Origin of the sequence: Micromonospora sp. WMMB482, assembly GCF_019038635.1 — a bacterium.
Taxonomy (GTDB): Bacteria; Actinomycetota; Actinomycetes; order Mycobacteriales; family Micromonosporaceae; genus Micromonospora; species Micromonospora marina.
Genome location: NZ_JAHOPD010000020.1, coordinates 5,990,927 through 6,046,759, shown reverse-complemented (window position 1 = coordinate 6,046,759; position 55,833 = coordinate 5,990,927). Strand labels below are relative to the sequence as shown.

The 55,833-nt window shown below is 74.5% G+C and carries 58 protein-coding genes, 1 pseudogene and 1 riboswitch; of the genes and pseudogenes, 40 read left to right on the top strand and 19 right to left on the bottom strand.

Going from position 1 to position 55,833, the window contains the following annotated elements; translation table 11 throughout:
* The first annotated feature begins 31 nt into the window (after nt 1–31).
* The 22 genes from KSK32_RS29535 (at nt 32) to KSK32_RS29430 (ending at nt 20,333) form a co-directional block, all read left to right on the top strand.
* Nucleotides 32–2,299 carry an FAD-dependent oxidoreductase gene (locus KSK32_RS29535; protein WP_254187236.1) on the top strand — a complete coding sequence of 756 codons (2,268 nt, stop codon included), beginning with the start codon at nt 32–34 and terminating at the stop codon, nt 2,297–2,299.
* Nucleotides 2,296–2,616, top strand: coding sequence for a putative quinol monooxygenase (locus KSK32_RS29530; protein WP_018783990.1), 321 nt, complete (start codon nt 2,296–2,298; stop codon nt 2,614–2,616). The genes KSK32_RS29535 and KSK32_RS29530 overlap by 4 nt, the downstream gene beginning before the upstream one ends.
* Entirely contained in the window at nt 2,613–3,839 is a 1,227-nt protein-coding gene (locus tag KSK32_RS29525) for a cytochrome P450 (RefSeq protein WP_216934692.1), read from the top strand. The genes KSK32_RS29530 and KSK32_RS29525 overlap by 4 nt, the downstream gene beginning before the upstream one ends.
* A gap of 37 nt (nt 3,840–3,876) precedes the next feature.
* Nucleotides 3,877–4,542 carry a TcmI family type II polyketide cyclase gene (locus tag KSK32_RS29520; RefSeq protein WP_216934684.1) on the top strand — a complete coding sequence of 222 codons (666 nt, stop codon included), beginning with the start codon at nt 3,877–3,879 and terminating at the stop codon, nt 4,540–4,542.
* A gap of 84 nt (nt 4,543–4,626) precedes the next feature.
* Nucleotides 4,627–5,010: a DUF1622 domain-containing protein gene (locus tag KSK32_RS29515; RefSeq protein WP_216934682.1), complete on the top strand. Its 384-nt coding sequence runs from the start codon at nt 4,627–4,629 to the stop codon at nt 5,008–5,010.
* 30 nt (nt 5,011–5,040) lie between these two features.
* On the top strand, nt 5,041–5,196 hold the full coding sequence (locus KSK32_RS29510) for a hypothetical protein (protein WP_254187235.1): 156 nt from the start codon (nt 5,041–5,043) through the stop codon (nt 5,194–5,196).
* Nucleotides 5,197–5,266: 70 nt separating this feature from the next.
* Nucleotides 5,267–7,375, top strand: coding sequence for a heavy metal translocating P-type ATPase (locus KSK32_RS29505; RefSeq protein WP_216934680.1), 2,109 nt, complete (start codon nt 5,267–5,269; stop codon nt 7,373–7,375).
* 94 nt (nt 7,376–7,469) lie between these two features.
* Entirely contained in the window at nt 7,470–7,874 is a 405-nt protein-coding gene (locus tag KSK32_RS29500; protein ID WP_216934678.1) for a molybdopterin-binding protein, read from the top strand.
* On the top strand, nt 7,871–8,653 hold the full coding sequence (gene modA / locus KSK32_RS29495; protein WP_216934676.1) for a molybdate ABC transporter substrate-binding protein: 783 nt from the start codon (nt 7,871–7,873) through the stop codon (nt 8,651–8,653). Before KSK32_RS29500 ends, modA begins: the two co-directional genes overlap by 4 nt.
* A complete protein-coding gene (locus KSK32_RS29490; RefSeq protein WP_216934675.1) occupies nt 8,650–9,447 on the top strand; it encodes an ABC transporter permease in 798 nt (265 codons plus the stop codon). Before modA ends, KSK32_RS29490 begins: the two co-directional genes overlap by 4 nt.
* Nucleotides 9,444–10,499: an ABC transporter ATP-binding protein gene (locus KSK32_RS29485; protein WP_216934673.1), complete on the top strand. Its 1,056-nt coding sequence runs from the start codon at nt 9,444–9,446 to the stop codon at nt 10,497–10,499. The genes KSK32_RS29490 and KSK32_RS29485 overlap by 4 nt, the downstream gene beginning before the upstream one ends.
* A 95-nt stretch (nt 10,500–10,594) precedes the next feature.
* A complete protein-coding gene (locus KSK32_RS29480) occupies nt 10,595–10,867 on the top strand; it encodes a hypothetical protein (protein ID WP_216934671.1) in 273 nt (90 codons plus the stop codon).
* Nucleotides 10,868–10,916: 49 nt separating this feature from the next.
* Complete coding sequence (locus KSK32_RS29475; RefSeq protein ID WP_374226731.1) at nt 10,917–11,936, top strand: zinc-binding alcohol dehydrogenase; 1,020 nt, start codon at nt 10,917–10,919, stop codon at nt 11,934–11,936.
* Nucleotides 11,937–11,938: 2 nt separating this feature from the next.
* Entirely contained in the window at nt 11,939–12,337 is a 399-nt protein-coding gene (locus KSK32_RS29470; protein ID WP_216934667.1) for a 6-carboxytetrahydropterin synthase, read from the top strand.
* A gap of 4 nt (nt 12,338–12,341) precedes the next feature.
* Nucleotides 12,342–13,379 carry a glycosyltransferase family 4 protein gene (locus KSK32_RS29465; RefSeq protein WP_216934665.1) on the top strand — a complete coding sequence of 346 codons (1,038 nt, stop codon included), beginning with the start codon at nt 12,342–12,344 and terminating at the stop codon, nt 13,377–13,379.
* The gene (locus tag KSK32_RS29460) at nt 13,376–14,185 is read left to right on the top strand and encodes a class I SAM-dependent methyltransferase (protein ID WP_216934662.1); all 810 of its coding nucleotides are present in this window, start codon (nt 13,376–13,378) and stop codon (nt 14,183–14,185) included. The genes KSK32_RS29465 and KSK32_RS29460 overlap by 4 nt, the downstream gene beginning before the upstream one ends.
* A gap of 141 nt (nt 14,186–14,326) precedes the next feature.
* Nucleotides 14,327–15,223, top strand: a complete 897-nt coding sequence (locus tag KSK32_RS29455) for a lysylphosphatidylglycerol synthase transmembrane domain-containing protein (protein ID WP_254188781.1) — start codon at nt 14,327–14,329, stop codon at nt 15,221–15,223.
* 68 nt (nt 15,224–15,291) lie between these two features.
* Nucleotides 15,292–15,921: a GTP cyclohydrolase II gene (ribA, locus tag KSK32_RS29450; RefSeq protein ID WP_216934659.1), complete on the top strand. Its 630-nt coding sequence runs from the start codon at nt 15,292–15,294 to the stop codon at nt 15,919–15,921.
* Entirely contained in the window at nt 15,918–16,607 is a 690-nt protein-coding gene (locus KSK32_RS29445) for a dihydrofolate reductase family protein (RefSeq protein WP_216934657.1), read from the top strand. The genes ribA and KSK32_RS29445 overlap by 4 nt, the downstream gene beginning before the upstream one ends.
* 107 nt (nt 16,608–16,714) lie before the next feature.
* Nucleotides 16,715–18,394 carry an extracellular solute-binding protein gene (locus tag KSK32_RS29440; protein WP_216934655.1) on the top strand — a complete coding sequence of 560 codons (1,680 nt, stop codon included), beginning with the start codon at nt 16,715–16,717 and terminating at the stop codon, nt 18,392–18,394.
* Nucleotides 18,391–19,416 carry a sugar ABC transporter permease gene (locus tag KSK32_RS29435; RefSeq protein ID WP_216934653.1) on the top strand — a complete coding sequence of 342 codons (1,026 nt, stop codon included), beginning with the start codon at nt 18,391–18,393 and terminating at the stop codon, nt 19,414–19,416. Before KSK32_RS29440 ends, KSK32_RS29435 begins: the two co-directional genes overlap by 4 nt.
* Complete coding sequence (locus tag KSK32_RS29430; protein ID WP_216934651.1) at nt 19,413–20,333, top strand: carbohydrate ABC transporter permease; 921 nt, start codon at nt 19,413–19,415, stop codon at nt 20,331–20,333. The genes KSK32_RS29435 and KSK32_RS29430 overlap by 4 nt, the downstream gene beginning before the upstream one ends.
* Before the next feature lie 9 nt (nt 20,334–20,342).
* Here KSK32_RS29430 and KSK32_RS29425 read toward each other — a convergent pair whose 3' ends face one another.
* The 4 genes from KSK32_RS29425 to KSK32_RS29410 all read right to left on the bottom strand — a co-directional run bounded on the left by KSK32_RS29425 (nt 20,343) and on the right by KSK32_RS29410 (nt 23,008).
* Nucleotides 20,343–21,080, bottom strand: coding sequence for an amino acid ABC transporter ATP-binding protein (locus KSK32_RS29425; RefSeq protein ID WP_216934650.1), 738 nt, complete (start codon nt 21,078–21,080; stop codon nt 20,343–20,345).
* On the bottom strand, nt 21,077–21,847 hold the full coding sequence (locus KSK32_RS29420) for an amino acid ABC transporter permease (RefSeq protein ID WP_216934648.1): 771 nt from the start codon (nt 21,845–21,847) through the stop codon (nt 21,077–21,079). Before KSK32_RS29420 ends, KSK32_RS29425 begins: the two co-directional genes overlap by 4 nt.
* A gap of 38 nt (nt 21,848–21,885) precedes the next feature.
* Nucleotides 21,886–22,740: an ABC transporter substrate-binding protein gene (locus KSK32_RS29415; protein WP_216934646.1), complete on the bottom strand. Its 855-nt coding sequence runs from the start codon at nt 22,738–22,740 to the stop codon at nt 21,886–21,888.
* 109 nt (nt 22,741–22,849) lie between these two features.
* Complete coding sequence (locus KSK32_RS29410) at nt 22,850–23,008, bottom strand: hypothetical protein (RefSeq protein ID WP_216934644.1); 159 nt, start codon at nt 23,006–23,008, stop codon at nt 22,850–22,852.
* Nucleotides 23,002–23,112: riboswitch (SAM riboswitch) on the bottom strand. Its footprint overlaps the gene before it by 7 nt.
* 129 nt (nt 23,113–23,241) lie before the next feature.
* On the opposite strand from KSK32_RS29410, the gene KSK32_RS29405 reads away from it, so the two are divergent.
* Nucleotides 23,242–23,694 carry an EVE domain-containing protein gene (locus tag KSK32_RS29405; protein WP_216934642.1) on the top strand — a complete coding sequence of 151 codons (453 nt, stop codon included), beginning with the start codon at nt 23,242–23,244 and terminating at the stop codon, nt 23,692–23,694.
* A gap of 121 nt (nt 23,695–23,815) precedes the next feature.
* On the opposite strand, the gene KSK32_RS29400 is transcribed toward KSK32_RS29405, so the two are convergent.
* Both KSK32_RS29400 and KSK32_RS29395 read right to left on the bottom strand, forming a co-directional pair.
* Nucleotides 23,816–26,335, bottom strand: a complete 2,520-nt coding sequence (locus KSK32_RS29400) for a hypothetical protein (protein ID WP_216934640.1) — start codon at nt 26,333–26,335, stop codon at nt 23,816–23,818.
* Nucleotides 26,332–27,666, bottom strand: coding sequence for an SWIM zinc finger family protein (locus KSK32_RS29395; RefSeq protein WP_216934638.1), 1,335 nt, complete (start codon nt 27,664–27,666; stop codon nt 26,332–26,334). Before KSK32_RS29395 ends, KSK32_RS29400 begins: the two co-directional genes overlap by 4 nt.
* Nucleotides 27,667–27,725: 59 nt before the next feature.
* Here KSK32_RS29395 and KSK32_RS29390 point away from each other — a divergent pair, with 59 nt between their 5' ends.
* Together KSK32_RS29390 and KSK32_RS29385 are read left to right on the top strand one after the other, a co-directional pair.
* Complete coding sequence (locus KSK32_RS29390) at nt 27,726–28,268, top strand: GNAT family N-acetyltransferase (protein WP_216934636.1); 543 nt, start codon at nt 27,726–27,728, stop codon at nt 28,266–28,268.
* A gap of 37 nt (nt 28,269–28,305) precedes the next feature.
* The gene (locus tag KSK32_RS29385) at nt 28,306–28,716 is read left to right on the top strand and encodes a hypothetical protein (protein ID WP_091042698.1); all 411 of its coding nucleotides are present in this window, start codon (nt 28,306–28,308) and stop codon (nt 28,714–28,716) included.
* A 47-nt stretch (nt 28,717–28,763) separates the two neighbouring features.
* Here KSK32_RS29385 and pgi read toward each other — a convergent pair whose 3' ends face one another.
* Nucleotides 28,764–30,398: a glucose-6-phosphate isomerase gene (pgi, locus tag KSK32_RS29380; RefSeq protein ID WP_216934635.1), complete on the bottom strand. Its 1,635-nt coding sequence runs from the start codon at nt 30,396–30,398 to the stop codon at nt 28,764–28,766.
* 452 nt (nt 30,399–30,850) lie between these two features.
* On the opposite strand from pgi, the gene KSK32_RS33665 reads away from it, so the two are divergent.
* From KSK32_RS33665 to KSK32_RS29365, 4 genes are all read left to right on the top strand, one after another.
* Nucleotides 30,851–31,123 carry a hypothetical protein gene (locus tag KSK32_RS33665; protein ID WP_254187231.1) on the top strand — a complete coding sequence of 91 codons (273 nt, stop codon included), beginning with the start codon at nt 30,851–30,853 and terminating at the stop codon, nt 31,121–31,123.
* Nucleotides 31,124–31,140: 17 nt separating this feature from the next.
* Nucleotides 31,141–31,599 (top strand): ATP-binding cassette domain-containing protein, encoded by a 459-nt coding sequence (locus KSK32_RS33660; RefSeq protein WP_289256422.1) that lies wholly within the window; start codon nt 31,141–31,143, stop codon nt 31,597–31,599.
* 76 nt (nt 31,600–31,675) lie between these two features.
* A complete protein-coding gene (locus KSK32_RS29370; RefSeq protein ID WP_216934633.1) occupies nt 31,676–32,725 on the top strand; it encodes an aldo/keto reductase in 1,050 nt (349 codons plus the stop codon).
* A gap of 308 nt (nt 32,726–33,033) precedes the next feature.
* Nucleotides 33,034–33,576 (top strand): RNA 2'-phosphotransferase, encoded by a 543-nt coding sequence (locus KSK32_RS29365; protein WP_216934629.1) that lies wholly within the window; start codon nt 33,034–33,036, stop codon nt 33,574–33,576.
* A gap of 8 nt (nt 33,577–33,584) precedes the next feature.
* Here the strand turns inward: KSK32_RS29365 and KSK32_RS29360 are convergent, their stop codons facing one another.
* From KSK32_RS29360 to KSK32_RS35010, 9 genes and pseudogenes are all read right to left on the bottom strand, one after another.
* Entirely contained in the window at nt 33,585–34,868 is a 1,284-nt protein-coding gene (locus KSK32_RS29360; RefSeq protein WP_216934628.1) for a sulfite oxidase, read from the bottom strand.
* 185 nt (nt 34,869–35,053) lie between these two features.
* On the bottom strand, nt 35,054–35,563 hold the full coding sequence (locus tag KSK32_RS29355) for an NUDIX domain-containing protein (RefSeq protein ID WP_216934626.1): 510 nt from the start codon (nt 35,561–35,563) through the stop codon (nt 35,054–35,056).
* Nucleotides 35,564–35,597: 34 nt separating this feature from the next.
* The gene (locus KSK32_RS29350; protein ID WP_216934624.1) at nt 35,598–36,164 is read right to left on the bottom strand and encodes an NADAR family protein; all 567 of its coding nucleotides are present in this window, start codon (nt 36,162–36,164) and stop codon (nt 35,598–35,600) included.
* Nucleotides 36,165–36,613: 449 nt separating this feature from the next.
* Complete coding sequence (locus KSK32_RS29345) at nt 36,614–37,255, bottom strand: SRPBCC family protein (RefSeq protein WP_216934622.1); 642 nt, start codon at nt 37,253–37,255, stop codon at nt 36,614–36,616.
* The gene (locus KSK32_RS29340) at nt 37,252–37,614 is read right to left on the bottom strand and encodes a helix-turn-helix transcriptional regulator (RefSeq protein WP_216934620.1); all 363 of its coding nucleotides are present in this window, start codon (nt 37,612–37,614) and stop codon (nt 37,252–37,254) included. The genes KSK32_RS29345 and KSK32_RS29340 overlap by 4 nt, the downstream gene beginning before the upstream one ends.
* 91 nt (nt 37,615–37,705) lie before the next feature.
* Nucleotides 37,706–38,380, bottom strand: coding sequence for a peptidoglycan recognition family protein (locus tag KSK32_RS29335; protein WP_216934618.1), 675 nt, complete (start codon nt 38,378–38,380; stop codon nt 37,706–37,708).
* 103 nt (nt 38,381–38,483) lie between these two features.
* Nucleotides 38,484–39,230, bottom strand: coding sequence for a lysozyme (locus tag KSK32_RS29330; protein WP_216934616.1), 747 nt, complete (start codon nt 39,228–39,230; stop codon nt 38,484–38,486).
* Between the two features lie 86 nt (nt 39,231–39,316).
* Nucleotides 39,317–40,345 carry an FAD-dependent oxidoreductase gene (locus KSK32_RS29325; RefSeq protein ID WP_254187230.1) on the bottom strand — a complete coding sequence of 343 codons (1,029 nt, stop codon included), beginning with the start codon at nt 40,343–40,345 and terminating at the stop codon, nt 39,317–39,319.
* A gap of 139 nt (nt 40,346–40,484) precedes the next feature.
* A pseudogene (locus tag KSK32_RS35010) lies at nt 40,485–40,811 on the bottom strand (FAD-dependent oxidoreductase); the annotation flags it as partial.
* On the opposite strand from KSK32_RS35010, the gene KSK32_RS29320 reads away from it, so the two are divergent.
* From KSK32_RS29320 to KSK32_RS29285, 8 genes are all read left to right on the top strand, one after another.
* Nucleotides 40,803–41,153: a YciI family protein gene (locus tag KSK32_RS29320; RefSeq protein ID WP_216934614.1), complete on the top strand. Its 351-nt coding sequence runs from the start codon at nt 40,803–40,805 to the stop codon at nt 41,151–41,153. The pseudogene KSK32_RS35010 and the gene KSK32_RS29320 overlap by 9 nt on opposite strands.
* Complete coding sequence (locus KSK32_RS29315) at nt 41,150–42,355, top strand: RNA polymerase sigma factor (protein WP_216934612.1); 1,206 nt, start codon at nt 41,150–41,152, stop codon at nt 42,353–42,355. Before KSK32_RS29320 ends, KSK32_RS29315 begins: the two co-directional genes overlap by 4 nt.
* 140 nt (nt 42,356–42,495) lie before the next feature.
* Nucleotides 42,496–43,308 (top strand): ABC transporter ATP-binding protein, encoded by an 813-nt coding sequence (locus tag KSK32_RS29310; RefSeq protein ID WP_216934610.1) that lies wholly within the window; start codon nt 42,496–42,498, stop codon nt 43,306–43,308.
* Nucleotides 43,305–44,021 carry an ABC transporter ATP-binding protein gene (locus KSK32_RS29305; RefSeq protein ID WP_216934605.1) on the top strand — a complete coding sequence of 239 codons (717 nt, stop codon included), beginning with the start codon at nt 43,305–43,307 and terminating at the stop codon, nt 44,019–44,021. The genes KSK32_RS29310 and KSK32_RS29305 overlap by 4 nt, the downstream gene beginning before the upstream one ends.
* A 13-nt stretch (nt 44,022–44,034) precedes the next feature.
* On the top strand, nt 44,035–44,913 hold the full coding sequence (locus tag KSK32_RS29300) for a branched-chain amino acid ABC transporter permease (RefSeq protein ID WP_216934603.1): 879 nt from the start codon (nt 44,035–44,037) through the stop codon (nt 44,911–44,913).
* Nucleotides 44,910–46,055, top strand: a complete 1,146-nt coding sequence (locus KSK32_RS29295; protein WP_216934601.1) for a branched-chain amino acid ABC transporter permease — start codon at nt 44,910–44,912, stop codon at nt 46,053–46,055. Before KSK32_RS29300 ends, KSK32_RS29295 begins: the two co-directional genes overlap by 4 nt.
* Nucleotides 46,056–46,105: 50 nt before the next feature.
* Nucleotides 46,106–47,377, top strand: coding sequence for an ABC transporter substrate-binding protein (locus KSK32_RS29290; protein WP_216934599.1), 1,272 nt, complete (start codon nt 46,106–46,108; stop codon nt 47,375–47,377).
* Nucleotides 47,378–47,472: 95 nt separating this feature from the next.
* Nucleotides 47,473–48,099, top strand: coding sequence for a TetR/AcrR family transcriptional regulator (locus KSK32_RS29285; protein ID WP_216934597.1), 627 nt, complete (start codon nt 47,473–47,475; stop codon nt 48,097–48,099).
* 47 nt (nt 48,100–48,146) lie between these two features.
* Here the strand turns inward: KSK32_RS29285 and KSK32_RS29280 are convergent, their stop codons facing one another.
* Nucleotides 48,147–48,563: a MarR family winged helix-turn-helix transcriptional regulator gene (locus tag KSK32_RS29280; RefSeq protein WP_216934595.1), complete on the bottom strand. Its 417-nt coding sequence runs from the start codon at nt 48,561–48,563 to the stop codon at nt 48,147–48,149.
* Between the two features lie 89 nt (nt 48,564–48,652).
* Between KSK32_RS29280 and KSK32_RS29275 the strand changes: the two genes are divergently transcribed.
* Entirely contained in the window at nt 48,653–50,434 is a 1,782-nt protein-coding gene (locus tag KSK32_RS29275) for an ABC transporter ATP-binding protein (RefSeq protein WP_374226756.1), read from the top strand.
* Here KSK32_RS29275 and KSK32_RS29270 read toward each other — a convergent pair.
* Nucleotides 50,413–53,280: an AAA domain-containing protein gene (locus KSK32_RS29270; RefSeq protein WP_216934591.1), complete on the bottom strand. Its 2,868-nt coding sequence runs from the start codon at nt 53,278–53,280 to the stop codon at nt 50,413–50,415. The two genes, KSK32_RS29275 and KSK32_RS29270, sit on opposite strands and share 22 nt — an antisense overlap.
* Before the next feature lie 168 nt (nt 53,281–53,448).
* Between KSK32_RS29270 and KSK32_RS29265 the strand changes: the two genes are divergently transcribed.
* Both KSK32_RS29265 and KSK32_RS29260 read left to right on the top strand, forming a co-directional pair.
* Entirely contained in the window at nt 53,449–54,006 is a 558-nt protein-coding gene (locus KSK32_RS29265) for a M23 family metallopeptidase (RefSeq protein WP_216934589.1), read from the top strand.
* 464 nt (nt 54,007–54,470) lie between these two features.
* Entirely contained in the window at nt 54,471–54,611 is a 141-nt protein-coding gene (locus KSK32_RS29260) for a hypothetical protein (RefSeq protein ID WP_216934582.1), read from the top strand.
* A 40-nt stretch (nt 54,612–54,651) separates the two neighbouring features.
* Here KSK32_RS29260 and KSK32_RS29255 read toward each other — a convergent pair whose 3' ends face one another.
* On the bottom strand, nt 54,652–55,554 hold the full coding sequence (locus KSK32_RS29255) for a hypothetical protein (RefSeq protein WP_216934580.1): 903 nt from the start codon (nt 55,552–55,554) through the stop codon (nt 54,652–54,654).
* Nucleotides 55,555–55,833 lie beyond the last annotated feature (279 nt).

Genomic DNA, 55,833 nt, shown 5'->3' with positions numbered 1-55,833 from the left:
ACCGTTTCCAGGGGGCTGCATGATCAGGACGATGCTCCGGCTGCGCGCGCGCACCGGCTGCGAGCCCGCGGTCGGGCCGGCCTTCGAGGCGGTCGCCGGGCAGCTCGGCGCGCTGGCCGGCAACCTGCGGCACGAGCTGCTGCGCGACGCCCTCGACCCGCGCGGCTTCGTCGTCGTCACCGAGTGGGCCGACGAGGCGGCGCTGCGCGCGTACCGGCGCGGGCCGGTGGCGGCCCGCCTGGCCGACCTGCTCCGGCCGCTGACCGAGCCGGCGGACGGCACCGGCTACCCGCTGCTGCGGGAGACCCGGGACGGAACGGGTCCGGTCTACGTGGACGTCGAGCTCACCGTGCCGCTCGACCGGCTCGCCGAGTTCCACCGGGGTTACCCCGAGGTGGTCCGGCGGATGGCCGCGATACCCGGCTACCGCCGCGAACAGCTGCTGCGCGAACCCGGCTCGGACATCCACCACATCTTCGCCGAGTGGGACGGCGCGGCGCCGTTCCTCGCCTGGATCGGCGACCCGGCCCACGCCTCGGCGCAGGCCGGGCCGATCGCGCCGTTCCTTCTCGACATCCGGCGCCGGCTGTTCCACGTCGTCCCCGACGCGGACGGCCGCCGACACCCCACCACGGGCTGGGAGGCCGACGTGCACAGGACAACAGACGTACTCGTCGTCGGGGCGGGGCCCACCGGGCTGACCGCCGCCGTCGAACTGGCCCGGCGGGGCATCGACTGCCTGGTGATCGACAAACAGGTCACCCCGCCCGGCCACGCGGACAAGGCGATCGGTGTGCACTGCCGCACCATGGAGATCTGGGAGGAGCAGGGCGTCGTCCGGGAAGCCATGGACGCCGGCATCTGGCTCACCGGCAACACGGTCTTCGTCAACGGTGAGCAGACCCACCGGATGAGCTGGGAGCTGCCCGGCCTGCCGTACGCCCACCTCGGCCTGCCGCAGTACGAGACCGAGCGGATCCTCACCGCCCGGCTGGCCACGCTCGGGGTCCGCCCGCAGCGCGGCGCCGAACTGGTCGACTTCACCCAGGACGCCGAGGGCGTGACCGCCACCGTCCGCACCGCCGACGGCGGCACCGAGACGGTACGCGCGGCGTACCTGGTCGGCGCCGACGGCGCGCACAGCCGGGTACGAGAGCGGCTCGGGCTCACCTTCACCGGCGGGCTGGGCCGGTTCCCGCAGCTGTTCATGCTGGTGGACGTCGACGTGGACTGGGAGATGCCGGACGGGCACCTGCTGCGGTTCCTGCACATGACCGACGGGCAGATGGACGGGATGCTCGTCTGCGTACCGCTGCGTGGCGCGCACCGCTACCGCATCGCCACCCTCGCCCCGCCCCGGTTCTTCGCCCAGACCGGCGGGCGCGACGCCCCGCCCGGGTTCAGCGAGGAACTCGACGAACCGACCATCTCCGACGTGCAGGCCGCGCTGGACCGCCTCGCGCCGCCCGGCACCCGGGCGAGCAACCTGCGCTGGTCGTCGGTGTTCCGGATCAGCCACGGCATCGTCGACCGCTACCGCGACGGCCGCGTGTTCGTCGCCGGGGACGCCGCCCACCTGCACCCGCCCGCCGGCGGCCAGGGCATGAACACCGGCATCCAGGACACCTGGAACCTGGCCTGGAAGCTGGCCCTGGCGGTACGCGGACTCGCCGCGCCCGGCCTGCTGGACAGCTACGAGACCGAGCGGCGGCCGGAGGGCGAGGAGATCGTCGGCCGGGCGGTACGGATGGCCGGCACCGAGGAGGTGGACCGCGCCGACCTGGAACGCCAGTTCCTCCAGGAGATGTCCATGCTGCTCAGCTACGCCGGCAGCCCGCTGGTCGGGGAGACCGTCGCCGACCCGGCCGCGCTCGGTGACGCGCCCCGCCCCGGCGACATCGCGCCCGACGTGGACGGGCTGCGCCGGCGCGGCGTCGGCCACCCGCTGCGGCTGCGGGATCTCACCCGGGGCACCCGGCACACGCTGCTGCTCTACGCCGACCGTACGGCCGGCGCGGGGGAGCCGGCGGCGTTCACCGGACTGTGCGCCGACGCGCGCCGGCTCGCCGGCGGGGAACTCGACGCGTACCTGCTGCTCGACCCCGACGCCGACGAGCCGCGCCTGCTCGACCCGCCGGTGGTACGCGACGCCGAGCGCCGCTTCCGGGCCGCGTACGGCCTGGACGGCACCGGCCTGTACCTGATCCGCCCGGACGGGCACGTCGGGTTCCGGGGCGCGCCGGTCGACCCGGACGCGCTGCGCAAGCACCTGCACCTGGTGTTCGGGAGCGTCCGGTGAGCCGGGTCCGGACCGTGCTGTCGATGCGGACCCGGGAGGGCTGCGAGGAGCGCTTCGAGTCGGAGTGGCTCACCGCCGCCGAACAGATCCGCACGCTGGACGGCTGCCTGCACCAGGACCTGGTCCGCGACGCCGACGACCCGCGCAGCTACCTGATCATCAGTGACTGGGCGGACCGCGAGCGGCTGGACGCGTTCGGCCGCAGCGCGCACCGGGACCGGCTGCTGAGCATCATCCGCGAGCTGCGCGAGTCCGCCGACCGGCACACCTACCAGGTACTGCACAGCGTGACCGGCGAGCCGGGGGAGGGGCGATGACCGACGACGTGGTGCCGGCGAGCGAGCTCTACACCGACGCGTTCGCGGCCGATCCGTACCCCACCCTGGCCCGGCTGCGCGCGCACCGGCCGGTCTGCCCGGTCGGCTCGCCGCGCTTCGACTCCTGGCTGATCACCCGCTTCGACGACGCGCGGACCGCGCTGACCGACCCGCGTCTGTCCAAGGACCTGTACGGCCCGGAGCAGCACTACCTGAAGATCTTCGGCCCGAACTCCGAGGGCCTGAACCGCAACATGCTCAACTCCGACCCGCCCGAGCACACCCGGCTGCGCCGGGTGGTGTCGCAGGCGTTCGCGCCCCGGCGGATCGAGGCGTTGCGCCCCCGGGTGGCGTCGATCGTCGACCAGCTCATCGACAAGATGGCGCCGCACGGCGAGGCGGACCTGATGCACGACTTCGCCATCCCGCTGCCGATGACCGTCATCTGCGAACTGCTCGGTGTGCCGCCCGCCGACCACGACCGGGTGCTCGACTGGACCCAGGTCATCCGCACCTCCGGCTCCACCAGCCGGCCCCCCGCGCAGGAACGGGCGGCGGTGCAGGAGGCCCAGCTCCGGCTGCACCAGTACCTGGCCGGGCTGGTCCGCGCCAAGCGTGACGACCCGGCCGACGACATCATCGGCGCGCTGATCACCGCCGTCGACGAGGACGGGACGCTGTCCGAGGCGGAACTGGTCACCACCACGTTCCTGCTCCTGTTCGCCGGGCACCAGACCACCGCCGATTTCCTCGGCAACGCCGTGCTGGCCCTGCTCACCCACCCCGAGCAGATGGAACTGCTGCGCGCCACGCCGCGCCTGCTGCCGGCCGCGATCGAGGAGCTGCTGCGCTTCGACGGGCCGCTGCCGGTGGCCAGCCCGCGCATCGCCACCGAGGACGTCGACTACCAGGGCGTACGCATCCCGCGCGGCGCGATCGTCGGGGTGGCGATCAACGCGGCCAACCACGACCCGGCGCACTTCGCCGACCCGGACCGGCTGGACCTGCGCCGGGTCCGGGGCCCGCACCTCGGGTTCGGGCACGGCGTCCACTACTGCCTCGGGGTCTCGCTGGCCCGGATGGAGGCCGAACTCGCGCTCGGGGCGCTGCTGCGGCGGCTGCCCGGACTGCGTCTCGGCGTACCGCCGGCCGAGGTGCGCCGGCTCCCGGCCGCCTCGCCGTTCCGCGGCCTGCTGGAACTGCCTGTCACCTTCACCGCCTGACGGCGCCGCCGTCGCGGCTCATCATCAAGGAGCAGTCATGGTCTTCCGCAACGTGATCGTCTGTCACATGGTCCCCGGCAGCGAGCAGATCGTCGGCGGCGTGTTCGGCCACTACGACCAGGCCACCCGGCCGCAGGACCTGGGCGTCGTCGGCCGGTACCTGCTGTCGCACCACGACCTCTACATCCACGTGATCGAGCGGGAGCAGGATCCGCGGATCTCCGGGCAGACCCGTGGCCTGCCCGCCTTCCAGAAGATCGCCGAGGAGATCGGCCCGTACGTCACCCCGTACCCGCGCTACTGGAAGAACCCGTCGGACTCGGTGGCGAAGGAGTTCTACCACTGGGCGCCCGAGGGGGAGCCGCCCGCCGACACCACGCTCACCGTGATCGTCGGGCGGATCAAGCCGGGCGCCGAGCCGGACGTGGCGCGGGTCTTCGCCGAGTCCGACGCCGGGTCGCTCCCAGCCGACCTCGGGGTCACCGGGCGCTGGCTCTACTCGATCGACGACGTCTACGTCCACCTGCTCGAACAGGAGTCGTCGGCGGCCGAGGCCACCCGTGACCGGCACGGCGACAAGCCCGCCTTCGGCAAGGTGATGCAGGACCTGGGCCCGTTCATCGAGCCGTACCGGCCGGAGAGGTGGCAGGGCCCGCAGGATTCCGTGGCGACCGTCTTCTACCGCTGGCAGGCCCAGGACTGACACGATCGGCGCTGTCGTTCACCGGGAGCGCGGAAACGCCGCCCCCGTTACCGGCCGTACGCGAGGCTGGTGCGGGGGTGCCGGGTGTCGACGAAGGAGATCGTCCAGCACGTCGGGACGCTGCTGGACCTGGCCGGGGTATTCGTCATCGCGGTCGGCGTCGCGGTCGCCACGGCGGTGTTCGTGGTGCGCTGCGCCCGGACCCGTCAGGTGGTCGCGCACTACCGGGCGTACCGGCAGGGGGTCGGCCGCGCCATCCTGCTCGGCCTGGAGTTCCTGGTCGGGGGCGACATCATCCGTACGGTCGCGGTGTCCCCCACGTTCACCAGCGTCGGCGTGCTGGCGCTGATCGTGCTCGTCCGTACGTTCCTCAGCTTCTCGCTGGAGGTCGAGCTGGACGGGCGCTGGCCCTGGCAGAGCCGGCCTCCGGTGGACCGGCCGAGCGTCGGCGCCCGCCCCCAGCGCTGAGCGTCGTACCCCTGCGGCAGCATTCCGGACATGGCGGAGTTCCGGATCGTACGCGGCGACGCGACGAGCCCGCAGGCGAAGGGCCCCAAGATCGTCGCGCACGTCTGCAACGACCACGACCTGGGCGGCTGGGGGAAGGGCTTGTCCGACCGCGGCATCCCGGTGACCGTCTACGACCGGTCCTGACCTTCTCCTGTCGCCCTCGCCACTTCGCCGAGCCGGCACATCAAGTACCCCCAGGGGGTATGGTGACCGCATGGAACACGCAGACGGTCACGACACCGGCGGGCACGGCGCGCACGCCGGGCACGACCCGGAGCAGTTCCGCCGGCGGTTCTGGCTGAGCCTGGCGCTCACCGTGCCGATCGTCGTCACCAGCCACATGGTGATGGAGTGGTTCGGCTACTCGCTGGACCTCCCGGGCGTGCGCTGGGTCGGCCCGGTGCTCGGCACCGTGGTGTTCGTGTACGGCGGCTGGCCCTTCCTCACCGGCGGGCTGCGTGAGCTGCGCGAGCGTACCCCCGGGATGATGCTGCTGATCTCGATGGCGATCGTGGTCGCGTACCTCGCCTCGGCCGCCACCAGCCTCGGCCTGTTCGACCTCGACTTCTGGTGGGAGCTGGCCGCGCTGGTCACCATCATGCTGCTCGGCCACTGGCAGGAGATGCGCGCGGTGGGGCAGGCGCGTGGCGCGCTCGGCGCGCTCGCCGCCTTGCTGCCCGACGACGCCGAGCGCCTGGACGACGCCGGGCGGCCGCATCCGGTGCCGGTCGGCGAGCTGCGGGTGGACGACCTGGTGCTGGTGCGCCCCGGCGGGCGGGTGCCGGCCGACGGGCGGATCGTCGAGGGCGCCGCCGAGCTGGACGAGTCGATGATCACGGGGGAGTCGCGGCCGGTGGCCCGCTCCACCGGGGACCGGGTGGTCGCCGGCACCGTCGCCACCGACTCCACCCTGCGGGTACGCGTGGAGGCGGTCGGCGCGGACACCGCGCTGGCCGGCATCGGGCGGCTCGTGGCGCAGGCACAGGCTTCCGGCGGGCGCGCGCAGGTGCTCGCCGACCGGTTCGCCGCGCTGCTGTTCTACCTGGCGGCGTTCGCCGGCCTGGCGACGTTCGCGGTCTGGGCGCTGCTCGGCGACCCCGACCAGGCGGTGGTACGGACCGTGACCGTGCTGGTGATCGCCTGCCCGCACGCGCTCGGCCTGGCGATCCCGCTGGTGGTGGCGCTGTCCACAGCGCTGTCGGCCCGCGCCGGCATCCTGGTCAAGGACCGGCTCGCCCTGGAGCGGATGCGCACCGTCGACACCGTCCTGTTCGACAAGACCGGCACGCTCACCACCGGCCGGCACACGGTGACCGGCGTGGCCACCACCGGCGGGATGGACGACGCCGCCGCCCTGGCCCTGGCCGGCGCGGTGGAGGCGGACAGCGAGCACCCGCTGGCCCGGGCGTTGGTCGCCGCCGCCGACGCCCGGCAGGCGGGTCCGGCCGCGCCCGACCGGCACCCGGACGCGCACGAGGCGGGTCCGGCCGGCCAGGACACGGGGACGGTGCGTCCGGCTGCGCACGGCTTCCGCGCGCTGACCGGCCGGGGTGTGCGCGCCACGGTGGACGACGTGGACTGGGCGGTCGGCGGGCCGGCGCTGCTGCGCGAGCTCGACGCCCCGGTGCCGGCGGACCTGGCCCGGGCCGCGCAGGAGTGGTCGGGCCGGGGAGCCGCGGTGCTGCACCTGGTCCGCCTGCCGGAGGGCGGTCCGCCCGAGGTGACTGCCGCGTTCGGGCTGGAGGACCAGGTCCGCCCGGAGGCGCGTGCCGCCGTGGCCGAGCTGCGCGACCTCGGCGTACGCAAGATCGTGATGATCACCGGCGACGCGCGCCCGGTCGCCGAGGCGGTGGCCGCCGACCTCGGGTTCCGGCCCGGCGTCGACGAGGTCTTCGCCGAGGTGCTTCCCGCCGACAAGGACAAGGCGGTGGCCGGGCTGCGCGAGCGGGGACTGACGGTGGCGATGGTCGGCGACGGGGTGAACGACGCCCCGGCGCTGGCTCGCGCCGACGTCGGGCTGGCCATCGGCGCCGGCACCGACGTGGCGATCGAGTCCGCCGGGGTGGTGCTCGCCGGTTCCGATCCGCGCGGGGTCGGCGGCGTGATCCGGCTGTCCCGCGCGTCGTACCGGAAGATGCGGCAGAACCTGGCCTGGGCGGCGGGCTACAACGTGGTCGCCATCCCGCTCGCCGCCGGGATCCTCGCGTGGGCGGGCGTCGCGCTCAGCCCGGCGCTGGGCGCGGTGCTGATGTCCGCCTCCACGATCGTGGTGGCGCTCAACGCCCAGCTGCTGCGCCGGGTCCGGATCGCCCCGGCCGGCTGAGCCGCAGTTCCGGGCCACGATACGCACCGAGGCTCGCGGATTCGAGTGAACCTGCCCCTTCCGGCCCGCACCTGCGGCCCGCTAGGGTGAGCGCGTGACGGTGTTCCGGATCGGCGAGGCGGCCGAGCTGCTCGGGGTCAGCGCGGACACGGTCCGCCGCTGGATCGACGCCGGCAGGCTGCCGGCCACCCGTGACGAGCACGGCCACCGGGTGCTCGACGGCGCCGACGTGGCGGCGTTCGTCCGTGCTCCCGGCCATCCCGAGCTGTCCTCGGCCCGCAACCGGCTGCGCGGCATCGTCACCGCCGTCGTCAAGGACACCGTGATGGCCCAGGTCGACATCCAGGCCGGGCCGTTCCGGGTGGTGTCGCTGATGAGCCGCGAGGCCGTCGACGACCTCGACCTCCAGGTCGGCTCCGTCGCCGTCGCGGTGATCAAGTCGACCACCGTCGTGGTCGAGCGCGCCCCCACCGCCCCCAGGGGAAGGACCGGCCCGTGACCGTACGGAGGATCCGCGCCGCGCTCGCCGCCGCGCTGGTGGCGGCGTTCGGCCTGACCGCCTGCGGCGGCACCGACGACTCGTCCGGTCCCGACGGCGCCGGCCCGGTGACCGTGTTCGCCGCCGCCTCGCTCACCGAGTCGTTCACCCGGCTCGGCAAGGAGTACGAGGCCGCCCACCCGGGCAGCACCGTCACGTTCAACTTCGGCGGCAGTTCCGGGCTCGCCACCCAGATCACCCAGGGCGCGCCCGCCGACGTGTTCGCCGCCGCCTCACCGGCCACCATGAAGACGGTCACCGACGCCGGTGACGCCGCCGGTGAACCGGCCGTGCTGGTCCGCAACCAGCTCGTCGTCGCCGTACCCCCTGGTAACCCGGCCCGGGTCCGCGGCCCGGCCGACCTCGCCCGCCCCGGCGTCAAGGTGGCGCTCTGCGCCGAGCAGGTGCCCTGCGGCGCCGCCGCGCGTACCGCGCTCGACGCGGCGGGTGTGCGGCTCACGCCCGCCACCCTCGAACAGGACGTCAAGGGCGCGCTGGCCAAGCTGCGCCTCGGCGAGGTCGACGCCGCGCTGGTCTACCGCACCGACGTCCGCGCCGCCCCCGGGCTCGACGCGGTCGAGTTCCCGGAGTCCGCGCGCGCGGTGAACGACTACCCGATCGTGGTGCTGCGCGCCGCCGGCAACCCGGCCGGCGCCCGCGCCTTCGTCGACTTCGTCCGCTCCGACGCCGGGCTCGCCGTGCTCACCGCGGCCGGGTTCCAGGCGCCGCCCGGCGCATGAGCCGCACGGTACGCCGGCAGCGGGCGCCGATCGCCCTGCTCGTCCCCGCCGGGCTCGGGCTGGCCTTCCTCGTCCTGCCGCTGGCCGGTCTGCTGCTGCGGGCGCCCTGGACCACGCTGCCCCGGCGGCTGACCGAACCGGGCGTGCTCACCGCGCTGCGGCTGTCGCTGGAGACCGCCACCGTCGCCACGCTGCTCTGCGTCGCCCTCGGCGTACCCCTGGCGTGGCTGCTGGCGCGCGTGGAGTTCCCCGGGCGGCGGCTGGTCCGGGCGCTGGTCACGGTGCCGCTGGTGCTGCCGCCGGTGGTCGGCGGCGTGGCGCTGCTGCTGGTCTTCGGCCGGCGCGGGCTGATCGGGTCGTGGCTGGACGAGACGTTCGGTGTGACGCTGCCGTTCACCACCGCCGGGGTGGTGCTGGCCGAGGCGTTCGTGGCCATGCCGTTCCTGGTCATCGCCGTCGAGGGCGCACTGCGTGGCGCCGACCCCCGGTACGAGGAGGCCGCCGCCACGCTCGGCGCCGGGCGGTTCACCACCTTCACCCGGGTCACGCTGCCGCTGGTCGCCCCGGGCGTGGCGGCCGGTGCGGTGCTCTGCTGGGCCCGCGCGCTCGGCGAGTTCGGCGCCACCATCACGTTCGCCGGCAACTATCCCGGCCGCACCCAGACCATGCCGCTGGCGGTCTACCTGGCGCTGGAGACCGACCTTCAGGCGGCGATCGTGCTGAGCCTGATCCTGCTCACCGTCTCCGTGGTCATCCTCGCCGCCCTGCGCGACAAGTGGGTCGGCAGCACATGAGGATGCTGCTGGACACGCACCTGGTGGCCGAACGGGACGGCTTCACCCTCGACGCGCGGCTGCGCATCGCGGCCGGTGAGGTGGTGGCGCTGCTCGGCCCGAACGGTGCCGGCAAGACCACCGCGCTGCGGGTGCTCGCCGGACTGCACCCGCTCGCCGCCGGGCATCTCACGCTCGACGGCGCCGACCTGGACCGGCCGGACCGCCGGGTGTGGACGCCGCCGGAGCGGCGGCCGGTCGGCGTGGTGTTCCAGGACTACCTGCTGTTCCCGCACCTCAGTGCGCTCGACAACGTGGCGTTCGGGCCGCGCCGTTGGGGCGCCGACAAGCGGGCCGCCCGCACCCTCGCCCAGGAGTGGCTGGACCGGGTCGGCCTCGGCGACCAGGCCCGCCGCCGCCCCCGGCAGCTCTCCGGCGGGCAGGCCCAGCGGGTCGCGCTCGCCCGCGCGCTCGCCGTCGACCCGGCGCTGCTGCTGCTCGACGAGCCGCTCGCCGCGCTCGACGCCCGGACCCGGCTGGACACCCGCGCCGAACTCCAGCGCCACCTCGGCGCGCACCCCGGCGCGACACTGCTCGTCACCCACGACCCCCTCGACGCCCTGGTGCTCGCCGACCGCCTGGTCATCGTGGAGCACGGCCGGGTGGTGCAGGAGGGCGACGCCGCCACCGTGACGGCCCGGCCGCGCACCGACTACGTGGCCCGGCTGGTCGGCCTCAACCTGCACCGCGGCCGCGCCGACGGGCACGCCGTGACCGTCGGTGAACTGACCCTCACCACCGCCGACACCGTCCACGGTGACGCGTTCGTCGCGTACCCGCCGGCCGCTGTCGCGCTGCACCCGTCCCGGCCCGAGGGCAGCCCGCGCAACGTCTGGGCGGCCACCGTCACCGGCGTGCAACGCCACGGCGACAACCTGCGCGTGCAACTGGCCGGGCCGGTCGAGGTCGCCGCCGACGTCACGCCCGCCGCCGCGGCCCATCTCGGACTGATCCCCGGCCGGGGTGTCTGGGCGGCGGTCAAGGCAGCCGAGACGCGCGCCTATCCGGCGTGACAAACACCGCTGGTCGCGGCAGTTGCGCAGGTGAGAGGTTTGATCTGCGCTCAGCCGGTCACTGGGACGGTAGCGACGACGCAAAGGGGGACGCGGTGCCCGACACGATCCGCAACAGGTCCAGTCTGGACGCCGACCTGCCACGGGGAGTCACCGACCCGTTGCTCTGGCGGGCCGCGTACGACGTGGCCGTCGCCCACCGGCCCGACGGGTCCGGCCGGTGCGAGAGCCTGCTGTGTGACGGTCAGGTCGCGCCGTGTGACGCCTTGACCGCGGCCCACCGGGCGATGGAACTGGCCGGGGACCGGCACGCCGTCCGGGGCGAGCCCGGAACCCGGCGTGCGGAGCAGCGCCGGCGCGCCGCCTGAGCATCGGGTCGCGGGCGGTTCGAACCGTGGACGCCCCGCTTCCGTGTTTATGATCGACAACTCGGTCGGAATGCGGGGAAGAGGAGAGTTCGTGACGGTCGACGCCCATGCGTTCTGGCTCCGCGCCCCCGGCGAGGGCGAGATCCGGCCGGTCCGGCTCGCCGCGCCCGGCCCCGGTGAGGTCCTGGTCCGTACGCGCTTCTCCGGCGTCAGCCGCGGCACCGAGACACTGGTGTTCGCCGGCCGCGTCCCGGCCGACCAGCACGACGCGATGCGGGCGCCGTTCCAGGAGGGCGACTTCCCGGCCCCGGTCAAGTACGGCTACCTGAGCGTCGGCACAGTGGAGGCGGGCGACGAGCGGCTGCTCGGGCGTACCGTCTTCTGCCTCTACCCGCACCAGAGCGCGTACGTGGTCCCGGCCGACGCCGTGACCGTCGTGCCGGACGGCGTGCCGGCGGAGCGCGCGGTGCTGGCCGGCACCGTGGAGACCGCGGTGAACGCGCTCTGGGACGCCGCCCCGCTGGTCGGCGACCGGGTCACGGTGATCGGCGGCGGGATGGTCGGCTGCGCGGTCACCGCGCTGCTGGCCCGCTTCCCCGGGGTACGCGTCGAACTCGTCGACGCCGACCCGGCCCGCGCCGGGGTGGCCGCCGCGCTCGGCGCCGACTTCGCCGCGCCCGCCGACGCCACCGGCGAGCGCGACCTGGTGGTGCACGCCAGCGCCACCGCCGACGGGTTGCAACGCGGTCTGGAGCTGTTGCGCCCCGAGGGCACTGTGCTGGAGCTGAGCTGGTACGGCGACCGGAAGGTCACGCTGGCGCTGGGCGGCGCGTTCCACTCCCGGCGGCTGGGCATCCGCAGCAGCCAGGTCGGCACCGTGTCGCCCCGGCGGGCCGGCCGCAGCTACGCCGACCGGCTCGCGCTCGCCCTGGACCTGCTGGCCGACCCGGTGTTCGACGCGCTGCTCACCGGCCGGTCCCGCTTCGACGACCTGCCCGACGTGCTGGACCGGCTCGCCTCGGGCGAGCTGCCGGCGCTGTGTCATCTCATCACCTACGGCGAGGAGTGATCGTGTTCAGCGTGACCGTCCGGGACCACATGATGGTCGCCCACAGCTTCCGCGGCGAGGTCTTCGGCCCGGCGCAGCGGCTGCACGGGGCGACGTTCGTCGTCGATGCCACGTTCCGCCGCGCCGAGCTCGACGACGACGGGATCGTGGTCGACATCGGGCTGGCCACCGAGCAGCTCAAGGCCGTGCTCGCCGAGCTGAACTACCGCAACCTCGACGACGAGCCCGCATTCGCCGGGGTGAACACCACCACCGAGGTGCTCGCGCGGACGATCGCCGACCGGCTCGCCGACGCCGTGGCGACCGGCCGGCTGGGAGAGGGCGCGCGCGGGCTCGCCGGGATCACCGTCACCCTGCACGAGTCGCACATCGCCTGGGCGAGCTACGAGCGGTCGCTCTGACCGGATGACAGCCGTCCACGTGGTGCTGCCGGGCGACATCGACGACCCGGCGGACCCCAGCGGCGGCAACGCCTACGACCGCCACGTGTGCCGGGGCCTGGCCGCGCGCGGCTGGACGGTACGGGAACACCAGGTACCCGGCGGCTGGCCGCACCCGGGACCACGGGAACGCGCCGACCTGGCCGGGCTGCTCGGCGGGCTGCCCGACGGCGTGCCGGTGCTGCTCGACGGCCTGGTCGCCTCGACCGTGCCGGACGTCCTCACCCCGCACGCCGCGCGGCTGCGCCTGGCGATCCTGGTGCACCTGCCGATCGAGGGCGAGACGGAGGCGCGGTCGCTGGCGGCGGCCACCGCCGTGGTCGCCACCAGCGAGTGGACCCGCGACCGGCTGCTCGACCGCTACCGGCTGCGCCCCGAACGGGTGACAGTCGCGCCGCCCGGCGTCGACCCGGCGCCCGTCGCTCCCGGCACGCCCGGCGGAGGGCGGCTGCTCTGCGTCGCCGCGGTCACCCCGGTGAAGGGCCACGACGTGCTCGCCGCCGCGCTCACCGAAGTGGCCGACCTGGACTGGACCTGCGACTGGGTGGGTCCGACGGACCGGGACCGGGCGTTCGCCGACCGGCTGCGCGGACGGCTCACCGCCACCGGTCTCGGCGGCCGGGTCCGGCTCACCGGTCCGCGCACCGGTCCCGACCTGGCCGCCACGTACGCCGCCGCCGATCTGCTGGTTGCGCCCTCCCGGCGGGAGACGTACGGAATGGTGGTCACCGAGGCGCTCGCCCGGGGCGTACCGGTGCTGGCGAGCCACACCGGCGGCCTGCCGACCACGCTCGGGCACGCCCCCGGCGGCGACCGGCCCGGCCTGCTGGTGCCGGCGGGCGACCCGGGCGCGACAGCCGCGGCGCTGCGCCGCTGGCTCACCGATGCCCGCCTGCGGGACCGGCTGCGCCACGCCGCCCGGCAGCGGCGGCACACCCTCTCCGGCTGGCCGGTCACCGTGGACCGGCTGGCGACGGCGCTCAAGGAGGCGACAGCGGCATGACCACCTCACTCCCGCCCGGCTTCGCGGACTGGCTGCGACTGCGCGAGCCCGCCGACGCGGCGGCCCGCAGCGCCGAACTGGCCGACGCGGTCCGCGACCGGCTGCCCGCCGGCCGGCCGGTCGTCGTGCACGACCTGGGCAGCGGCACCGGTTCGATGGCCCGCTGGCTCGCGCCCCGGCTGCCCGGCCCGCAACGCTGGGTGCTGCACGAACGCGACGCGGACCTGCTGGCGCTGGCCCGGGCCGGACGGCTCACCGCCGCCGACGGCACCGAGGTCACGGTGACCACGCGCGGCTCCGACGTCACCCGGCTGACCGCCGCCGACCTGGCCGACGCCCACCTGGTCACCGCGTCCGCGCTGCTGGACATGCTCACCGCCGAGGAGGTCGAGCGGATGGCGGCGGCCTGCGCCGGCCATCCGACGCTGTTCGCGCTCACCGTCACCGGGCGGGCCGAGTTCACCCCGCCGGACCCGCTGGACGCCGAGCTGACCGCCGCGTTCAACGCCCACCAGCGCCGTACCGTCGACGGCCGGGTCCTGCTCGGACCGGACGCCGTGGACGTCACGGTGGCCGCGTTCCGCCGCCACGGCGTCGAGACGCTCGTGCGGCCGACCCCGTGGCGGCTCGGCCCGGAGCAGGCGGAACTGGCCGCCGAGTGGCTCACCGGCTGGGTCGACGCGGCGATCGAGGAACGACCGCATCTGTCCGGGCCCGCCGCGACGTATTCCCAACGGCGGCTCACCGAGGCCGCCGCCGGCCGGCTCGAGGTGGCACTGCACCACGCCGACCTGCTCGCCGGCTGAACCGTACCGGCCGTCGGCACGTGACAACCGGTGGGAACAAGGGAGGACCGTTTGTCACACGTCGCCGTCGCCGGGCCCGTACCGGCCGTCACGCCCGCGCCGCCGCGCCGGGCCAGGGCGGGCCGGGCATGGGTACGCCCGCTGCTCGGGCTCGCCGTGCTCGCCGTGCTCGTCGCCTCGGTGGGCACCGGCCCGTTCCTGGCCGGTCTGCGGCTGATCGACGCGCCGGCGCTGGCCGCCGCGCTCGGCATCGGCGTCGTCACCACCGTCTGCTGCGCCTGGCGCTGGTCGCTCGTGGCCGGCGGGCTGGGCGTACGGCTGCCGATGGGTGCCGCGGTGGCGCACTGCTACCGGGCGATCTTCCTCAACTCCACGCTGCCCGGCGGCGTGCTCGGCGACGTGCACCGGGCGGTGCGGCACGGCCGCGACGCCGGGGACGTGGCTCGAGGCGTCCGGGCGGTGGTGTGGGAGCGCACCGCCGGGCAGGTGGTGCAGGTGGTCATCGCGGTGGCACTGCTCGCCGCGTTCCCGTCGCCGGTGCGCCGGTACCTGCCGGCGCTGGCCGCCGTACTCGCAGTGGTCGCGCTGGCGCTCGTGCTCGCCGCCCGCGCGGTGCCCCGCTCCGGGGCGTCCCGCTTCGCCCGGGCGGCTCGGACGGCGCTCGCCGACGTCCGCTCCGGGGTGCTGGGCCGGCGGACCTGGGCCGGTGTGGTGGTCGCCTCGACAGTGGTGTTCGCCGGTCACCTGGCCACGTTCGTGGTGGCCGCCCGCACGGCCGGCGCGGACGCCCCGCTGTCGCACCTGCTGCCGCTGACGCTGCTCGCCCTGCTGGCCATGGCGGTGCCGCTGAACGTGGGCGGTTTCGGGCCGCGCGAGGGGGTGGCCGCGTGGGCGTTCGCCTCGGCCGGGCTGACCGCCGCGCAGGGTGTGGCGACCGGCACGGTGTACGGCGCTCTGGTGCTGGTGGCCAGCCTGCCCGGCGCCGCGGTCCTGCTGGCACGGCGGATGCCTCGGCGCGAGCCCGGCAACTGTCGGTGATCCCGCCTACGGTGGGGAACGAGGTGTGCGTCGCCGGGTCCGCCCGGCGACCGGACGACAGGAGAACCATGGACGAAACGCTGCCCACCGCGACGGTCCGGACCCGCGTGACAGTTCCGCTCCGGTTCCCCGACGGCTACGTGACCACGGCCCGCGTGCACACCTTCCACGGTCTCGTCGACGGCCGCGAGCACCTGGCGTTCGGGCTCGGTGAGCACGCCGACGCCGACCCGCCGCTGGTCCGGCCGCACAGCGAGTGCCTCACCGGGGACGTGTTCGGCAGCCAGCGCTGCGACTGCGGCCCGCAGTTGCGCGAGGCGGTCGAGCGGATCGCCGAGGCCGGTGGCTACCTGCTCTACCTGCGGCAGGAGGGGCGCGGCATCGGCCTGTACGCCAAGCTCGACGCGTACGCCCTCCAGGACGGCGGCCTGGACACGTACGAGGCGAACCTGGCGCTCGGGCGCGGCGCGGACGAGCGCGACTACACGGTGGCCGCGCAGATGCTCGCCGCGCTGGGCGTGGACCGGGTGTCCCTGCTCAGCAACAACCCGGACAAGGCGGCCCAGCTCGAACGGCTGGGCGTGACGGTGGCCGGCCGGGTGTCCACCGGCGTGCACCTGTCGCCGGCGAACGCGGGCTACCTGGCGGCCAAGGTGACCCGCGCCGACCATGCCCTCGACCTGCCGTTCGTGCCGTGACGACCCGCCCGTACGTGCTGCTCAGCTGCGCGATGTCGATCGACGGCTACATCGACGACGCGACCGCCGAGCGGCTGCTGCTGTCGAACGACGACGACCTGGACCGGGTCGACGGAACCCGGGCCGGGTGCGACGCGATCATGGTGGGCGCGGCCACCGTCCGCCGCGACGACCCGCGCCTGCTGGTGCGCAGCGAGCGCCGGCGCGCCGAGCGGGTGGCGCGCGGGTTGCCGCCGTCACCGGTGAAGGTGACAGTTACCGGCAGCGGCGACCTCGACCCGGGGGCCCGGTTCTTCACCGCCGGTGACGGGCTCAAGCTGGTGTACTGCCCGAGCGGCGTGGTGGACAAGGCCCGCGAGCAGGTGGGCGCGGTGTCCACAGTCGTCGACGCGGGTGATCCGGCCACCCCGGAGGCGGTGGTGGCCGACCTGGCCGGGCGCGGGGTGTCGCGCCTGATGGTGGAGGGCGGCGGCTCGGTGCACCGCCAGTTCCTGACCGCCGGCCTGGCCGACGAGTTGCACCTGGTGGTGGCGCCGTTCTTCGTGGGGGACCGGCGGGCGCCGCGCTTCGTCGGGGACGGCCGCTTCCCGTGGCACCCGGGGCGCCGGGCCCGGGTGGTCGAGGTGCGCCAGATCGGCGACGTGGTACTCACCCGCTACGCGCTGTCCGACCGCTGCCCGGCCTGACCGTCGTGTCGATCCGGTCCGCCCTTGTGCAAGCTCATCGACGTGATTAGTTTGTTGACCATCCATACGAACTAATCCGCTGTGCTTCCCTTCCCGAAGGGGGACCGATGACCGCGCACCACCCCGACCCGGGCTCCTCCCGCCGCCGCTTCCTCGGCCTGGTCGGCCTCGGCGTGGCCGCCACCGCCACCGGCCCGCTGCTCGCCGGCTGCTCGGAGAAGCCGGCCGGCTCCGGCGCCGCCCAGGACCTCGACGCCGTCTCCGGCCTGCTGCCCACCCGCAAGGACCTGCCCGGCGGCATCAAACCCGACATCACCGGTACGCGCCCGGTGCCCGACGGCTACACCAGCTATCCGGCGAACCTCGTCGACGCCGTCACCGGCAAGCCCGGCACCAGCGGCAAGCAGGTCACCGCGATGACTCCCGCCTGGGGCCCGGCGCCGCCCGGAGTCGCGCAGAGCGCCTACCTCCAAGCCGTCAACGCCGAGCTGGGGACGCCGGTCAACTTCACCATCCAGGACGGCGCCACGTACGCCGACAAGCTCAACGCGATGCTCGGCGCGCGGGACGTGCCGGACCTGCTGTGCGTGCCGGGGTGGGAGGTGGAGAAGATCCCGCGCTTCGCCGAGGCGATCAAGGTGCTCTTCGAGAACCTGACCGACCACCTGAAGGGCGACGCCGCCGCCGCGTACCCGATGCTGGCGAGCTTCCCCACCGGGGCCTGGCGGCGTGCGGTCTGGAACGAGCGGATCATGTCCGTGCCGAACCCCACGGACGGGCCGTTCCCCTGGGCGCTGTTCACCCGCAAGGACCTGCTCGACGCGCGTGGCCTGGCCGTGCCGGCGAACCTGGACGACCTGCTCGCCGCCGCCAAGCAGGTCACCGACCCGACGCGCAAGGTGTGGGCGTTCAACGACGTCTTCGCCATGATCCAGATGTTCCACAAGGTGCCGGGTCACAAGGGCGGGTGGCGGGTCAAGCCGGACGGCACGCCCGAGTTCAAGTACGAGACCCCGGAGTTCCGCCGCGCCCTGGAGGTCATGACCAAGATCTACGCCGACGGCCTGGTCCACCCGGACATCGTGGCCAGCAAGGGCGCGGACGCCAAGCAGCTGTTCGCCAAGAACGGCGCGATCGTGTTCCACCAGGACGGCGTCGGCTTCTGGCAGGGCGCCCAGGCCGAGCACCAGAAGACAAACCCCAGGCTGGACATCCAGCCGGTGCCGATCTTCTCCGCCACCGGCGGCGACCCGCTGGTCTGGGGCGACGACGAGCCGATCTCCTACACGTTCGTCAAGAAGGGCCTCGGCAAGGACCGGGTCCAGGAACTGCTGCGGATCATCAACTGGTGCTCCGCGCCGCTCGGCAGCCAGGAGGCCCAGCTACGGGACTTCGGCGTCGCGGGCAGGCACCACACCCCGTCGCCGAACGGGCCCGTCAAGACCGACCTGGCGTTCAAGGAGATCGCCAACCAGTACTTCTTCATCAGCGGCCGCAACCCCGCCATCGGGCCGTTCCCGGACACCCCGCGCTTCGTGCCGGACGTGCTCGCGTACTCCAACGAGATGGTCAAGCACATGGAGCCCAACCCCTGGGCGGGCGTGAAGCTGGAGATGCCGGCGGCCTACAAGGCCAACCAGGTGCCCACCGAGGACAAGTTCACCGACGTGCTGCGCGGCCGCCGACCGCTGCGCGACGTGGACGCCATCGTCGCGGAGTGGAAGGCGAACGGCGGCGAGGAGGCCCGCAGACTGCTCGCCGACTCGCTGCCCGAGGAGGGCCGGTGAACGAGCCGGCCGTCCTGGCCGGGCCCGAGGGGGCCCGGCCGGACGCGCCGGCCCCACCGGGCCGTCCGCCCCGCCGTCGCCCGTCCCGCCGCCGGGTGCCGCTGCGCACCCGGCTGCGCCGGGACTGGCAACTGCTTGCCATGGTGGCACCCGGCTTCCTCGTGCTGCTGATCTTCAGCTACCTGCCGATCGCCGGCAACGTGATCGCGTTCCAGGACTACAACCCCTACCTGGGCGACAACCCGTGGCAGGCGTTCCTGCACAGCGAGTGGATCGGCTTCGGGCAGTTCCAGCTGCTGTTCGACGACCCGGCGTTCTGGGACGCGTTCCGCAACACGCTGGCGATCACCGCGTTCCAGCTCGTGTTCTTCTTCCCGCTGCCGATCCTGCTGGCGATCGCGCTGCACAACCTGCTGTCCAGCCGGCTGCGCGGGCTGATCCAGACGATCGTCTACCTGCCGCACTTCTTCAGCTGGGTACTGGTGGTCACGTTCTTCGTCGCGATGCTCGGTGGCGCCGGGCTGCTCGCGCAGAGCATGCGCGAGGCCGGGCTGCAACCGTGGAACGTGATGACCAACCCGGACACGTTCATCGTCCTGGTCACCGTCGAAGCGGTGTGGAAGGACGTCGGCTGGGGCACGATCGTGTTCCTCGCCGCGCTGTCCACCATCGACCAGAACCTCTACGAGGCCGCCGCCGCGGACGGCGCCGGCCGGTGGCGGCGGCTGTGGCACATCACGCTGCCCGGCCTGCGCCCGGTGATCGTGCTGCTGCTCATCCTGCGCCTCGGCGACGCGCTCTCGGTCGGCTTCGAACAGTTCCTGCTGCAACGCGACGCCGTCGGCCGGCAGGCCGCCGAGGTGCTCGACACCTTCGTCTACCACTTCTCCATCGCCACCGGCAACTACGGCTACGGCGCGGCGGCCGGGCTGTTCAAGGCCGTCATCGGGCTGGTGCTGATCCTGGCCGCGAACCGCGTGGCGCACATGCTCGGCGAACGAGGGATCTACTCGAAGTCATGACCACGCTCATCCGCCGGGCCGCCGGCGACCGATCCCGCCGGCCGGTGTGGCAGGAACCGCCCACCCGCCTCGGGCAGGGGCTCAAGGCCGTCGCGCTCACGGTGCTGGTGGCGGGCGTGCTGTTTCCGCTCTGGGTGATCCTGGTGACCAGCTTCTCGTCCCGGGAGACGATCGCGCGGGCCGGCGGCCTGGTGGTCGTGCCCCGCGGCGTCGACACGTCCGCGTACGAGACCATCTTCGCCGGTGGCGCGGTCACCCGGGCGCTGTGGATCAGCACGCTCGTCACAGTGATCGGCACCGCCGTCGCGCTGACCGTCACCGTGCTCGCCGCGTACGGGCTGTCCCGGCCCGGTTCGCTGGGCCACCGCTGGCTGCTGGCGTACTTCCTGATCCCGTTCCTGGTCTACCCGCCGCTGGTGCCGCGCTACCTGGTGGTCACCGGGCTGGGCCTGAAGGACACCATCTGGGCGCTGGTCCTGCCGCCGGCGATCAGCGTGTTCAACCTGGTCGTGGTGCGCGGGTTCTTCCAGGGCATCCCGTCGGAGCTGCTGGACAGCGCCCGTATCGACGGCGCGAGTGACGTCCGTACGCTCGCGCGCATCGTGCTGCCGCTGTCCCGCGCGGTGATCGCCGTGGTCGGCCTGTTCTACGCGGTCAGCTACTGGAACGTGTGGTTCGACGCGCTGCTGTTCATCGACCGCAACGACATGTACCCGATCCAGCGGGTGCTCCAGAGCTACCTGCTGGCCGGGCAGGCCCCGCACACCTCCGGTGCCAGCAGCGGGGTGACCATGCCACCGACCGAGGCGATCAAGATGGCGGTGGTGGTGCTGACCGTCGCCCCGATCGTCGCGGTCTACCCGTTCATCCAGCGGCACTTCGTCAAGGGCGTCCTGATCGGCGCGGTGAAGGGCTGAGCCGGCGCGTCAGAGCACCTGGGACAGGAAGCGCCGCAGCCGCGGGTGCTCCGGTGCCTCGAACACCGCCTCCGGCGGCCCGGCCTCCAGCACCACGCCCGCGTCCATGAACGCCACCGTGTCTGCGACGCGCCGCGCGAACCCCATCTCGTGCGTCACCACGACCATCGTCATGCCGGCGGCGGCCAGGTCCGCCATCACCGCGAGCACGCCCTTGACCAGTTCCGGGTCCAGCGCACTGGTCGCCTCGTCGAACAGCATCACCTGCGGGCGCAGCGCGAGCGCCCGCGCGATGGCGACGCGCTGCTGCTGGCCGCCGGAGAGCTGCGCCGGCCGCGCGTCGGCCTTGCCGGCCAGGCCGACCAGGTCGAGCTGGGCGCGGGCCACCGCCACCGCCTCGTCCTCGCTGAGCTTCTTGAGCTTGCGCAGCGCCAGCGTGACGTTGCGCAGCACGCTCAGGTGCGGGAACAGGTTGAACTGCTGGAACACCATGCCGATGCGCTGGCGCAGTACGTCCGGGTCGTCGCGCAGCACGCTGCGCCCGTCCAGCAGGACGTCACCCCGGTCCGGCTCGATCAGGCGGTTGACGGTGCGCAGCAGCGTCGACTTGCCGGAGCCGGACGGGCCGATCACGCAGGCCGCCCGGCCCCGGGCCACGTCGAGGTCCGCGCCGCGCAGCACCCGGTGCGCGCCGAAGGCCAGGTGCACGTCGCGGACGGCCAGGCTGACCGAGGTCGTGGTGGTCATCGCGGATCCCTTCCGGACGGGGTGAGGTCGGCCGGCTCGGTCTCGGGCTCGGGCGGCGCGGCCGGGCGGCCCTGCCGCAGGCGCCGGTCCAGCCAGTTGACCGCGTGGGTCAGCGGCACGGTCAGCACCAGGTAGAACAACCCGGCCAGCAGCAGCGCGGACTGGTTGCCGGTGTTCGCCGCGTAGTCCTGCCCGATCCGGAACAGCTCCCGCTGGCTGGCCAGCAGGCCGAGGAAGTAGACCAGGCTGGAGTCCTTGATCAGCGCGATGAGCTGGTTGACCCAGGCGGGCAGCACCCGGCGTACGCCCTGCGGGATGATCACCAGGCGCATCGCCTCGCCCCAGGAGAAGCCGAGCGCCCGCGCCCCCTCCAGCTGGGCGGCCTCCACGCTCAGGATGCCGGCCCGGAAGATCTCACCGAGGTAGGCGGCGGCGATCAGGGACAGCGCCAGCACCCCGAGCGGATACGGGTTCGGCCCCCACACCCGCATGCCGAACGGCGCCAGGCCCACGCCGATCAGCAGGATGGTCGCCGCGGCCGGCAGGCCGCGGAACACGTCGGTGTAGACCCGCGCCGGCCAGCGCAACCATCGGGTACGCGAGATGCCGGCGACGGCCAGCAGCATGCCCAGCACCGAGCCGAGCAGGGCGGCGGAGACCGCCAGGGTCAGCGTGTTGGGCAGCCCGACGGTGAGCATCTCGGGCAGCGCCTCGCGCATCGAGTCCCAGTCGAAGAACGTCTCCCACAACGTGCTCAGTGGATCCATGTCCGCTCCGTCCGCCCCGCTCGTGCTCGGTCACCGGTTCAGGAAGCCGCCGGCGGCGACGGCACGGCCACCGAGCCGCTGCCGGGCTTGAAGCCGGCCGGGATCGGCCGCCCCGGGTAGTACTCGGCCTGCAGGCGGCTCCAGGTGCCGTCGGCGATCACCTCGTCCAGGCCCTTGTTCAGCGCCTCGCGCAGCCTGTCGTCGCCCTTGGCCACCGCGTACGCGGTCGGGGTGGGGCTGAGCTGCTTCGCCGCGACCTTGATCCGGCCGTTGCTGTCGGCGGCGGACTTGTCACCGATCTCGGCCGGGGCGATCCAGGCGTCGGCCGTGCCGGCCTTGAGCTGGTTGATCGCGCTGTTGTAGTCGGGCACCCGCACCGGGTCGAGGTTCTGCTTGGTGGCGTAGTCGTCCTGCACGGTGCCCTGGACGACCACCACGCGCTTGCCGGCGAGCTGGTCGAAGCCGGTGATCGGGGAGCCGGCGGGCACGTCCAGGCCGAAGTAGCCGAAGTCGTAGCCGTTGCCGAAGTCCACAGTCTTCTTGCGGGCCTCGGTGATCGTGATCGAGGAGCTGCCCACGTCGAACTTGCCGCTGTTGACCTGGGCGAGCAGACCGGAGAAGTCGGTGCCGACGAACTCCACCTTCAGGCCGATCTTGTCGGCCACGGCGCGCAGCAGCTCGTTGTCGAAGCCGGTGAACTTCCCGTCGGAGAGGAAGACGTTCGGCGGGGCGTCGGTGAGCGTGCCGGCGCGGATCACGCCGGGCCGGAGCAGGCCGTACGGGTTGTCGGCCGCTGCGGTGTCGTCGCTGCCGCAGGCGGTGAGCGCGGTGACGGCGAGCAGGGCCGCCGCGCCGACGGCGGCGGCACGGGTGAGGACGGTACGGAAACGCACGATGTCTCTCCAAAGTGGATGGACGCGCGGCGCGCGTCGGCGCCGGCCCGCGCCGGACGGACGGCCGGGCCGGAGAAGGGTGGATCGGGGAAAGGAGGGTGGCGTTCGCTCAGCGCGCGCGGCGACAGGCGTCGCTGCACACCCGCATCAGGTCGACGTGGCGGCGCTTGACCAGCGCGAAGCGGGCCGGGTACGCGGCGACGTCGCGGTGGAGGGTGGTGCGATCATCGGTCTCCCTGGTCTGTTGCTGACCTGGGTGCCAGGCCACGCTTGCACCGGCGGCTGCCGGTGCCTGGTCTTCACCCGGGGCACCCCACCGCGGAGGAGGGTTGCCGGCCAGCGAGCCGGGGCTTCGCGCTGGCGCTCATGACCTGCCCAGAAGGCTAGCAGCACCGCCGCGGCGGCCGTCCAGCCGTTATGACCACCCTCACGCGCGGCGCCTCACCGCCGGGCCGGGACGACTGCCGGGCGGGTCCGGCCCGCGGGCCGCAGAATGGGCGGATGACCGACCGGCGGGTGACAGCCGACGACCTCGGCGCGTGGTTGATCAAGGGCAATGCGGACGCGGTGGACCTGGCGGCGCGCTTCGCCGCCGACCCGCGGGTCACCGGCTGGTGTGTCCGCCCCGGCTACCGGGTACGCCTGATGCGCGCCGGTCAGCCGGTGGTGTTCTGGGCCAGCGGCAGCCGGGGTCGCGCGCCGTACGGCGTCTGGGGCGTCGGCCGGATCGCCGCCGCTCCCGAGCCCGGGACGCCGGGCCGGCCGCGGACCGCGCCGCTGGACCTGACGATCCTCGACGAGCCGCTCCGGGTACGCCGGGAGCTGCTGCGCGCCGACCCACGGCTGGCCGGGGCGGAGGTGTTCCGGCAACCGCAGGCGGCGAACCCGTCCTACCTGACCGTGGCCCAGTTCGAGGCGCTGCGCGGCTACCTGCCGCGCGAGAGCCTCGTCTGACCGGGCGCGCCGTGCCGGGGCGCGGCGGGCGGGCGCGCGTCCGCCCGCCGGCCCGCCGCCCGTTCGGGTGACGACGTGACCGCTCGGGCGACCGCGCCGGCTCGGGCGGTGAGGCCCCGGTTCAGGCCGCCATGGCGGTGGTGAGCCGGCGGGCCTCGGCGACCAGCCGGCTGCCGCCGCCCCGGGCCACCACGTCGGCCAGTCCGGGCACCTCGATCCGGACGCCCGTCGCGGTCGCCGTCTCCGCCGCCAGCGCCAGCAGGTCCGGCGTGCCCCGGGGCGGTGCCGGCGCGGCCAGCAGCGGCGGCAACGCCCCGGCGAGCAGCCGCCACACGCTCAGCGGGGCACCCGCCGCCACCGCGTCGCGCAGGGGCGTGACCGCCCGGGTGAGGGTCACCTGCCCCTGCGCCCCCATCTCGCCCAGATGCCCGCCGACCCGAGGCGCGTCCATGTCACCGGCGGCCGCCAGGATCAGCAGCGCGTCGAGCGCGGCCACCCGGTCCGCCTCGTGCCGGGCACACAGCCCGTACGCCACGGCCAGGTCCAGCGCGGGCCCGCCCGCGCCCGTGCACTCGGCCAGCGCCAGCAGGACCGGCCCTCGTCCGCCGAGATCCTCCTGGGCGGCCATGGCCAGTTCGGGGAGGACCTGGGCGGCGACCACGCCGCGGTGCCCGGGCAGTACGGCCGGCCACAGGCCGACGGTGCCGAACATCCGGGTGCCGATCGCCGGAGGCGCCAGGGTGAGCAGGCCGAACCGGTCGTCCACGCCGGCCGGCGGGGTGAGCGCGACCAGCCGGCGTCGTTCCGGCAACGAGTCGTAGCTCCAGTCGTACGCGCGGGACCGTTCCCGCCGGCCCACCGTCACCACCTCCTGCACCGGCACCGGCACGGCCTCGCCGCGCAACCAGGCCGCCAGCTCGATCCCGGCGGCCGTGCCGAGCGCCTGCGCGCGCGCCGCCAGCGGCTCGTCGACGACGGCCGGCAGGCGCAGGAACGCCTGCGCGCAGTCCCACTGCCAGTGCCCCCGGTCGCCGAGCGCGGCCAGCCGCTCGTAGAGCACAGCCGGTTCGATCGCGCCGCTGGTCGAGGTGGGCGCGGACAGCAGCCCGGGATCGTCGTGACCGTCCAGCCGCTGCCCTGCCTCGGCCAGGCGCAACCGGTAGAGCCACGTCGGTGCGGGACGCCCGGACGTCGCCTGGGCGGACCGGGACGTCGCCAGCACCGAGGCCCAGTTGTCCCGGCGGCGCGTGGCGTCGCCGATCCCGGCGGCGGCCAGCAGCAACCCGTTCATCTGCGCCCCGGGAAGGAACCGGGCCCAGGTCTCGTGGTACTCGGCCACCCCCGCCCGGCGCAGCACCGGGGCCAGTGCCGCCGCGACCCGGTCGCGCTCGCGGGTGCCCACCCGCACCAGGCCGTCCACGACCCGTTCGAGAACCGCCGTCGGCCACTGCCCGCGCAACGCCGCCGCGACCTCCTCCACCAACTCGTCGACCTCGGCGATCTGCGGCGGGGCGGCCGCCGCCGGCAGCGGCGGCGGCAGGTCGTCGCGGGCCTCGGCCACTGTGGCGACGGCCACCGGCCGGTGACCGTGGCGTCGCGCCAGCGTCAGCGCGCGCTCGCGCAGGCCGGCATCGGGATGGGCGGCCGCCGCGGCGAGCACCGCGCCGATCTCCGGGGCCCGGTCCGGGTGCTGCCGGGCCAGCCGGTCGAGCCAGGACACCTGCGCCCGGACCAGCGCCTTCTCCGGCCGCGCCAGCACCGTCCGGGCGGCCTCCCACAGCGCCTCCGGCTCGGCGACGTCACCGGCCTGCCGCAGCGTCCGCTGTGCGGTACGGGCCACCGGCCCCGGCCCGTCGGCGAGCAGACGCAGATAGGCGCTCGACCGCACGGCCACCTCGTCCGGGGTCGGCGCCAGCAGGTCGTGCAGGACCAGGAACGGGCGCAGCGCGCCCGGCCGGTCGCCGCGCAGCAGCCGGCCCAGGACACCGTTGAGCAGGACCGCCCGGTCGAGCCGGCCCTCCGCGGCCAGCGCCACCAGCGCCCGTGGCACCGCCTCCGTGCCCGTGCCGTCGCCCCGAGCCAGCTCGGTGCCCACGCCGTCCACCTCGAACAGGCGCGGCAGCAGCGCGTCCAGGAACGGGTCCGCGCGCAGCCGGTCCACTGTCGGCGGGCGCGTCCCGCGCGGATCCGGCCAGCCCTGCGCGGCGGCCCAGCCATGCACGAAGTCGTCAGCGGTCGGCGGCGGCGCCTTCTCCGCCAGCAGGAGACCGGCGACGAACCGCCAGCCCGCGACCATCCGGTCCCGGGGCAGCCGGTCGGCCAGCTTGTACGCCACGTCGGCCAGCCAGGTCACCCCGCGTTCCCGGGCGACGTCGACCACCGGCGCCGCGTCGACGCCGGCCAGCCAGACCGAGCGGCGGCCGAGCAGCGCGGCCACCTTCGTCGAGGTGCTCAGCGTCCCCACCGCGGCCACCGCCAGCGTCGCCGCCTCGCCCCGCCACCACCAGGCGTCCCGCCGGCGGCGCACGTCGGCGACCAGCTCGTCGCCGAGCGCGCGCCGGGCCGGCTCGTCCAGCCCGGCCAGGGCCGACCGGACCTCGGACATCCTGCCGCGCACCACCGCCTCGGCGAAGCCGGTCACGACAGCGCCTCCACCGGCGCCGCGACCATCGACACGGCCAGCGCGTGCCGGCACGGCCCCCGCTGCCCGCGGTGCCGGGCCCACCAGCGGCAGGAACAGGAGTACGCGCCGTCCGGGTGGCGGCGCACCCGGTAGGTCTCGGCGTCGGTGCGTACCGTCGCGTGCTCGCCGTCGCGCTCGACCGCGCCGCGCTCGACGAGTGCCCGCGCGCCGACCAGCCGCGGGTTGTCCCGCTCCGCGCGGCCCGCGTCGTAGGGCATCACCCGGTGGAAGTACGCCCCGTCCGCCACGTCGTACCCGACCCGCCCGGCGGTGCCGAGCTGGGCGAGCGCGGCACGCACCCGCTCGTCGGGTAGCGCGGCGGCGTCGGCCAGCGCGGCGACGTCGATCGCCGGATCCCAGTTGAGCAGCGCGCCGACCAGCTCCGCGTCGTCGACCACGTCGTCGCCCGCGAGCGCCGCCAGGGCCGCGCCCTCGCCGGAGAACCCCCGGTACGGCTCGGGGGACAGCGTCAGCGACACCCGCAGCGCCCCGGTGTCCAGCTCCCACGTGCTCGGCACGGCCGGTGAACCGGCCCGCACGGCCGGGCCGTACACCCGCAGGGAGCGCGCGTGCCGCAGCACGCCGCGCAGCGCCGCGAGCCTTCCCGCGCCGGCCAGGCAGACCGCGCCTGGCACCGGGCGGGAGGTCAGCCGCAGCGTACGCCCGGCGGGCACCGCCCACAGCACGCTCCGGTCGCCTGCGGCGGGCAGCCGCCGCAGGAACGCCACCGCCTCCGCCGCCGCGATCTCGGCGCGCGGCTCGAAGCCGGCGGTGAGCACGTGCACCTCGGCGAAGCCGCGCAGCCAGCGGCCGGGCAGCGGCACCTTCCGCTCGACCACCGCGCCGTCCAGGGTGGAAACCGTCAGGTCGTCCGGGCCGACCGCCACGTGCAGCGGCTCGATGTCGCCCACCCGGGCCAGCGCCTCCCGCAGCGGCGGGTTCACGTCCACGTTCGTGGTGCCGTGGCCGCTGATCTCCCCGTCCAGCCCGTCCGGCAGGACGTCCATCCGTGCGTACACCCCGCAGCAGCCCGAGAACGACTCGAAGCGCAGGCGGCCCCGGCTGCCGGTCACCACCGGGTCCAGGCTGGCCGGGCTGACCGGCTGGTGGTAGCGGGTGCGGGCCACCTCGGCGACGGCGAGCAGCCCGGCCGCCGCGGCGGCGGGGGCGGTGAGGAATCCGGCGAAGAAGCGCGGGTTGGCCGCCGGACCGCCGCAGGTCTGCAGATCGAGACCGGCGGTGCGCAGCGCGGACGGCTGAAGATATCGGTACGTCTGGACGGCGTTCACGGCGCAGACCGTAGAGGGACCGACCGACAAAAGCGCGACGGTCCTGCTAGCTTCCTCGGATGTTCGCCCACGCCCTCACCGACGACGCCGAGCTGCGTCCACTGTCGCCCTGGCACGCCGACGAGTTCCTGGCCAACCTCGACCGCTGCCGCGAGCACATCGCACCCTGGGTCGGCGCGTCCTTCGTCGCCACCGACGCCGAGTCGGCCCGCAAGGTCCTCCAGGCGTACGCCGACCGGTGGGCCCGCGACGACGGCGGCCTCTGGGGCATCTGGCAGCGCGGCACGCTCGTCGGCGGCGTGCTGTTCGTGTCGCTGAGCACCGAACGCGGGGTGTGCGAGGCCGGCTGCTGGCTGGAACCGGGCGCCGAGGGGCAGGGCCTGGTCACCCGCGCGGCCCGCTTCGTCATCGACTGGGCGGTGCGGGAGCGCGGCATCCACCGGGTTGAGTGGGTCACGAAGGCGGGCAACGAGCGCAGCATCGCCGTCGCGCGGCGGCTCGGCATGAGCCGCGACGGCGTCATGCGCGGGGCCGCCCCGGCACCCGACGGCCGCGCCGACCTGGAGGTCTGGTCCGTGCTGGCGCCGGAGTGGACCGCCTGACCGGAAAATTGTCGTACCCGGACGTCAACATGTGTCCATGGCTGTCCCCGCACTGGCCGACCGGTCCCCCCAGCCGCGCGCCCTGCCGCTGCGCGAGGTCCGCACCCGGCTCACCCAGCTCGTCTCCCTGGCCGAGCTGACCGACACCGTCACGCTCGTCACCCGCGACGGCGATCCCCGGCCGGTCGCCGCGATCGTGCCCGCGACCGCCGCCCGCACCGGTGCGCAGGCGCGTGCCGACGCCGAGCGCGTCGCCGCGATCAGCGCCGGCTGGGCCCGTCGCCTGGAGGAGTTGCACCGGCAGTCCGGCCGGCGGCACGCCGCCGAGCTGCGGGTGCTGGCCGACGCACTCGCCGAGGCGTGGGCCGAACTCGACCGCCGCGCCCCGGCCGGCGACCCGGCGCTGACCCGGCTGCGCGCCGCGCACGCCGACCTGTTGCGCCGCTGACTCGTGGCGTCCCGCCCGGAGTGCGCGGGACGCCACGGGCGCAGTGGTCAGCTCCGGCCGCGCTCGGCCCGGTAGCGGCGGATCAGCTCAGCGGTCGAGGTGTCCACGTCGGCCAGGTCCGGGTCCGGCCCGGTGAGCTTCGGCGCGAGCTGGTTGGCCATCACCTTGCCCAGCTCCACGCCCCACTGGTCGAACGCGTTGATGTCCCAGATCGCGGCCTCGGTGAACGTGATGTGCTCGTAGAGCGCGATCAGCTGGCCCAGCGTCGCCGGGGTGAGCTTCGGCGCCAGGATCGACGTGGTCGGGTGGTTGCCCGCCATCACCCGGTGCGGCACCACCTCGGGCGCGGTGCCCTCGGCCTCCACCTGCTCCCGGGTCCGCCCGAACGCCAGCGCGGCGGTCTGGGCGAAGAAGTTCGACATGAACAGGTCGTGCATGTCGCCCAGGTCGTGGTTGGGCCGGCTGAACGCGATGAAGTCCGCCGGGATCAGCCGGGTGCCCTGGTGGATGAGCTGGTAGAAGGCGTGCTGCCCGTTGGTGCCGGGCTCGCCCCAGAAGATCTCCCCGGTCGGGTACGTGACGGGCGAGCCGTCGAGGCGTACCGACTTGCCGTTGCTCTCCATGGTGAGCTGCTGGAGGTAGGCGGGGAACCGGTGCAGGTACTGCGAGTAGGGCAGCACCGCGTGGGTCTCCGCGCCGAGGAAGTCGGTGTACCAGACGTTGAGCAGGCCGAGCAGCGCCGGCACGTTGCGCTCCACCGGCGCGGACCGGAAGTGCTCGTCGACCGTGTGGTAGCCGGCCAGCATCTCCCGGAACCGGTCCGGCCCGATCGCCAGCATGACCGACAGGCCGACCGCCGAGGGCAGCGAGTAGCGTCCGCCCACCCAGTCCCAGAAGCCGAACATGTTCTCCGGGTCGATGCCGAAGTCACGGACCCGCTGCTCGTTGGTGCTGACCGCGACGAAGTGCCGGGCCACGGCGTCGTCGTCCGCGTCCAGCCCGGCGAGCAGCCAGCGCCGCGCCTGGTCGGCGTTGGCGAGCGTCTCCTGGGTGGAGAACGTCTTGGACACCACCACGAACAGCGTGCTCGCCGGGTCCAGGTCGGCGGTCTTGTCGTGGATGTCGGTCGGGTCGATGTTCGACACGAACCGGCAGCTGATGCCCGCGTCCCGGTACGCCTTCAGCGCCTCGTACGCCATCACCGGCCCGAGGTCGGAGCCGCCGATGCCGATGTTCACCACTGTGGTGATCCGCTCACCGGTGTGGCCGCGCCACGAGCCGGAGCGCACCCGCTGCGCGAACGCCGACATGCGGTCCAGGACGGCGTGCACGTCGGCGACCACGTCCTGGCCGTCCACGGTGAGCGACGCGTCCGGCGGCAGGCGCAGCGCGGTGTGCAGCACGGCCCGGTCCTCGGTGGTGTTGATGTGCCGTCCGGCGAACATGGCCGCGATCCGGCCGGTCAGCCCGACCCGCTCGGCGAGCGCGCCGAGCAGCGCGATCGTCTCGTCGGTGACCAGGTGCTTGCTGTAGTCCACGTGCAGGTCGGCGACCTCGCCGGTGAGCCGCTCACCCCGCTGCCCGTCGGCGGCGAACAGGTCGCGCAGGTGCGTGCCGCGCATCGCCTCGGCGTGCTTGCGCAGCGCCTGCCATTCGTCGGTGGTGGTGACGTCCACAGCCATCGGGTCGATCTTCTCCTTCGCGACGGGCGGTCGGCCGGCGCGCGCCGGCGAACCCCACCAGCCTGCCACCCGGACCGGTCTCGCGCGACGGGACCCGGCGGCGACCACCGCACGGGCGGGTCTTCCCGGCCACCGTTCCGGGACACGCCGTTGGGACAGCTGTACGACACGCCGATCACCGAATGACATCGCTCGATAGCGGAGCGCAGTGTCCAGCGTTGCTGCCCGATCGCGTCGAGGGGGTGCCATGGCCGGGGTGACCCGTGCCGGTTATCCGCGCTGATCCGTGCGGCGATCACTCTCGCCTGGGCGACCAGCCGCCGGGACACCGCCGCCTCGCTGGGCCTGAACGTCGCCGCCTGTGCTCACCACGCTCTGCCTGCTCGCCACCACCGGGTGCTCCACCAACTGTTCGCGGCCGACCCGACTGGCTCGCCCGGATCACGCTGCTGGTGGGCGGTGTGGTGGCGCTCGCGGCGGCGGCCACCGCGCCGCTCGCGCTCCGGTCCGCGCGTACGAGCCTGCGCACGGCGGTCTTCGCCACCAACTCGCTCTACGAGGACGCCCTCTGCTACCAGGACTACCGCGACTTCCTCGCCCGGGCGACGCGGCAGATCCCGTCGGGCGGGCGCCTGCCGGTCGACGGTTTCGAGCGCATCGACGCCGAGCGGGTCAGCCTGCCCTACCCGGAACCGACACGGCCGCTGTCGCCGAGGTCAGCCTGACGGTCCGGCGCGGCGAGGTGATCGCGCTGGTGGGGGAGAACGGCTCCGGCAAGACCACCCTCGCGAAGCTGATCGCCGGCCTCTACCGGCCCAACGGCGGCACGATCCGCTGGGACGGCGTGGACGCCGCCGAACTGGACCCACGGCAGACCGCCGCCCAGGTCGCGGTGATGAGCCAGGACTGGTGGAAGTTGCCGTTCACCGCCCGGCAGAACATCCGAGCCGGCCGCCACGACCCCACCGGCGGACCCGGCCCCAGCGTGGAGACCGCCGCCCGCGACGCCGCCGCGCACAACGTGTTCAGCGAGCTGCCGTTCGGGTACGACACGCTGCTCGACCGGCAGCTCAAGGACGGGCAGGACCTGTCCGGCGGGCAGTGGCAACGGCTGGTGGCCGCACGCGGTCTCGACCGCGAGCTGTTCGAGTTGCAGGCGGCCGGCCACCTCGCCGGCAGCGCCGAACCCGCCGACGGTTGACCTCCAGCGCACTCGAACTCCTACCGTGACCGGACCGCGCGCCACCGGACGGCGCGATGCGACCCAGGGAGTTCACATGCGCTATCGCGTCCTCGGCGGCACCGGCATCGAGGTCAGCGTCCACTGTCTCGGCACGATGATGTTCGGCGCGGTCGGCAACCCCGACCACGACGACTGCGCCCGGATCGTCCACGCGGCACTCGACCGCGGGATCAACGTCGTGGACACCGCCGACATGTACTCGGCCGGCGAGTCGGAGGAGATCGTCGGCAAGGCCCTGCGCGGCCGGCGCGACGACGTGGTGCTCGCCACGAAGGTCCACTTCCCGATGGGGGAGGGGCCCAACCGGGGTGGCAACTCGCGGCGCTGGATCGTCCGGGCCGTCGAGGACAGCCTGCGCCGGCTGGGCACCGACTGGATCGACCTCTACCAGGTGCACCGCCCCGACCACACCACCGACGTCGAGGAGACGCTCGGCGCGCTCACCGACCTGGTCCTGGCCGGGAAGATCCGCGCGTTCGGCTGCTCGACCTTCCCGGCCGAGGAGATCGTGGAGGCGCACCACGTCGCCGAGCGGCGGGCGCTCGGCCGGTTCCGCACCGAGCAGCCGCCGTACTCGATCCTGGCGCGCGGCGTCGAGGCGTCGGTGCTGCCGGTCTGCCGCCGCTACCGGATGGGCGTGCTGGTGTGGAGCCCGCTGGCCGCAGGCTTCCTGTCCGGCCGGTACCGGCAGGGCCGGCCCGTCGACCTCGGCGCGGGCCGCCCGGCGCTCACCCCGGCCCGGTTCGACCCGGCGCTGCCCGGTAACGCCGCCAAGTACGCCGCCGTCGAGGACCTCGTCGCGCTCGCCGACGAGGTCGGCTGCACGCTGCCGCAGCTCGCCGTGGCGTTCACCGCCGCGCACCCGGCCGTCACCTCGGCCATCATCGGACCGCGCACCATGGACCAGCTCGACGCGCTGCTGGCCGGTGCGGAGCTGACGCTCGACGATGCGGTGTTGGACCGGATCGACGAGATCGTCCCGCCCGGCACGAACCTCTACCAGCCCGACGGCGCCTGGTCCCCGCCCACCCTGACCGACCCGTCCCACCGCCGCCGCTCCCTCCCGGACCGAGCCGCAGCCTGACCCGTCCCGCCACCCGCCGCCCTTCCCCGCCCCTCCTCCTCCCCGCCCTCAGCTCCCGCCCGTCGATCATGGAGTTCCGGCCCCGGCAAACAGCGCGATCCGGACACCCGAGGGGCGGAAACCGCAAGATCGGCGGGGCGGGGCACGGCAGGCCGGGGCAAGGCGGGGAAAGGCGAGGCGGGGACGGGAGAGGCAAGGCGAAGCAGGGAGGGGCGGCGGACGGAGCGAGACGGGCGCGGGGCGGGCCAGGGGAGCGGTGGGTGGGGAACTGCGTCGACACAGGAAGGGTGCGGCTCCACACTGGGCGGGTGGAACATCGGGAACTCGTTCGGGTGAGCAAGCGGCTGTCGCTGGCGCTGCGGCACCGGCCCGACGCGTACGGGCTGCGACTCGACCGGGCCGGGTGGGCGCCGGTGGCCGACGTGCTCGCCGGTCTGCGGATCAGCCGCGCCGCGCTGGACGCCGTGGTCGCGGGCAACGACAAGCAGCGCTTCGCGGTGGAGGCCGGCCCGGACGGGGCCGACCGGATCCGCGCCAGCCAGGGCCACTCCGTGCCGGTCAACCTCGGCCTGACCCCGGCCGCGCCGCCGCCCCGGCTGTTCCACGGCACCGGCGAGGCCGTGCTGGACGCGATCCGGGCGCAGGGGCTGCGCCGGGGCGGGCGGCACCACGTACACCTGTCGCCGGACGTGGCGACGGCCCGGCGGGTCGGCGCGCGCCGGGGCGGCGCGGTGGTGGTGCTGACCGTGGACGCGGAGGCGATGGCGGAGGCCGGGTACCTGTTCTACCGCTCGGCCAACGGGGTGTGGCTCACCGACACCGTCCCGCCGATCTACCTCGGCACCACCTGAAGCGGCGGTCAGCAGGCGGTCACCGGGTGGGCCACCACGGCGTCGAACAGGTACGCGAGGTCGTTCGGCGCGGTCCGGTCGGGCTGCCGTGCGCCGGTCCGGTCGGTGGCGCGGGCGCGCAGGACGTGCCGTCCGGCGGCCGGCGGGCGCCAGCGGACGGTCCAGCGCTGCCAGGCACCACCCCGGTCCGCGGCGACCAGGTCGGCGGGGCGCCATCCGTCGCCGGTGTCCACCTCGACGTGCGCGATCGGGCCGTTGCCGGACCAGGAGCGGCCGGTCAGCAGCATCTCCTCGCCGGCCGGCACCCGGGCGTCCCAGGGCAGCTCGAACGCGCTGCGCACCGGCTGGGCGGTGAGCACGGTGCCGTCGGCCGGATGGCCGGGGCCGAACATCCGGTAGAACTGCGTGTTCCACGGCGAGAACAGGGCAGTGGTGGAGACCTCGATCGCGCCCACCCACTTGATCGAGGAGATGCCGACCCAGCCGGGCACCACGACCCGCACCGGGAAACCGTGGTCGGCGGGCAGCGGCTCGCCGTTCATCTCGTACGCCAGCAGCACGTCGTCGAGCGCCTTCGCGACCGGCATCGGACGGCGTACCCGGCCGAGGTTGACCCCGCCGCTGACGTAGTCCGGGTCGAGGCCCTCGGGCATCACGTCGACCGCCTCGTCACGCAGCCCGGCCAGGCGCAGCACCGTGCCGAGCCGGACGCCCCGCCACCGGGCCACGCCGACGCTGCCCAGCCCCCACACCACGCCCGGCGTGGGCTCGTCCTGCTGCTCGGCGAAGTAGCGCCGCCCGTTGCCGGCGCACTCCAGCAGCGCCGCCTGCTCCTCGGCGGGCAGCCGGCGCAGCTCGTCGAGGTCGAACTCGACCGGGTTGTCGCGGGTGGGCGCGCCGCGCAGGCCGTCGCCGAACAGCCGCAGCCGCCAGGTGGCCGCGTCCAGGCGCGGGGTGAGCGTGTGGTTGCGGACGAAGAAGCGGTCGACCGGGACCACGTACCCCTGGCCGGCCATCGACGGCCAGCGCATCTCGGCGTTGGTGTCCAGCGGGCGCAGCAACTCCGGCGGCAGCGGCTTGACGATCGGCGCTCCGGGGTCGACGCCGACCGGCGCGGACGCCACCGCGACCGGCTCGCGCTCCTCGGCGGCGGCGGTCACCGCACCCATCGCCGCACCCACCTCCAGCAGCCGGTCGCGGTCGACGCCCGGCCCGTGCGCCTGCCCGGCGAGCCACTGCCGGCTCCGGTCGGCGTCGTGGACGGCTTCGGCGGGGGACGGGGAGTGACTCACGGCTGACCTCCGGTTAGGCGACGCTGCCTTTCCTATTCAACCAGTAGGACTTTTCGTCGATTGATCGCAGGTGGCGGCGGCTCCCGCAACGGGCTGGAGGTCACGCCGAACCTGTGGCCGGCTTCGGGCTGGTATGCCGCGGCGCGGGCAGCGCGCTCATCTGCGTGGCCGGACCCGGGTTCTGGTCAGAGCGGGCGTTGACCGGCGAGGAAATCGGCGAGCACCCGGGTGTGCGTGGAGAAGGCCAGCTCGACCGGATCGGTGAGCACCAGCCATTCGGTGGCCTCCTCGGTCGGCGCCGACGGCGGCAGGTCACCGACCGGCCGCTCGGGCAGCACGCCGAAGACCATCATCGTGCCGCCCGCCGGTGCGCCGTGCACCGCGAACAGCCGCGCCTCGCCCGCCTCGGCCCGCAACCCGGTCTCCTCGCGCAGCTCACGGACGAGCGCCTCGGACCACTCCTCGCCGTACTCGATGAAGCCGCCCGGCAGCGCGAGCTGCCCCCGGGCCGGTTCGATGTCGCGGCGCACCACCACCACGCCGAGTCCCTCCGGCGTGCGGACCGGCAGCACCGCGACCGCCACCGGCAGCGGATTGCGCCACACCGTCTCGCCGCAGGAGGAACAGACGCGCGGCCACCCGGCGCCCGCCGGGTAGGCCACGCCGCAGAACGAGCAGTGCGAGTACGCGGTCACGCCGCAGCACGTTACCCGCACCCCCGGCTCGAGGTCAGGCGTCACCCCACCGGCCGGCGAGTGTGGCGCGTGCCTCCATCAGGGCGAACCCGAGCAGGTTGCCGCCCCGCCACCTCGACGGGTCGGCGGCGCGCGGGTCGTCGGCGGTCAGGCCGATGCCCCAGATCCGGTCGGTCGGGCTGGCCTCGACGAGCACCCGGTCGCCGGTGCCGAGCAGGAACCGCCGCAACGGCTCGTGCTGGGAGAACTTGGCGACGCTGCCGGCCACCACGATCTCGTGGCGGCGGGCCGCCCAGGTCGCCTCGTCGAAGCCGCGGACCTGCCGGCCGAGCGCCTTGGCCCGGTGCGGATGCCCGGCCGCCAGCACTCGCCCGGCGATCGCGTGGTCACCGAAGAGCGTGGCCTTGTGCCACATCATCCAGTGTTCGGCGGTGGCGAACTCACGCCCGTCCACTGTGAACGGCGCCGGCCACCACTGGCTCAGGCAGCCCGCGCCGACGCTGCCGTCACGCTGCGGCCGGTGCCCCCAGAAATGCAGGTATTTGACCGTCTGGCCGGTGTCGAGCGCGGCGGTCAGGTCGGCGACGGAACGGATCGGCATGCCCCGCAGTCTGCCCCACCCCACCGACAACCCACCCCCGCATTTCGCCCGCGGGACGGCGCTCCGACGTGACCATCCATGACGGACATCTCCGCCCGTTCCCGCCCCCTGCCTCGGCCCGCCCTCTGCCTCGGCGCGTCCGCTCGCATCGACGGGCCGATCACGCGCGCCTCGCGGCGTCGAGCCACATCTCGCCCGCCCGAGCCGAGCGCTCGTCTCAACTGCAGAGAAGGTCGTCCCGCATCACGAGATTCCGAGAGATCTAGGAACGAACCGGCCCCTATAAGGGCCACTTCCTTCCAAGATCTCCAAGGCCCGCCGCGCCCCTCCCCGCGATCTTGCGCTTTGGTGCTCCGCGTAACGCGCTTACCGGACATTCTGCGGGCTCACAGTGCAAGATCGACGGGGCGGGGCGGGGCGGGCGGGCGGGGTGGGCGAGGGTGGGGTGGTCAGGGAGTGGGGGCGCCTGTGTAGAACGCGGTGACGCGCTCGCCTGCGGCGTGTGCCTCGTCGGACGGGGTGCCGGCCTCGACGCTTGCTGCCGTCCACCTGTTGCTGGACTCGGTGACGAAACGCAGGCCGTCGGGTGAGGCCATCCACTCGGGTGCGGAGGCCGGGTCGACGCCCGTGCCGTCGGTGGCGAAGTGGGAGGCCAGGCCGACCAGCGCGAGGTCCCAGCCGATGCCGACCGCGCCCGGACCGTACTCGGCCCACCGCTGGTCGTCGACGTGCGCGACGTGCTCCAGCTCGAAGCGGGTACGCCCGGGCCCTGCTTCACGCAGCCGCACTTCGATCCAGCTCACCTCGTCGCCGAACTCCCAGGTGGCGGCGAAGCCGTGCGGCGGGTCGCAGCGCTCGACGGTGCCGCCGGCGTTGCCCTCCAGCTGGTACCGGCCGCCGAGGCTCAGGTCACCGGTGACCGGCAGGAACCAGCGCGGTATGCGTTCCGGGTTCGTGCAGGCGTCGAAGACGTCGGCGACCGGCGCGTCGTACGTCTGGGCGATGGTGAGCACCCGCGCGTGCCCGGCGGGGAGCGTACGGGCGCCGATGCGGCGCTCGACGGCGCTGATCTGTCCGGTCACGTCGATCATGGGTCGGTCCTCTCGTCGGTGGTGTCCTCGCGCAGCCGCCGTTCGCGGCGGCCCCGGGCCAGCTCGGTGGCGAGCGCCGCCAGTGGCGGCGTCCAGAAGCGGCGGAACCCGTCCAGCCACGCGTCGATCTCGCGCAGCGGGCCGGGATCCACGGCGTAGAGGCGGCGGGTGCCCTCGGCGCGCACCGTGGCGAAGCCGTGCTCGCGCAGCACCTTGAGGTGCTGGGAGACGGCGGGCTGGCTGATGCCGAACTCCCGCCGCACGGTCTCGCCGAGCGTGCCGGCGGGCTGTTCGCCGTCGGCGAGCAGCTCCAGGATCCGGCGGCGGACCGGGTCGCCGAGGACGTCGAAGGCGTGCACGACGTCTTTATATCAGAGCTAACTTATATAAGCTAGCGTTGACGTAACACGGGGCGCCCGTCGCACCCGGGCGCCCCGCGTACCCCCGTGGTCAGCCGCCGAGACGGGCGGCGACGGTACGACGCAGCTCCGGCAGGCGGCCGTGCAGCAGGCCCGGGCACTGCGTGTCGTTGAAGTCCTTGTGCCCGTAGATCTCGGTGGGCGCGATGCCGTACTGCTGGCAGGTGAACGCGCAGAACGTGACGAGGCTGTTCCAGAGGGCCTGCGGCGGCTGGACATCCACGTAGATGCCGTCGTTCTCGATGCCGATGGCCTGGCTGTTCTGCCCGACACAGTGCGCGCCCTGCACCATGGTCTGGCCGTGCAGCAGCGCGTAGAGGCTGCCGTGCCGGCCCTCGGTCAGGTGGCCGCCCCGGCTGTTGGTGAAGTGCTGCCCGGAGTCGAGCCAGCCGTTGCCGTCCATGTGCAGGTTCTGGATGTCGCGGGAGTTGCGGTACGCCTGGGCGAGGCTGTAGTCGGTGGTGTTCGGGAACGCCGTGTGGTGGACGATGATCTTGTTGGGCCGGCTGGTCACCACGCTCACCGGCGACGAGGGCGGCCGGGCGCCCCAGGTCGCGCAGTTGGCGATGGTCGGCTGGTCGACCCGGGTGGCGGCGGCCCGCGCGTCGGGGCCGGAGCCGATCCGGGTCAGCGCGCCGACACCGGCGGCGGCGCCGAGCAGGACCGCGCCGCGCAGCACGGTCCGCCGGGGGACAGGAGCAGACATCGCAGCCTCCTCGTGGAAGGGGAGCGCCGCCGGGCGGCGGGCCGGATCGAGGGGTACGCCGGGCACGGCGGGACCGGCACCGCCCGCCACGCCCGGGCCGGGGTCAGCAGGGTCCGTTGCAGGCCAGGACGCGCAGCCGGTCGAGCGAGCCGTTCCAGACGTTCTGGTCGCCGGGGAAGACGCCGGAGGAGGACCACTGCCAGAACGAGTACGTGCCCCAGCCCGCAGGCAGCGTGCCGACGCTGCTTGCGTAGCGGGCGATCCACAGTGGGTTGTTGGCGGCGAACTGCGAGGTGTTGCCGGTGCAGGTGCTCCACCAGTCGGTGGTGGTGTAGATGGTGGCCCACCGGCCGGTGCGGGCGTGGTACTGGTTGACGAACGAGGCGATCCAGCTGCGCATCGACGCCTGGCTCAGCCCGTAGCAGGTCGCGCCGTACGGGTTGTACTCGATGTCCAGCGCGCCGGGCAGCGTCCGCCCGTCCTTCGACCAGCCGCCGCCGTGGTCGACGAAGTAGTTGGCCTGGGTGGCGCCGCTGGTGGTGTCCGGGCGGGCGAAGTGGTACGAGCCGCGGATCATCCCGACGTTGTACGAGCCGTTGTACTGCTGGGCGAAGTACGGGTTGGTGTAGTACGTGCCCTCGGTCGCCTTGACGTACGCGAACCGGGCGCCGTTGGCCCATGCCCCGGACCAGTTCACGTTGCCCTGGTAGCTGGAGACGTCCATGCCGGGCAGCCCGGCCGGGGCGGCGCCGGCGGGGGCTGCCCCGGACAGGGTCGCCGCGGCGACGGTGGCGGTGGCGAGCAGCGCGGCTCCGGCCGCGCGCAGCGCCGATCGGATCGACCTGTGCATCTGTCCTCCCTGGGGTTGCCGCGCTCCGGCGGCGGGAGTATGACGAAAGGAACTGTCGTCATTAGGTCACAGGGTGGAGAAACTTTTCAATAGATTGCATCGAAGAATCTCGCTGAATCGGGTGCTCGGCCGAGCTGGGCGAGTGCCTCGGCGGCGGCGCGCTCACCGGCCGTCACCGCGCCCTCCAGGTAGCCGTTCCACCGGGTCGCGGTCTCGGTGCCGGCCCAGTGCACCCGGCCCACCGGCGTCCGCAGTTCCGGGCCGTACGCGCACCACGCCCCGGGTGGCAGGACGCCGCTGAAGCAGCCGCGCGTCCACTCCTCGGCCGACCAGTCGTACTCGACGAGATCGTCGGGGCGCGCGGCGGCCGGGCCGAAGATCGCGGCGAGCGCGTCGCACAGCGCGTCCCTCCGCGCGTCGTCAGGCAGCCGGCGCAGCGTCCGGGCCTGCGCGCCGTAGCTGAACGCGGTGAGGATTCCGCCCGGCGCGTCCGGCAGCGAGTTGTCCACCGTCTCGGTGAGCGGCCCGGTGTCGGTGGTGGACACGCCGGACCGGCCGTCGGCCCGCCAGAACGGCTCCGGGTAGAGCGCGTGCACCTTGAGCGCCACACCCATCGGCATCCGCTGGGTCAGCCCGTCGCGCAGCGACGGCAGCGGCGGGTCGTACCGGATCCGCCCGGCCAGTGCCGGCGCCAGCGCGACCACCACCGCGTCGCCGCGGTACGTCGAGCCGCCTGCGCGCACCCGCACGCCGTCGCCGTCCTGCGCGACGCCGTCCACCGGCGCGCGCAGGCACAGGCTCCCCTGCGGCAGCGCGGCGGCCATCCGCTCGGCCAGTACGGCCGGACCGCCGGCGATCCGGTCCTGCTGGGCGCCACCGGCCATGCCGAGCAGCGACCGGGTGCCGCCGCCGCTGCGCAGGTAGAACAGCATGTGCAGCAGTGAGACCTCGTCCGGCGAGGCGGCCAGCAGCCCACCGGCGAGCAGCCGGCCGGCGTACCCGGCGGTGACCGGGTCGGCCGCGCTCGCGTCGAGCCAGCCGCCCAGCGTGATCCGGTCCCACCGCGCCGCCTCGGCGGCCCGCCACGGCGCGGCCGGGTCGAGCCCGGCCGCCATCCCGTCGAGCGTGCCCAGCAGCGCGGACAGCCCCGGCGGCCCGCCGGTGGCCGGGCGTCCGCCGAGCAGCAGCGTCGGCGCGCCGTGCGCGGGGGGGGGGGAACGTGGTCAGGCCGTACGTGGCGACGAGCGCGTACATCCGGTCCTGGGCCGGGCCGATCCACTGCGCGCCGAGATCGAGCCAGCCGCCGCCGGGCAGCGGGCGGCTGCGCGTCCGGCCGCCCACCCGGTCCCGGGCCTCCAGCACCCGCACCTGCGCGCCGGCCGCGTCCAGCGCGAGCGCGCAGGCCAGGCCGGAGAACCCGGCGCCCACGACGACGACCCGGTGGCGGCGCACGCGACCGCGTACCCCGCTCCCGCCCGGATTCACCCGGCCCGGCGTGTCGAAACCGGCGTCAGTCGTTCGTGTGGAGGGTGAGGGGACGGCGCGGGACCGTCCGGTGACGAGGAGGAGCCGATGAAGCAGTACCTGATCAGCGTGTACCAGCCGGCCGGCGAGGGACGGCCGGACCCGGAGTTCCTGGCCGGGGTGATGCGCGAGGTCGAGGCCATCGGCCGGGACCTGCGGGAGGCGGGGTGCTGGGTGTTCGGCAACGGCCTGCACGACCCGCAGACCGCCACGGTGCTGCGCCCGGCCGGCGACGAGGTGCTGGTCACCGACGGGCCGTTCGCCGAGGGCAAGGAGTACCTGGGCGGCGTCACCGTCATCCGGGCGCCCGACCTGGACACCGCGCTGGAGTGGGGCCGCCGGTACGCCCTCGCGACCACGCTGCCGATCGAGGTCCGCCCGTTCCAGGGCGAGGGATGACCGACGTCGAACGGGTCTTCCGGGCCGAGTACGGCCGCGCGGTAGCCGTCCTGGTCCGTCTCCTCGGCGACATCGACCTCGCCGAGGAGGCGGTCCAGGAGGCGTTCGCGGTGGCCGTGACGCGCTGGGCCGCCGACGGGCCGCCGCCCAGCCCGGCCGGCTGGATCATCATCACCGCCCGTAACCGGGCGATCGACAGGTTGCGCCGCGAGGCCACCCGGGCGGCCCGGCACGCCGAGGCGGCCCTGCTGCACGCCGCCGACCCGCCCGCCGAGGAGGGGCCCGTGCCCGACGACCGCCTGCGCCTGATCTTCACCTGCTGCCACCCGGCACTCGCCGCTCCGGCCCGGGTGGCGCTGACGCTGCGGCTGCTCGGCGGCCTGAGCACCGCCGAGATCGCGCGCGCCTTCCTGGTGCCGGAGCCCACCATGGCGCAGCGCCTGGTCCGGGCCAAGGCCAAGATCCGCGACGCCGGCATCCCGTACCGGGTGCCGCGCGACGCGGACCTGCCGGACCGGCTGCGCGGGGTCCTGGCGGTGGTCTACCTGATCTTCAACGAGGGGCACACGGCCAGCACGGGGGAGCGGCTGGGCCGCGCCGAGCTGGGCGCGGAGGCGATCCGGCTGGGCCGGCTGCTGGTGACGCTGATGCCGGACGAGCCGGAGGCGCTCGGCCTGCTCGCGCTGATGCTGCTCACCGAGGCCCGCCGCGCCGCCCGGACCGGTCCGGACGGGGTGCCGGTGTCGCTGTCCGAGCAGGACCGCGGCCGGTGGGACCGGGAGCTGATCGCCGAGGGGCAGGATCTGGTCCGCCGGTGCCTGCGGCGGGGCCGGCCCGGCCCGTACCAGATCCAGGCCGCGATGGGCGCGGTGCACGCGGACGCGCCCACCACCGCCGCCACCGACTGGACCCAGATCCTCGCGCTCTACGACCAGCTCGCGGCCGTCGCGCCCGGCCCGGTGGTGGCGCTGAACCGGGCGGTCGCGCTGGCCGAGGTACGCGGAGCGGCGGTGGGACTGGCCGAAGTGGAGCGCCTCGACCTGGGCGGCTACCACGTGTGGCACGCGATCCGGGCCGACCTGCTGCGCCGGCTGGACCGTCCGGCGCAGGCCCGGGCGGCGTACGACGTGGCGATCGCCGGCACCGGCAACGCGGCGGAGCAGATGTTCCTGCGCCGTGCCCGCGACCGTATGCCGGCTTGATCGCACCGGCCGTGCACGCAGGAGCCCGCCAGCCCGGGGAAGGAGGCCGTGATCGCCGGGGCATTGACGCGGCGGCAGGGAAAAGTACACTCCCGGTGTAATTAGTTTTTCCGTGCTCCGTCGACCGGCACGAGGTGACGATGAGCCCACCGGCCGCCCCCGCCGACGAACCGGGCCTGGCGCTGCACCACGTCGGCGTACGCTTCGGCGGCCTGGTCGCCCTCGACGACGTCTCACTGCGGGTGCCGCCCGGCCGGATCGTCGGCGTGATCGGGCCCAACGGCGCCGGCAAGACCACCCTGTTCAACGTGGTCTGCGGCTTCGTCCGGCCGACCGAGGGTTCGCTCACCCTGGACGGCCGGCCGTTCCGGCCCCGCCCGCACGCCCTCACCCGGCTCGGCATCGCCCGCACCCTCCAGGGCGTCGGCCTGTTCGCCGGGCTGACCGTGCTGGAGAACGTGGTCGCCGGCGCGAGTCACACCGCCCGCGCCGGTTTCGCCGCCGCGCTGTTCGGCCTGCCCCGCAGCGACCGGGACGAGCGGCGGCTGCACGCCCGGGCCCTGGACCTGCTCACCGAGCTGGGCGTCGAGAAGTACGCCGGCGCCCCGCCGGGCACCCTGCCCTACGCGATGCGCAAACGGGTCGCGCTGGCCCGGGCGCTGATCGCCCGGCCCCGGCTGCTGCTGCTCGACGAACCGGCCGGCGGTCTCGGCGCCGACGACGTGGCCGAGCTGGCCGACCTGGTCCGGGCCCTGCCCGAACGTGACGGCGGCTGCGCCGTGCTGCTCGTCGAGCACCACATGGACCTGGTCATGTCCGTCTGCCACGAACTGGTGGTGCTCGACTTCGGCAAGGTGATCGCGGCGGGCCCGCCGGAGCGCATCCGCGACGATCCACGCGTCACCGAGGCGTACCTGGGCGCCGACGTGCCGGCCGAGGGGAGCACGTCGTGACCGCCGTGCTGGAGGTCGAGGCGCTGAGCTGCGGCTACGGGCCGGTGCCGGTGCTGCGCGACGTCGCGTTCACCGTCCCGCCCGGCACGATCACCGCCGTGCTGGGCGCCAACGGCGCGGGCAAGACCACGCTGCTGCGTACCCTCTCGGGTCTGCTCCGTCCCACCGGCGGCCGGGTCCGGTACGCGGGGGAGGACCTGCGCGGCGTCCGGGTGGAACACCTGGTCCGGCGCGGCCTGGCGCACGTGCCGGAGGGGCGCGGCGTGGTGACCGAGCTGACCGTGGCGGAGAACCTGCGCCTGGGCGGGCTGTGGCGGCGCGACCGGGCCGACGCCCGGCGCGCGCTCGACGAGGTGTACGAGCTGTTCCCCGCCCTGGCCCGCCGCCGCGACCACGCCGGGCACCAGCTCTCCGGCGGGGAACGGCAGATGCTCGCGATCGGGCGCGCGCTGATCGCCCGGCCCCGCCTGCTGCTGCTCGACGAGCCCTCGCTGGGCCTGGCGCCCAAGGTGGCCGCGCAGATCATGGCGCTGCTGCGGCGGCTGCGCGACGACCGAGGGCTCACCGTGCTGCTCGTCGAGCAGAACGTGCGCACCGCGCTGTCGGTCGCCGACCAGGGCATCGTCATGTCGCTCGGGCAGGTGGTGACGGCCGCGCCGGCCGCCCGGCTGCGCGACGACGACCAGCTCCGGCACGCGTACCTCGGATTCTAGGAAGGGGTCGCGGATGGAGCGGTTCTGGTTCCTCACCTTCGACGGGCTCGCCGCCGGGGCGGTCTACGCCGCGTTCGCGCTCGCGCTCGTGCTCATCTGGCGGGCCGCCCGGGTGGTCAACTTCGCCCAGGGCGCGATGGCCGTGGCCACCGCCTACGTCGGGTACGCGGTCGTGTCGGCCACCGGCTCGTACTGGCTGGGCCTGGCCGCCGCGATCCTGTCCGGGCTGGCCCTGGGCGCGCTGGTGGAGCGGGTGCTGATGCGGTTCGCCGGGCCGGGCGGCCCGCTCAACCAGGTGATCGTCGCGCTCGGGCTGGTGCTCGTCATCCAGGCGATGCTCGGCATCGTCTTCGGCAACGACTACCGGCCCGCCCCGGCGCCGTTCGACACCGACGCGCTCACCATCGGCGGGGTGGCCGCACTGTCCCCGTACGACCTGTGGGTGCTCGGCGCCGCGCTGACGGTGGTGGCGCTGCTCGCGCTGCTGTTCACCCGTACCCCGGTGGGGTTGCGGATGCGGGCCGCCGCGTTCGCGCCCGAGGTGTCCCGGCTGCTCGGCGTCAGCGTCGGCCGGATGCTCACGCTGGGCTGGGCGCTCGCCGCCGGGGTCGGCGCGCTCGCCGGCATGCTCGTCGTCCCCACCGGACTCGGCCTGCACTCGCACGCCATGGACCTGGTCTTCGTGGTCGCGTTCACCGCCGCCGTGGTGGGTGGCCTGGACAGCCCGGTCGGTGCGGTGGTCGGCGGCCTGCTGGTCGGGCTGATCCTGTCCTACGTCACCGGCTACCTGGGACCGGACACCACCCCGCTGGCCGTTCTGGTGCTGCTGCTGTCCGTCCTGCTGGTCCGCCCCGGCGGGCTCTTCTCCACGGCGAGAGCGAGGCACGTGTGACGAGCACCCCCACCAAGATCTCGCCCGCCGCGCCGTCCCCGCTGCGGCGGCTGCTCCCCGGCGCCCCGGCCGGACGCGAGGCGCGCGGCTCCACGCTGCTGCGTCACCTGGCGGTGGCCGTGTTCGCCGGCACGCTCGTCGTGCTGGTGACCAACCAGCTCGCGCCGTACCAGAACCTCCAGGTGGCGCGCGTCTGCGCGTTCCTCTGCGTCACCGCCGGGCACACCGTGCTGGTCGGGCTCAACGGTCAGCTCTCGCTCGGGCACGGCGCGCTGATGGCCACCGGCGCGTACACGGTGGCCCTGACCCAGCAGGCCCTCGACGAGCGCGCGGTACGCGGCTGGTGGACGCTGCCCGCGTCGCTGCTCGCCGGCGTCGCGGTGACCGCGCTCGTCGGGCTGGTCGTCGGGCTGGCGGCGGCCCGGCTGCGCGGCCCCTACCTGGCCGGCGTGACCCTCGCCGTGGCGACGCTCGTCCCGGCGGTCACCACGATCTTCACCGGCGTGTTCAACGGCGAGCAGGGGCTGCGGTTCCCGGCCCAGACACCACCGGCGGCGCTCGGCGCCTACTTCCAGCCGGAACGCTGGCTGGCCTGGATCGCGCTGGCCGCCGCGCTGCTCACCATGCTGCTGCTGGCCAACCTGGTGCGCAGCCGCTTCGGCCGGTCCCTGCGGGCGGTCCGCGACGACGAGGTCGCGGCCCGGCTCGCCGGCATCCCGGTGGCCCGCACGCAGGTGCTCGCGTTCGTGGTCAGCGCCGCCTGCGCGGGCCTGGGCGGCGGCGTGTACGCCATGCTCACCGCCACCGTCGCACCCGGCAAGTTCCCGCTGGACCTGTCGCTGTTCCTGCTCATGGCGATCGTGATCGGCGGGCTGGGCAGCCTGGCCGGCGCGGTCTGGGGCGCGGTGCTCCTGGTCGCGCTCCAGGATCTGCCCGGCCTGCTCACCGAGCACCTCAGCCTGTCCGCCGGGCTGGCCCAGCGGCTGGAGGGCAACCTCGCGCTGGCCGTGTTCGGCCTGATCCTCATCGTCGTCATGCTCGCCGCCCCGGGCGGCCTCCAGGGCGGGGTGCGCGCCGTCGGCACCCGGCTGCGCGCCGTGCTCCGCGGCCGTCGCGCGCCCCGCCGGTCGCCGGACCGCTGACCCCACCGGTTCCACCCACCGTTCGCACCGTCGCACCGGATTGGAGAACCATGCGCCCCACCACCCGCCGCGTTCTCGCGGCCGCCGCCGGCCTGGCCCTGCTGGCCGCGTTGCCGGCCTGCGCCGACGACGAGAAGCAGGCCGCCGAGAACGTCCCCGGCGTCAGCGACTCCGAGGTCGTCATCGGCACCCACCAACCGCTCACCGGACCGGCCGCGCCCGGCTACTCGAAGATCTCCGCCGCCACGAAGGCGTACTTCGAGCACGTCAACAGCAAGGGGGGCGTCCACGGCCGGAAGATCGTCTACAAGGTCATGGACGACGGCTACAACCCCGCCAACACCGAGAACGTGGTCCGCAAGCTGGTGCTCGACGACAAGGTCTTCGCGCTGCTCGGCGGGCTGGGCACGCCGACGCACACGAACGTGCTGGAGTTCATAAAGACGCAGAAGGTGCCGGACCTGTTCGTCGCCTCCGGCAGCCGCAACTGGAACCAGCCGGACAAGTACCCGACGACGTTCGGCTGGCAGCCCGACTACACGGTCGAGGGCAAGATCCTGGCCAGCTACGTCAAGCGGGAGTTCCCCGGCGCGAAGGTCTGCCACTTCGGGCAGAACGACGACTTCGGGCGGGACTCGCTGGCCGGCGTCGAGCAGGTCCTCGGCCCGGTCGCGGCGAAGCAGACGTACACCACCACCAACCAGCAGGTCGGCCCGGCGATCGGCGCGCTGCGTGCGGCCGGCTGCCAGGTCGTCATCTCGGCGTCCATCCCCGGCTTCACCGCGCTGGCCATGGGCCAGGCCGCCGGGCAGGGCTTCAAGGCGCAGTGGGTGGTGTCGAACGTGGGCGCCGACTACACCACGCTGGCCGCCCAGCTCGGCGACAAGAAGGTGATCCTCGAAGGCCTGGTGGCCGACAACTACCTGCCGAACGTGAGCGACACCGCGAATCCGTGGATCCAGGAGTTCACCAAGATCCACCAGAGGTACAACGCGGGCAACCCGGTCGACGGCAACGCGATCTACGGCTACTCGATGGCGTACACGTTCGTCCAGGCGATGCTCGCCGCCGGGCCCGACCCCACCCGGGAGAAGCTGGTCGAGGCCGTGCGCAAGGGCGGCTTCCGCGGGCCGGGCCTGGTCCCCTTCCGGTACGCCGAGGGCGTGCACGCCGGCTACGGCGGTGTCCGGCTGACCAAGGTGACAAACGGCGTGCAGGCGTACTTCGGTCCCGCGTACACCACCGACGACGGTGACGGCGCGGTCACCGAGTTCACCGAGCCGCCGACGGACCCGCCGGCGGACGCCGTGCCGACGTCCTGACCACGGCGCTGTCGCCGGGTGGCCGGGTGCCGGCCGCCCGGCGGCACGCACGTAGAGTGGCCGCCGGCAGACGAGCAACAGGAGATTCCGTACCCATGATCGAGGTGGAGACCGACCCGCCGGAGCGGGTGGACGGCCGGGCGGCGCGGGCCGAGCGGACCCGGGCCGCGATCGTGGAGGCGCACCTGACCCTGATCGACTCCGGTGACCTGCGGCCCACCGGGGAACGGATCGCCGACCGGGCCGGGGTGTCGCTGCGCACGCTCTGGACCAACTTCAAGGACATGGAGACGCTGTTCGGCGCGACCGGGCGGCGGGTCGGCGAGCGTCAGGCGGCGCTGTGGCGTCCGGTGCCACCGGACCTGCCGCTGACCGCCCGGATCGCCGCGTTCTGCGACCAGCGCGCCCGGCTGCTGGAGGTGCTTGCGCCCTCGGCCCGCGCGTCGGCGCTGCGGGAGCCGTTCTCCCCGCAGTTGCGCCGCAACCGGGAGGCGGCCATCGCCCGGGTGCGCCAGGAGATCGAGTCGGTGTTCGCCCCGGAACTGGCCCACGCCGGGCCGGACCGCGAGCAGTTGCTCGACGCGCTCACGGTGGCCGGCACCTGGTCGGCGTGGTCGATGATGCGCGACTCGATGGCGCTCGACGTCGACGCCGCCCGCGCGGTGATGGCCCGTACGCTCGGCGCGCTGCTGGTCGACGCGATCGCCGCCGGCCTGCGCTGAGCGCCCGCGGCGGCCGGCGGCCGCCTCGGCCCCGCCGGCCGCCGCGCTCAGTCCTCGCGCAGCAGGCGCAGGATCCGGGCCAGCTCGCCCTGGTCGTCCGGTGAGAGCGCGCCGAAGAACCGCTCCGCCTCGGTGGCCCGGGCCTGCCGGATCGCCGTGCCCACCCGCTCGCCCTCGGCAGTCGGCGCGACCAGCGTGGCCCGCCGGTCGCCCGGGTCGGGCCGCCGCTGCGCCAGGCCCCGCTCCTGCAACCCGTCGACCACCTCGGTGGCCGAGCGCGGGGCGATGCGCAGGTGCTCGGCGAGCGCGCCGGGGCGCAGCGCGCCGTGGCGGATCAGCACGCCGAGCGCCCGCGCCTGCCCCGGGCTGATGTCCCACGGTTGAAGCGCGCGCTTGGTCTGGTGCCGCAGCCGGCGGGTCACCGCCCAGAACGCCTCGGCCAGGCTCTCGTCGCTGCCGTTCACGGGGAATACGGTAACAGCCTTTCGTGTTGCTCCCTCATGTTGAGGTAACCTCAGTATCGTCCCCCACACGAGGAGCACAGTTGGACCGCATCCCCGACGGCCGCCGTGACGGCCGAACCGTTTCCCCCGCCGAGAAGGCCCAGGCCCGTGAGGTGTCCCTGCGCCGGATCGGCCGCCTCTTCGCCGCCCACCGCGGCCCGCTCGCCACCGTGGTGGCGATCATCGTGGCGTCCTCGATCATCGCGATGGCCACGCCGTTCCTCCTGCGTACGGTGATCGACCGGGCCCTGCCCGAGCGTGACCTGACGCTGCTGGCCTGGCTGGTCGCGGGCATGGTCGCGGTCGCCGCCGTGACCGCCGTGCTCGGCGTCGCCCAGACGTGGATCTCCACCCGCGTCGGCCAGGAGGTCATGCACCGGCTGCGCGCCGACGTCTTCGCCCACCTCCAGCGGCAGTCGATCGGCTTCTTCGTGCGCACCCGCACCGGCGAGGTCCAGTCGCGCATCACCAACGACATCGGCGGCATGCAGGCGGTGGTCACCTCCACCGCCACCTCGATCGCCGCCAACCTCACCACAGTCGTGGCCACCACCATCGCCATGCTGGCGCTGAGCTGGCGCCTCACCCTCGTCTCGGCGGTCGTCCTGCCGCCCGCGCTCTGGCTCACCCGCCGGGTCGCCCGGCTGCGCCGGGAGATCACCGCCCAGCGCCAGCGCGAACTGGCCGATCTCACCGTGACCATCGAGGAGGGGCTGTCGGTCAGCGGCGTACGGCTGGCCAAGACGCTCGGCACCGGCCCGGCCCTGGTCGACCGGTTCACCGCCTCCTCGGCCCGCCTGGTCGACCTGGAACTGCGCTCCGAGCTGGCCGGACGCTGGCGGATGGCCGCCATGAGCATCGTCTTCGCCGCCATCCCCGCGGTGATCTACCTCGGCGCCGGGCTGCCCGGCACCGCAGGCACGCTCACCATCGGCACGCTCGTCGCGTTCACCGCGCTCCAGGGCAACCTGTTCCGGCCGCTGATGGGCCTGCTCAACGTCGGTGTCACGCTCACCGCGTCGCTGGCGCTGTTCGCCCGCATCTTCGAATACCTCGACCTGCCCGTCGAGGTCGCCGAACCGGCCCGCCCGGTCCCGCTGGACCCGGCCACCGCCCGCGGCCACCTGCGGATCGAGGACGTCACCTTCAGCTACCCGGGCAGCGACACCGCCGCCCTCGCGGGCGTCAGCCTGGACGTCCCCGCCGGCACCAGCCTGGCCCTGGTGGGGGAGACCGGCTCCGGCAAGAGCACGCTCGCCGCGCTGATCAGCCGGCTGCACGACCCGGACGCCGGCCGCGTCACCATCGACGGGATCGACCTGCGCGACCTGCGCCCGGCCGACCTGGCCGCCGTCGTCGGCGTGGTCAGCCAGGAGACGTACCTGCTGCACGGCACCGTGCGGGACAACCTTCGGTACGCGCGCCCGGACGCCACCGACGCCGAGATCGAGGCCGCCGCCCGCGCCGCCCGCATCCACGACCTCGTCACCGCGCTGCCCGACGGGTACGACACCATGGTCGGCTCGCGCGGCCACCGGTTCTCCGGCGGCGAGCAGCAGCGCCTGGCGATCGCCCGGACGCTGCTGCGCGACCCGCGGATCCTGGTGCTGGACGAGGCGACCAGCGCGCTGGACACCGAGACCGAACGCGCGGTCCAGCGGGCGCTGGACGAGCTGGCCCGGGGCCGCACCGTGGTGACCATCGCGCACCGGCTCTCCACGGTCCGCGACGCCGACCGGATCGCGGTGCTCGACCACGGCCGGATCGTCGAGTCGGGCACCCACGACGCGCTGCTGGACCGGCGCGGGCGTTACGCCGCCCTGGTCGGCTGAGCGCCGGCCCCGGCGGCGCCGATGCGGCACGCCAGCTCCAGGGCGGCCCGGATCGGGTCCTCCGCCCAGCGGCTGGCGAACGCCTCGTACAGCCGCCACCCGGCCCGGAGTAACGTGCGCTGCCGTTCCAGGTGCGCCGCCACCCCGTCCGGGTGCACCGCGCAGATCACCCCGACCGCGTCGGCGTCCGCGCCCACGCAGAGGTCGACGCGCCAGCGGCCCACCGGATAGCCGGGTCGCACCGGCAGCCCGAGCCGGCGCAGCTCCTGGGCCAGCCCGGCGGTCCAGCCCGTCACCGGCTCCGCCTCCGGCGCCGCCGGTGGCCGGTCCGCGTAGGCCAGGAAGTCACCCACCAGGCCCTTCGGCGAGCGTAGCGAGGTGACCACCGTCAGCCGCTGGCGTGCCCGGGTCACGAGTACGTTGAACAGGTTCGGCCCGGCTGCGAACCGGTGCCGCGACGGCGAGTCGCCGTCCACCAGCCCGAGCGACGCGATCACCACGTCCGCCTCGCTGCCCTGGAACGCGTGCACGGTGCCCGACCGCAGGCCGAGACGCTCGATCTCGTCGACGTCGTACGCGGCCAGCAGCGCCGCCTCCACCGCGTCCGCCTGTGCGCGGAACGGGCTGACCACAGCGATGCCGCCCGCCGGGGGATCGGCGGCGACCCGCCGGACGAGGTCGATGACGGCGGCGACCTCGCCCTGGTTGACGCCGTCGGCGACGCTCGCACCCTCGACGGTCACCACGTCGATGACGTCGGCGCGCTCGTTGCGCGGATGCCGGGTGACCAGTTCCAGCCGATCGCCGTAGAACCGGCGCGCGGAGAACCCGATCAGGTGCGGCAGGGACCGGTGGTGTTCGCCCAGCCAGGTGACCGGGGCGGCGCCGGTGGCCACGTCGAAGGCGCTGGACCGGCGGACGTCGAGCCGGTCGCCGAAGCGTTCCAGACCGTGCCGGCGCAGGGTGGTGGCGACGTCCACGTCGGCCACGAACGACACGAACCGTAGCTGCCGGGGGTCGCCGGCCACCAGCGCCCGCCGGGCCCGGGCCAGTGCCGGCGCGGCCCGCAACTGGTCGATGTGCGCCGCCTCGTCGAGCACCACCAGGTCGAACATCCCCGGCATCGGCGGCAGCAGGTCCTCGACGTCGGTGACCGTGCCCACCCACAGCGGCAGCGCCCGTACCAGCGCCTGGGCGTCCAGCCCGGCGAGCAGTTCGCGGCGGCGGTTGCGTCCGGCCCGCAGCGCGGCGGCGAGGCCCCCGGTGGCACGCCGCGCCGCGTCGCTCCACCGGTGGGTGCTCGTCGCCCGGTGACGCATCGCCGTGCCCACGGCCTCGGCGAGCGCTGCTTCCGCAGTCGTCAGGGCACGCCAGGAGGGGGTCAGGTCGGTGCCGCCGGTGGCGGCGAGCCGCGCCGCCGCCCGGACCGCGCTCGCCGCCTCCAGCGCGGTCCGCAACCGCTCCACGGATACGTCGCCGCCGCTGAGCCGGCGCAACCGCTTCCCGGCCCGGGACCGCCGCCAGTGCCGCCACCAGCCGCCGCCGGCCGCTGTCGTCGCCGTCAGCGCGGACCGGACCGCGTCCAGGTCGGTGTCCGGGTCGAACAGGCGGGGGAGATCCCGGCTCAGGGCGGGCAGCAACGGTTGCCAGCCGGGCAGCGCGGCGGCCCGGCGCTCCTGGTCGAGGGCGGCGGCGATCCCGTCCGCCAGGGCCGTCACCCGGGCGCGGGCGGCAGCCACGGCGGCGTCGGCGTCGCGCAGCGTGGCGTCGTCCGTCCCGGCGGCCGCGCCACCGGCCAGGTCGGCGGCGATGGTCTCGCGGCGTTCGGCGTCGCCGAACAAAACGGGCGCCGGACCGCTGTGCCGGCGCAGCAGTTCGCCGAGCACGTCGGCGGCGTGCACCGACTGGGTGGCCACGAGCACCGACCCACCCCGGTCCACGGCGTCCAGCGCGGCGGCGACCAGGGCGTGGCTCTTGCCGTTGCCGGGTGCGCCCGAGACGACCACGACCGGCTCGGCCCGGGTACGCCGCACCACGTCGCGCTGGGCCGGACTCAACGGCAGGGGCGACAGCACCTCGGCCTCGGCGTCGTCGCCCACGCCGCTGGTGTCCCGCCCGCCTTGGCCGAAGCGCCGGCCGCTCTCGTCGCCCCGGCTAGTGGGGTCGCCCGGGGCGGCGGCGTCGCCCGGGGTGGAGTCGCGCGGGCCGGTGTAGAGCCGGCTCAGCGCCGTGTCGGCCAGTCCGGGCCGGGCCGCCCAGGCGAGCAGCGTGTCGCGTAGCCGGCCCGCCAGCACGTCGCGGGTGGTGAAGAGCGCCGCGGCCGTGACGCCGACCAGCCGCTCCTCGTCGATACGGCGGGGCGGTCGCGCCTGCACCGTCGTGAGCTTCAGGCCGGCGGCCTCGGCGGCGGCGGTGATCCACGCCTTCGTGCCGGACGCGCCGAGCCAGCCGGGCCCGGCGAGCCCCGGGGCGGCCTCCAGCCGGCCGGCGAGGTTCCGGTCCTCTATAAGCGAGGTCAGTTCCAGGTCCCCGGCGGGCACGATCCGGTAGCTGCGGCTGGTGCGTTCCAGGCGTACCGGCTGGGCCAGCAACGGCACGCGGACCCGCCGGCGGCTGCCGTCGAGGTCGGCCGCGCCGACGACGAACGCCAGACCCCGGCGCAGGATCCGCTGGTCGCGGTGCAGCGCGTCCAGGGCGGCCAGCCGGTCCAGCCGGGCGTCGCGCGGCGCGCGGTCGGGCCCGGGCAGCCAGATCAGCGGCCGGCCGGCGCCGGAGACGTCGAAGGCCCGCTCGGCGCCGGCCGGAGCCAGGTCGGCGAGCGCGGTGAGGATCTTGGCCGCCTCCATCGCCCGCGATTCTGCCGTACGGGGGCCCGGCCCGGGGGCCACCGGTAGCGCCGGCGGCGCGGGGACGTAGGAAACCTTTGCCCATACATTCATCCCGGTAGCCATTCACCCGACCGGATGCCCGTCCTAGCATCGATATGCATCGTTGTTAACCGAAGAGGAGGGTCCATGTCCCTGGCGTTCACCGCCGCCCGGCTGCGTGTGTCAGCCGTGCTCACCGTCGCTGTCGCCGCCGGGGCGATGCTGGGCGTGCAGCCCGCGCAGGCCGCCCGGCCGGGCTTCCGGATGCCGTTCCTGTGCGGCCAGACCTGGCAGGGCAACAACTGGAACGGGCACAGCCCGGCCCACGCCATCGACTGGAACCACTACGACGCCAACGGCAGTCCCGACGACCTCGGCCGCCGGACGGTCGCCAGCGCCGCCGGCACCGTGCTGGAGTCGTACTACTCCACCACCTCCGGCTACGGGAACACCATCGTCATCGGGCACGGCGACGGCTGGCGCACCCGGTACGCCCACCTCGACTCGCGCGCGGTGGCCAAGGGCGACACCGTGAAGCGCGGCGACGTCATCGGCCGGGTCGGCGCGACGTCGGCGAAGTACGACCTCAGCCCGCACCTGCACTACGAGCAGATCCACAACGGCAGCGTGGTGGTGGCTGTCGTCCAGGGCGTCACCTGGTCCGACGGGCTGAAGCGCAACCAGAAGAGCACGAACGGCTGCTGACCCGGGACGCCGGCCCCGGTGCGAGAACCGGATCTGCAAGACGTGATTTGCAGAGCGCCAATGGGGTGGAGTGGGGCGGTGCGCAGCGGAGTTCAGGCTCAGGTGCCGGTGCTGAAACGTCGGCGACGCCGACGCGGCCGGGCGGTTCTACGCCGGCCCCCGCCACGCTCTATCTCCACGTCGACGACGTCGCCGCGACCACCGAACGCCTCGTCGCGGCCGGTCACCCGGTCGACCACGTGCCCGGCGGCGAGGCCCGCACCGTCGACCCCGACGGCACACGATCCTGTTCGCCCGCTCGCTGCCCGCCCCACAGGCCGAGCCGGACGGGCGGTCCACGCCGGTCCGCCCAGGTCGCCGCCCGGCGCGACGGTGCCCCCGGGCACTGCCGGAGCGGCGGACCACGAGGCGAGCCCTGCGCCGAGCCGGCCGAGGTCAAGCTCGCCGACTCGTGGGGCGACACGGTGTGGGGCTGTCTGACCCTAACCGACGAGGCGCTCGGCAACGCGCGCGGCGCGTTCCTGGCCACCGAGGACAGCACCGGGCTCGCCGCGTACCTGGCCGCCCGGCAGGCCCGCCCCGACGCGGCCGCCGTCGCGGGCTGACGCCGCCGCCGGCCCGGCGGGCGTCACGCCTGGGAGGGCCCTAGATCGCCGGCGGCTCCGGCTCGCCGGGGCGGGGCCGCTGTCCGGGGGCCGGACGCGGCGCAGGCGGGGGGAGCAGCGGCTCCAACGGGGTGAACGACTCCACCGGCCCGCCCGGCCGCGATCCACGCCGCGCCCGTCCCGCCTCGCCCGGCATGCCTCGCGCGTCTCGTGTCGCGCCCGTCGGCTCGCGCCCGTCGGCCGACGGTGCCGTGGCGGCCGGCTCGCCGTCCTTGCCCGCGCGCGTCGCCGCCGGCCGTTCACGGCGGTCGCGTTCCTCGGCGTGCTCGGCGCGGCGGCGGGCCAGGTCGCGCTCGCACTCCAGCGCGATGCGCTGCTCCCAGTACGGCTGGAGCAGCCTGCGCACCCGCTCGTCCAGGTGCACCGTGACGTCCGGCTCGCAGGCGAACGTCACCTCGCCGCGCGCGTACGTCCACGGTGCCGGGTCGTCGTCGGCGAGCGCCGCGGTCAGCGCGGCGTGCAGATCGCGCGGGCGGTGCGGTGGCACCTCCGCCGCGCACCGGACGGCCAGCCGGTGCAGGCGCTGCGCGGCCTGCTGCTGGAAGTAGTCCACGTACCAGCCGAACAGCTCCGGTCGGGCTGAGTCCGACGACCACGTGTAGGTGGCCCGGACCAGGAACACGTACACCTGGCCCTGCGCCGGCACCGCGAGCGGCTCCGGGACGCGCCGGTCGACTGTGGTCACCGGGGTCGCCGGCTCCTCGCTCCACCAGAGCTGGCGCAGCGTCGGTTGCGCGCCGTCCCAGAACCGCCGGGTCCGCACGCGTGCCGCCTCGCCCAGCGCCTTCGCCCGTCCGGCCCACCGCCTTCGGCGGCTGGCCACCGGCGCGCCGGGCTTCGGCCGGCCGCCGGCCGGCTCGGGCCCCTCCGGCACCGCGGTCATCGCACCCCCTCCATGCCGGATCGCAGCACCGCGTCCCGCGGCGTCACCGGGACGCGCGGGCCGTCGGGCGAGGGATGGCCGGACCGCCGTGCGGTCCGCGAACCACGCTAACAACCCCGACCGGTGTACGCGCGCAGCCGCGCATCGGGTGTTGACCGATCGGACGATCCGCGCCGTAGTCCTATCCGTGGGACTCGGAGCGGGTTCGGTCCCGTCCACGGGACCGACCATCCAGACTCGATCGGCACACCTTGATCCGTGATCGAAGCGCTTCGTAGC

Coding starts and splice junctions, on each gene's coding strand:
- KSK32_RS29535 (WP_254187236.1), top strand. CDS start 32: ATGCTCCGGCTGCGCGCGCGCACCGGCTGCGAGCCCGCGGTCGGGCCG.
- KSK32_RS29525 (WP_216934692.1), top strand. CDS start 2,613: ATGACCGACGACGTGGTGCCGGCGAGCGAGCTCTACACCGACGCGTTC.
- KSK32_RS29520 (WP_216934684.1), top strand. CDS start 3,877: ATGGTCTTCCGCAACGTGATCGTCTGTCACATGGTCCCCGGCAGCGAG.
- KSK32_RS29510 (WP_254187235.1), top strand. CDS start 5,041: ATGGCGGAGTTCCGGATCGTACGCGGCGACGCGACGAGCCCGCAGGCG.
- KSK32_RS29505 (WP_216934680.1), top strand. CDS start 5,267: ATGGAACACGCAGACGGTCACGACACCGGCGGGCACGGCGCGCACGCC.
- KSK32_RS29490 (WP_216934675.1), top strand. CDS start 8,650: ATGAGCCGCACGGTACGCCGGCAGCGGGCGCCGATCGCCCTGCTCGTC.
- KSK32_RS29485 (WP_216934673.1), top strand. CDS start 9,444: ATGAGGATGCTGCTGGACACGCACCTGGTGGCCGAACGGGACGGCTTC.
- KSK32_RS29475 (WP_374226731.1), top strand. CDS start 10,917: ATGATCGACAACTCGGTCGGAATGCGGGGAAGAGGAGAGTTCGTGACG.
- KSK32_RS29465 (WP_216934665.1), top strand. CDS start 12,342: ATGACAGCCGTCCACGTGGTGCTGCCGGGCGACATCGACGACCCGGCG.
- KSK32_RS29460 (WP_216934662.1), top strand. CDS start 13,376: ATGACCACCTCACTCCCGCCCGGCTTCGCGGACTGGCTGCGACTGCGC.
- ribA (WP_216934659.1), top strand. CDS start 15,292: ATGGACGAAACGCTGCCCACCGCGACGGTCCGGACCCGCGTGACAGTT.
- KSK32_RS29440 (WP_216934655.1), top strand. CDS start 16,715: ATGACCGCGCACCACCCCGACCCGGGCTCCTCCCGCCGCCGCTTCCTC.
- KSK32_RS29430 (WP_216934651.1), top strand. CDS start 19,413: ATGACCACGCTCATCCGCCGGGCCGCCGGCGACCGATCCCGCCGGCCG.
- KSK32_RS29425 (WP_216934650.1), bottom strand. CDS start 21,080: ATGACCACCACGACCTCGGTCAGCCTGGCCGTCCGCGACGTGCACCTG.
- KSK32_RS29420 (WP_216934648.1), bottom strand. CDS start 21,847: ATGGATCCACTGAGCACGTTGTGGGAGACGTTCTTCGACTGGGACTCG.
- KSK32_RS29405 (WP_216934642.1), top strand. CDS start 23,242: ATGACCGACCGGCGGGTGACAGCCGACGACCTCGGCGCGTGGTTGATC.
- KSK32_RS29390 (WP_216934636.1), top strand. CDS start 27,726: ATGTTCGCCCACGCCCTCACCGACGACGCCGAGCTGCGTCCACTGTCG.
- KSK32_RS29385 (WP_091042698.1), top strand. CDS start 28,306: ATGGCTGTCCCCGCACTGGCCGACCGGTCCCCCCAGCCGCGCGCCCTG.
- pgi (WP_216934635.1), bottom strand. CDS start 30,398: ATGGCTGTGGACGTCACCACCACCGACGAATGGCAGGCGCTGCGCAAG.
- KSK32_RS29370 (WP_216934633.1), top strand. CDS start 31,676: ATGCGCTATCGCGTCCTCGGCGGCACCGGCATCGAGGTCAGCGTCCAC.
- KSK32_RS29350 (WP_216934624.1), bottom strand. CDS start 36,164: ATGCCGATCCGTTCCGTCGCCGACCTGACCGCCGCGCTCGACACCGGC.
- KSK32_RS29345 (WP_216934622.1), bottom strand. CDS start 37,255: ATGATCGACGTGACCGGACAGATCAGCGCCGTCGAGCGCCGCATCGGC.
- KSK32_RS29335 (WP_216934618.1), bottom strand. CDS start 38,380: ATGTCTGCTCCTGTCCCCCGGCGGACCGTGCTGCGCGGCGCGGTCCTG.
- KSK32_RS29330 (WP_216934616.1), bottom strand. CDS start 39,230: ATGCACAGGTCGATCCGATCGGCGCTGCGCGCGGCCGGAGCCGCGCTG.
- KSK32_RS29325 (WP_254187230.1), bottom strand. CDS start 40,345: ATGGCGGCCGGGCTCGACCCGGCCGCGCCGTGGCGGGCCGCCGAGGCG.
- KSK32_RS29320 (WP_216934614.1), top strand. CDS start 40,803: ATGAAGCAGTACCTGATCAGCGTGTACCAGCCGGCCGGCGAGGGACGG.
- KSK32_RS29315 (WP_216934612.1), top strand. CDS start 41,150: ATGACCGACGTCGAACGGGTCTTCCGGGCCGAGTACGGCCGCGCGGTA.
- KSK32_RS29310 (WP_216934610.1), top strand. CDS start 42,496: ATGAGCCCACCGGCCGCCCCCGCCGACGAACCGGGCCTGGCGCTGCAC.
- KSK32_RS29300 (WP_216934603.1), top strand. CDS start 44,035: ATGGAGCGGTTCTGGTTCCTCACCTTCGACGGGCTCGCCGCCGGGGCG.
- KSK32_RS29290 (WP_216934599.1), top strand. CDS start 46,106: ATGCGCCCCACCACCCGCCGCGTTCTCGCGGCCGCCGCCGGCCTGGCC.
- KSK32_RS29285 (WP_216934597.1), top strand. CDS start 47,473: ATGATCGAGGTGGAGACCGACCCGCCGGAGCGGGTGGACGGCCGGGCG.
- KSK32_RS29270 (WP_216934591.1), bottom strand. CDS start 53,280: ATGGAGGCGGCCAAGATCCTCACCGCGCTCGCCGACCTGGCTCCGGCC.
- KSK32_RS29265 (WP_216934589.1), top strand. CDS start 53,449: ATGTCCCTGGCGTTCACCGCCGCCCGGCTGCGTGTGTCAGCCGTGCTC.
- KSK32_RS29255 (WP_216934580.1), bottom strand. CDS start 55,554: ATGACCGCGGTGCCGGAGGGGCCCGAGCCGGCCGGCGGCCGGCCGAAG.